Raw genomic sequence first — 56,013 nt, 5'->3', positions numbered from 1 at the left:
GGCACTGCTGCAACCGCTCGCCGAACGCTTGAATGGCGGGCTGGCCGCATCACGCGCCGCCGTCGATGCGGGCTATGCACCCAACAGCTGGCAGGTCGGACAGACGGGACAGAGCGTCTCACCCGAGGTCTATGTGGCGGTGGGGATATCCGGGGCGGCGCAGCACGTGGCCGGCATGCGCGACAGCAAGCTGATTGTCGCGATCAATACCGACCAGGATGCGCCGATGATGCAGCTGGCCGACATTGCCTGGCAGGCCGACCTGTTCACCGCGGTACCGGCGTTGTGCGAGGCGCTGGACGCCTACTGCAGCCGCAAGACCGGGTTGTAGTCGTTGCGGCTCGGCTTGAGCCGTTCGGGATCGAGCCAGCGGCCGATCCATTTGAACGTCCGCCGATAGGCGTCATCGGTCGCGGTCTGGTTCGGTGCAACCGTCGCACCGTAGCTGGGATCGACCGCGGCGGGAATGTCCTTGCGCACGCGCACGCCGCTGCCAGGCACGTCGAAGTCGTGATAGGTATCCGAATAGGTGACGAGATGGAAAGTGTCATCCGCGACCTTTTCGGCCAGACGCTGGCACGCTTCGGCCGGCGTCCAGTCGTCTGCCTCGCCGATCAGGATCAGCGTCGGCACCGCCGGCACATAGCGACGGCTGCGGGCCAGCTGCTCGCATCCCGGGTAGAACGCCACGGCCACCTTGATGCCCGGTTTTTCCTTGCCGATCAGGTTGAGCAGCGTCGTCGCGCCATTGGACCAGCCCAGCGCACCGACGCGATTGGCATCGATCTCGCGCCGCAACTTGAGCCAGTTCACCGCGCGCTGCGCGTCCTCGACGCGCTGGGCCACGTTCACCTTGCGTTCGCTGGCCGGCACCGTGCACTGCTCGCGGAGCCCCCGATTGCTGAAGCTGTCCAGCAATAGCACGCCGTAGCCCAGCTCCTGCAGCAGGCTGGCCATCCGGGCATGTCTCACCGTCAGCACGCCAGGCCGGCTCCACAGACCACCGCAACCGTGCAGCAGCAGCATTGCCGGCGCCCGCTGCGCACCGTTCGGCGGCGCGAAATACTCGCCGGTCAGCATTGTTCCGTTCGATCCCATGAACGACACCGCCAGCGCATGCGCCGGCACGGGAACGACAAACAGCAGGCCCCACAACAACAGGGATTTGAAAACGACACGCACTTGACGCACTTGAATAGGCAATCCCGAATTGTGCTGCTTGCGCAGCACCGGAGTGCGATAGGCGACTCCGGAAAACGTCGCAATGTAGCACAGCGCCGCTGATCCCCCCAACCCGACAGCTTTCCTGACAGACGTAATCCAAACCGCGGATGATGCTGTTAGCATGCGAACAACCGCCCATCTCGAGTCGATCATGAGTGACACGCTGAGCTACGAACTTGCAGACAACGGTGTGGCAACGGTGACGTTGCACGAGGACGGGACGCAAACCGTCAACGAAATCCTCATCGCCGAGCTCACGGCCTGCCTGACGGCGTTGTCACACAACTCGCGATTGCGCGCCATCGTACTCAGGGCCAGAGGCAGCGATTTCTGCACCGGTCAGGATGCGCGCTGGCAGGCGCGAATGCTAGAGCATGATCAGGACCACCATTTCGACGAAGCGCTCGAACTGGCGCGGCTGCTGCAACTGATCGACCGGATGCCCGTACCGACCATCGCGCGGGTTCATGGCCAGACCGTCGGTGTCGGCATCGGCCTGATCGCCTGCTGCGACCTGATCGTCGCCCATTCCGGTAGCCGCTTCGCCATCCCCGAGGTCCGAGCCGGTCTGGTACCTGCAATGATCGGCCCCTACCTGATCACCCAGATCGGCGTCAGCGCCGCGCGCCGCTACCTGCTGACCGGCGAAACCTTCGACGCCGACACGGCTCGCCAGATCGGCCTCGTGCACGAAATCGGCAGCCAGGATGCCGAACTGGATCAATGGATCGCCGGCTGGATCTCGGCCGTCCTGCAGAATGGTCCGCATGCCTTGCTGACGGCCAAGCGTCTGATCGCCTCGGTCGCCCACCGTCCGATCGACGACGCCATGAATTCCGATCTGGCGCACCGTCTGGCCCACCTTCATCGCCACCCGGAAGCCAAGGAAGGCATCCACGCGCAGCTGGAATCGCGCCTGCCGCGCTGGCATTCATAGTTTGAACAGTACAGGCATAAAAAAAACGGCGGGAATCCCCGCCGTTTTTCTTTGCCAGCCCGACTTACTCTGCCGGTTTGGCCTGCAATGCGCGACCGTACTCGATCTTCGCCGACTTGCGCAGGCTATCGATGTAGCTGGCGATCTCGACCTGACCGTACATCTGGCCAAGCCCTTCACGCATTCTTTGCAGCAATTGCGCATCGAGCTGCGGCGCAGGTGTCGATTTCTCGACACGGTACAGCACGTAACCCTGTTGCGGCACGGCATTGCCGACGTAGGACGGCAGTTTGTCGGCCGGCGCACGGAACACGGCACTCAGCGTCTGCGGATCAATCCCGCGAGCCTCGCCCCGGTTGAGCTCACCGCCGGGTTGCCATTCGGCCACGACCGTCTCGCCCTTCTGCAGCGCGGCCAGCTTGCGGGCACCGTCTTCCTGCGCGAGCTTGAGCGCCTTCTCGGTCTTCAGCTTGGCAGCAAGATCCGCCGACACGATCGCCAGCGACGGAACCGCGGCCGGCTTGTGCTCGACGATCCGCGCCGACACCACCGTGCCCGGCGCGACTTCGATCGCTTCGGTATTGTGCTTGCCCTTCAGCACGTCATCGCTGAATACGGCCTCGGCCAGCTTCGGATTGTTCAGCAACTGGTCTTGCGAGCCCTGGCGCGTGATCCAGCCGCTTTGCTGGACCTGCAGCTTGAACTGATCGGCCGCCGGTTGCAGGCTGCTGCCCTGCTGGTAAACAAGCTCGTTGAATTTTTCCAGCTGCCCCTGGAAAGCGGCCTGTGCCCGCTCCAGCTTGAGCTTCTGCTCGATTTCCGGCTTCAGATCGGCCAGCGTACGACCACGCACGTCTTCAAGCTTGATGATGTGGAAGCCGAATTCGCTCTGAACCAGACCGCTGAGCTGCCCCTTGTTCAGTTTGAATACGGCGTCGTCAAACGGCTTGACCATTGCGCCATGACCGAACCAGCCCAGATCGCCACCTTGCTCGGCAGATCCCGGATCCTGCGAATACTGCTTGGCCAGCTCGGCAAAACGGGCCGGATTCGCGGTGACTTCCTTCAGCACCGACTCGGCCTTGGCCTTGGCGGCCGCCAGTTGCTCGGCGCTGGCGCCCTTGGGGGTCGCAATCAGGATATGTGCTGCGCGACGCTCCTCCTCGCCCAGATCAGCCTTGTGCGCATCGAAGTACTGCTGCACATCGGCATCGCTGACGTTTTGCGTCTTGGCCAGATCGGCCTGCGACAGCACGACGTAGGCCACCTTCACCATTTCCGGCGTTTTCAGTTCTTGCTGATGCTGGTCGTAGTACTGCTTGATCTCCGCATCGGAAACGTTCGCCTGAGCGAAATAGGCTTCCGGCTTGAGCACGGCAACCGAAACCGAGCGCTTTTCCCCCAGCAGCTTGGCCATCCGGTCCATCGTGCGTTGCGACTGGAAGTTGCCAGCGACAAATGCCGACAGCAGATGGCGCAGGGCGATATCGTCACGGACGCGCTCTTCAAACTGCGCAGCCGTCATCTGCTGCGAAGCCAGCAAAGTCTCGTACTTCTTGGGATCGAAGTGGCCGTTCTCCTGGAAGGCCGGAATCGCAGCAATCGCCTTCTGCAGTTCCGATTCGGTCGCCACGAAATTCTGTTTGGCAGCCGCTTGCAGCAGCAGTTTCTGCCGTACCAGCTGCTCGACCACCATCGGCTTCATTTCATTGGATACAGTCTGGCCGTTGGTTGCCTGTGCGACATCACGTTCGGTGATGCGACTGCCTCCGACTTTGGCGTAAAAGTCGTCGCCTCCTTCCATCGCGCTATAGCCGGAAACACCGAAGCCAACTACCAGCCCCAGCGCCACCAAACCAAGCACGACCTGTACGGCCGTTTTGTTTTTCTGGACAAGATCAAACATGGATACGCAACTCCGCGAGAATTCGCGGAACATGATGCCAGAACCGCTCTCCGCTGTCTCGAATGCCCGGAAGGACGTCGCTTTGGAGAAATTGAACGGCAGAAAAGCAAAAAGCCAAGCTTTCGCTTGGCTTTTTGCTCAAATCTGGCGGAGCGGACGGGACTCGAACCCGCGACCCCCGGCGTGACAGGCCGGTATTCTAACCAACTGAACTACCGCTCCAGAAGAGAAAGCGATTATATCGTATTTCAGAAATTTTGCAAACTTTATTTTGCTTTAATTACTGACTACTAAACTTTCGCTTTATTGGTGGGTAGTAGTGGATTCGAACCACCGACCCCCTGCGTGTGAAGCAGGTGCTCTAACCAACTGAGCTAACCACCCAACCGTTTCGTTACTGCATCAGCAGCAACGAAAGAACATCATTGTACTGCATCTTTCAGCGATTTGCCAGCCCTAAATTTCGGCTGTTTCGCTGCAGCGATTTCGATCGTTTCGCCAGTGCGCGGATTGCGGCCGCTGCGCGCTTCGCGTTCAGCAACGTAGAAGGTGCCGAAGCCGACCAGCGTCACTTCGTCGCCGCCTTGCAGCGCCTTGGAAATGGCTTCGATGGCTGCGTCGAGCGACTTGCCAGCAGCAGCCTTCGACAGGCCTGCAGATTCAGCGATAGCGTCGATCAGTTCAGATTTATTCACGTAGGTCCCCTTTCATTCTGGTTGGTTAGATCCGGCGGGCCGATTGCTAGAGAGGTTATAGCAAGCGGCAAAAATGCATGTCAACTAGTGTTTCGTCTGATGCGGGCGGGTTTGCTCCCCTTCCGAAACGGTATTCTGGCTGACTATTTCAGTACTGCTTCCGGCGATTTGCTCAAGTACGACGGGCTGGCTTTCAAGCGCAAAGCCCAACACTTGATCAAACCATTTCACAGGGTGAATGACAAGGCCACGTTTTACATTGTCAGGAATTTCAGACAAGTCTTTAACGTTGCCCTCTGGAATCAGTACCTGCTTGATGCCGCCACGGTGTGCGGCCAGCAATTTTTCTTTCAAGCCGCCAATCGGCAGTACTTCACCGCGCAAGGTGATTTCGCCCGTCATCGCCACATCGCACCGTACCGGAATATCGGTCAATACCGATACCAAGGCGGTCGCCAAGGCGATACCGGCGCTCGGGCCATCCTTCGGCGTCGCGCCTTCCGGCAAGTGGACATGGATGTCCTTCTTTTCGAAGGCATCCGCGGCAATGCCCAGACGCTCTGCGCGGCTGCGCACGACCGAACGCGCGGCTTCGATCGACTCTTTCATCACGTCGCCCAGCGTACCGGTACGCAGGATATTGCCCTTGCCCGGCATGGTGACGGCTTCGATCGTCAGCAGTTCGCCGCCGACTTCGGTCCAAGCCAGACCGGTGACCTGACCGATCTGGTTCTGTTGCTCTGCCACGCCATACTCGTAGCGCTTGACGCCGAGATACTTCTCCAGCGTTTTCGGCGTCACCAGTACTTTCTTGGCCTGCGGCTTGAGCATCAGGTTCTTGACGACCTTGCGGCAGATCTTGGCGATCTCGCGGTCAAGCGAACGCACGCCGGCTTCGCGCGTGTAATAACGCACGATGTCGCGAACGGCCGCCTCGGAAATGTCCAGCTCACCTTCGCCAACGCCGTTGTTCTTGGTCTGCTTGGGCACCAGATACTTCAGCGCAATATTGACCTTTTCGTCCTCGGTGTAACCGGAGAGGCGAATGACTTCCATCCGGTCGAGCAAGGCCGGCGGGATGTTCAGCGTGTTCGCCGTCGCGACGAACATCACATCGGACAAGTCGTAATCGACTTCCAGATAGTGATCGCTGAACGCGTGGTTCTGCTCCGGATCAAGCACTTCGAGCAGCGCCGACGACGGATCACCGCGGAAATCCTGGCCCAGCTTGTCGACTTCGTCGAGCAGGAACAGCGGGTTCTTGACGCCGACCTTGGTCATGCTCTGGACGATCTTGCCCGGCATCGAACCGATATAGGTCCGGCGATGACCGCGGATTTCAGCTTCGTCACGCACGCCACCGAGCGCCATCCGGACGAACTTTCGACCGGTAGCACGGGCAATGCTTTCGCCGAGCGAGGTCTTGCCGACGCCGGGAGGACCGACGAGGCACAGGATCGGCGCCTTGAGCTTGTCGACGCGCGTCTGCACCGCGAGGTACTCGACAATGCGTTCCTTGACCTTTTCGAGACCGAAGTGATCGATGTCGAGGATTTCCTCGGCACCGACCAGATCCTTGCTGATCTTCGACTTTTTCTTCCAGGGCACGCCGAGCAGCGTATCGATGTAGTTGCGCACGACCGCCGCTTCGGCGCTCATCGGCGACATCATCTTCAGCTTCTTGAGCTCGGCCTCGGCCTTCTCGCGGCCTTCCTTGCTCATGCCGGCAAGCTTGATCTTCTTTTCCAGCTCTTCCAGATCGGCGTTCTCGTCGAGCTCGCCCAGTTCCTTCTGGATCGCCTTGACCTGCTCGTTGAGGTAATACTCGCGCTGGCTCTTTTCCATCTGGCGCTTCACGCGGCCACGGATGCGCTTTTCGACCTGAAGGATGTCCAGTTCGTTTTCGAGCTGCTTGAGCAGATGATCCATCCGCCGGCCGACATCGGGCATTTCCAGAATCGCCTGCTTTTGCTCAAGCTTGAGCGGCAGGTGCGCGGCAACGGTATCGGCCAGGCGACCGGCCGATTCGATGCCCGACAGCGAGGTCAGGATTTCCGGTGGGATCTTCTTGTTCAGTTTGACGTACTGGTCGAACTGCGACAGCAGCGCGCGGCGCATCGCCTCGACCTCGTGGCCTTCGTGCTCGTCGCCGTCAAACGGCGTTGCGTCGGCATGGAAGTAACCGTCTTCGTCAACCAACGAGGTCACCGTGGCACGCTGCACGCCTTCGACCAGCACCTTGACGGTGCCATCGGGCAGTTTCAGCAGCTGCAGTACGGTGGCAATCGTACCGACCGGATAAATGTCGGCCAGCACCGGCTCGTCTTTCTGCGCATTCTTCTGCGCAACAAGCAGGATGTGGCGCCCGGCTTCCATCGCCGCCTCAAGCGCCTTGATCGACTTGGGTCGACCGACGAAGAGCGGGATCACCATATGCGGGAAGACGACGACGTCCCTCAGCGGCAGCATCGGGTACGCAGCGGATTCGTTCAGCGGCACGAGCGGCTCGGACATATTGTTTGCCTTGAAAAGGGTTGCTATGCGTTGTTCGAATAATGTGGTCTGCACGGCGGAAATTCAACGCCGCGCGCCCACCTCGCCAAAATATAATCCGCCCGCTCAAGGCGGGCGGATTCGATCAGGCGGCTTCGGGTTGATCGGGCTCGTCCACGGCCCCGTAAACCATTTGCGGTGATTTCCCGCTTTCGATCACGGCCTTGTCGACGACGACCTTGGCAACGCCCTCGAGCGCCGGCAACTCGTACATGGTATCAAGCAGCGTCCCTTCGAGGATGGAGCGCAGGCCACGCGCACCGGTGCGACGTTCCATGGCTTTCTTGGCAATCGCTTCCAGCGCGTCGGACTCGATGTCGAGCTCGACACCTTCCATATCGAACAGCGCCTGATACTGCTTGAGCAGCGCATTCTTCGGCTCGGTCAGGATGTTCACCAGCGCGGCTTCGTCCAGCTCGTCGAGCGTGGCGATCACCGGCAGACGGCCGACAAACTCGGGAATCAGGCCGAAACGAACCAGATCGTCAGGCTCGACATCGTGCAACACCGTGCCCAGACCGGCCTTTTCATCCTTGCTGACGACCTCGGCACCAAAGCCGATTCCGCCCTTGACCGAACGGTTGCGGATGATCTTGGCCAGACCTTCGAACGCACCGCCGCAAATGAACAGGATGTTGGTGGTATCAACCTGAGGCATCTCGTGGTTCGGGTGCTTGCGGCCGCCGTGCGGCGGTACCGACGCGACCGTACCTTCGACCAGCTTCAGAAGCGCCTGCTGCACGCCCTCACCCGACACATCGCGAGTAATCGACGGGTTTTCCGACTTGCGGGCGATCTTGTCGATTTCGTCGATGTAGACGATGCCGCGCTGGGCCTTTTCAACGTCGAAATCGCACTGAGCCAGCAGCTTGGCGATGATGTGCTCGACGTCTTCGCCGACATAGCCGGCTTCGGTCAGTGTGGTCGCATCGGCGATCACGAACGGCACATCGAGCAGCTTGGCCAGCGTTTGCGCCAGCAAGGTCTTGCCCGAACCGGTCGGGCCGATCAGCAGGATGTTCGACTTCGCGAGTTCGACGCCATTGGCCGACTTGCTGCCCTTGGTCGAGAGACGCTTGAAGTGGTTGTAGACCGCAACGGCAAGAATTTTCTTGGCACGTTCCTGGCCGATCACGTACTGGTCCAGCGTGCCGCGGATCTCGGTCGGCACCGGCAGTTTCTTGCCGTCGCCGCTGGCCGCTTCGACGCCAGGCAACTGCGTTGCCTCATCCTTGAGGATGTCGGTGCACAGCTCGATGCATTCATTGCAGATGAAGACCTGCGGGCCGGCGATCAGCTTCTTGACCTCGTGCTGGCTTTTGCCGCAGAACGAGCAGTACAGCAGTTTTTCGTTGGATTTGTCGGTCATGGTCCCCCCTCCTTGAGGTTACGCTTCGGGGCGGATTCGTAAAGATGATCGGGAACTCGCCCGGCGCCGAACACCGGACGAGCTTACATCATTCAGCCCTGGAACTAGGCAAGCGCCTGGCGCGATACCAGTACGTCGTCGATGAGGCCATAAGCCTTGGCTTCGACCGAGCTCATGAAATTATCACGATCGGTGTCGCGTTCGATGGTTTCGATCGGCTGACCGGTATGCTTGGCGAGCATTTCGTTCAGCGAACGCTTGGTCTTCAGCAGTTCGCGGGCATGGATTTCGATATCCGACGCTTGGCCAGCGAGCCCCCCGATCAGCGGCTGATGGATCATGATGCGCGCATTCGGCAGCGCAAAGCGCTTGCCCTCGGCACCGGCGGCCAGCAGGAATGCCCCCATCGACGCGGCGAGGCCATTGCACAGGGTCGAAACCTTGGGCTTGATGAACTGCATCGTGTCGTAGATCGCCAGACCGGCCGTAACCGAACCACCCGGCGAATTGATGTAGAAGTGGATGTCCTTGTCCGGATTTTCACTTTCCAGGAACAGCAGCTGTGCGACGATCACATTGGCAGTGGCGTCATTCACCGGCCCCACCAGAAAGATCACCCGCTCGCGCAACAGCCGCGAGTAGATGTCGTACGCACGCTCACCACGACCGCTCTGTTCGATCACCATCGGCACGTAGCCGAGGCCTTGCGGGTCAAATTCCGATCGTTGCATGATCACCTCATGAGTGGGGTTGTTTTCTTCGCTACCAGACGACAACGGCCGGCCGGTTGCGGACGGCGAGCCCGAGGGCATCACCTGTACCGCAGCCCGGACCGGCCGCTCAGCAAGGGAGGAAACTTAGCCCTGCTGGCCCATCAGCTCGTCGAAGCTGACCGGCTTTTCAACAGCCTTGGCCTTGGACAGAACGAAATCCACGACGTTGTCTTCGAGCGCCATCGATTCCGGACCGGCCAGACGCTGACGATCTTCGTAGTACCAGGCGATCACGTCGGCCGGATCTTCGTAATTCTCGGCCAGATCCGCGATGATTGCCTTGGTCTGTTCCGGCTTGGCTTCCAGACCGTTGGCCTTCACCAGTTCGGCCAGAACCAGACCGAGGTGCACGCGACGTTGCGCTTGCGCTTCGAACATGGCCGGCGAGAACGGTACCAACTTGGGGTCGATACCGCGCTGTTTCAAGTCCGCTTGTGCCTGTTCGGCCAGACGACCGATTTCCAGACCGACCAGCGACTTCGGCAGATCGACCGGCGCAGCTTCGATCAGCGCGGTCATCACGTTTTCCTTGGCGCGGGCCTTCAGGCGGAAACGCACTTCGCGCTCGAGGTTCTTTTTCACTTCGTCGCGCATCTTGGTCACATCGCCGTCGGCAATGCCCATGGCCTTGGCGAAGTCTTCGTTGACTTCCGGCAACAGCGCGGCAGCAACGTTCTTGACGGTGATCGAAAACACGGCGGTCTTACCTGCCACGTCCTTGCCGTGGTAGTCGGCCGGGAAGTTGACTTCAACGTCCTTGGTCTCGTCTTCCTTCATGCCGCGGATGCCGGCTTCGAACTCGGGCAGCATCTGGCCCTTGCCCAGCAGGAAGGCGTAGTTGTCCGACGAACCGCCGTTGAACGGCTCGCCGTCGATGGTGCCCTTGAAGTCGATGATGACGCGGTCTTCGTCGGCAGCAGCACGCTCGACGCGCTCGTAGCGAGTGCGTTGCTTGCGCAGGATGTCGACGGTCTTGTCAATTTCGGCGTCGCTGATGGTCAGCGTCGGCTTTTCGATTTCCTTGCCGGTCAGATCGCCGATAGCGACTTCCGGATAGACTTCGAACGTTGCGATGAACTGGAAGTCACCGTCTTCCGCTGCGTCGGCCTTCGGCTCGAAACGCGGGTAGCCTGCAACTTGCAGCTTCTGTTCTTGCACGGCTTCGCCGAACGAGCGCTCGACGGTTTCGCCGAGCACTTCTTCCTGAACGCGGAAACCGTATTGCTGCGCAACGATCTTGATCGGTGCCTTGCCCGGGCGGAAGCCGGCGATCTTGGCGGTCTTGGCCACGCGCTTCAGGCGGGCATCGACCTGCTTGCCGATTTCTTCACGCGGGACGGAGAAGCTGAGGCGGCGCTCAAGCCCGCTCAGGGTTTCCAGTTGTGCTTGCATCGTAACCTTCCTTGGAATTTGAGTGTCGCTCGCGGCGGCGACAAAGGCCGCGATCAGGGTTCGGGGCTGGCCGTTCCGGCAGAACATCCGGGGGCGTCATCACGGCAATCCGCATGACCCCGGCCGGGGGTTCGGGTGGTGCGAGCGGAGAGACTCGAACTCTCACGTCTTACGACGCTGGAACCTAAATCCAGTGCGTCTACCAATTCCGCCACGCTCGCAACGCCGGCGACTGAAACCGCGCATCAGCGAGGCAGCCTGCAGACAAGCCTGCGATTATAGGGGAAAGCGCAAGCAAAAAACAAACCGTAACCAAACCCGCGCCACTGCCGTTTGGCCGCAACACGGCTGTGTCATACTCGCGACGAATTTTCTTCATCCGGCTGCCGACCGTTTCAATGCATTCCGCCCCCCGCTATCCGCTCGTCCGGATCCTGATCGCCGGTGATCCGGCATCGTCTGCGTCATTGCTCTGGTGGGCCGGTGAGCCTGGTGCGCAGCCTGATCACGGCCGTGCTTCCGTCGGCACATTGCCCGCCGCCGAGCGGCTCGAATGGCTGATCCACCCGGCGCATACCGGCCTGCACACGCTGACACTGCCACGACAGTCACCCGCAAAAACGCGCGCGCTGTTGCCGCATGCGCTCGAGGACGGGTTGCTGGCGCCGATCGACACCCTGCATCTGGCGCTGCGTACCGGCGCCGACGGGCGTGTCCACGTACGTAGCGTCGACAAGGGTTGGTTGAAGTCTTGGCTGCAACACTTTGGTGCCGAGCAGCGCGCACCGGCAGCCGCTTGGGCGCTGGCGGATCTGCTCCCTGCCGATCAGGGCGCACTGCAGCTGCCCATCGAACCGGGGACGCTATTGCGCGACGGCAACGGTGAGGCGGTCTGGCTCGACGATCCGTCGCTCCCCGCCACGCTCGTCGGTGACGCCGCCCTGTTAGACCTGCGGGACCTCGCGCTGCAGCCGGGCAACGGCATCAATCTGCTGCAGGGCGATCTGGCGCCGCGGAGCACGCCGACGCTCGACTGGCGTCCCTGGCGCCGCGTCGGTGCACTCTGCGGACTGGTGCTGGCGCTGTGGCTGATCAGCGATGTCGCCCGCTGGTGGCAATTGCGCCAGTCGGTCGATGCCGCCCGGCAGGCACTGCGCCAAAGCTACGCCGCCGCATTCCCCGGTGAACCCATCGTTGATCCGGCGCTGCAGCTGGCCAGCAAGCTGCGTCAGTCCGGCAGCAAGGCCGATACGCTGACGGCGCGGTTGCAGCGGCTGGAGAACGCGGGCCTCGGTGCCGGTACGATTAGTCGGCTCGCTTACCAGAACGGCCGGCTGACACTGGAGCTGACTGCAGCCGCTGCCGATGTCGTCGCTGCACAACTGACTGCAGCGGGCGAAACAATCACCCGCGAACCGGCCGGCGCCGACCGTGTTCGCTTGCAATGGTAATGCCCATGGCTTCGATTCAGACTTTGCGAAACTGGTGGCGCGAGCGCGCGCAACGCGAGCGCCAGGCGCTGACCGTGGGCGGGATCGCCCTCGTCGCGGCGGTGCTCTATGCCGGCATCTGGCAGCCGGCCACACAAGCGTCGGCACGATTGGCACGGCAACTGCCCGAGCTGCAGACCAGCCTGGCCGACCTGCAACGCGGTGTCGCCGAATTCAAACAGACCGGCGCACGTGCCAATGTCGCGCCCGGTGCCTTGCGCCAGCACGTCCAGGCCGCACTCGACGCGCAGCAGATCGGCGCCGAGTTGCAGGCGCTGCCGGGCGAACAGGTTCGCGTCGTCATTGGCGGCGCGCCGTTCGACCGCGTGCTGGCCTTGCTCGGCGCGCTGGAGAACGACCAGCATCTGCGTGTCATTCGGGCGGATGTCCATGGTCAGGGGGGCACGGTTCAGGCCGAACTGGTGGTCGAACCATGAAGCGGCTGATCATCACCGGCGGCATTGCCGCCCTGCTCTTCATCGGTATCCGCCTCCCGGCCAGCGTGCTCGCCGGACTCGTCCCTGCGCCACTGCAGCTGTCCGGCATCAGCGGCACGCTGTGGGCGGGAAGCGCAACGCAGCTCGGCCTCGACGGTCAGGAACTGGTCCGCGGTCTGAGCTGGCGCTGGCAAGCCGCCGGCCTGTTGCGCGGCGAACTGATGTGGTCACTGGGCAGCACCGATCCGGCAACGCCGGTCTCGGCCAAACTGCTGACCGGTCTCGGCGGCACCCGCATCGAAGACCTCAGCGCACGGCTTCCCGCATCGCCGCTGCTGGGGCAAGTCCGCGCGCTGGCGCCCTTCCAGCTCGGCGGTACGCTGCTGATCAATGCACGGCGACTTGACCGCCAGATACTTGCCGATGCCAGCGTCCAGTGGCAGGACGCCAGCTCGCTGGTCACCCCCCAGGCCAACCCGTTCGGCAGCTACAACGTGTCGCTGCAACGCAACGGTCAACGGCTGGACTGGCAGCTGGCCTCCCTCGGTGGCCGACTGGACATCCAGGGCAAAGGATCGATCGGCCCGGCCGGTCCGCAGGGCGAACTGACGTTGCGCGCCGCCGACGGTCAGGCCGCGCTGTTCGCCCCGCTGCTGAACAGCCTGCCCGGCGACGGTACGACCCGTACACTCAGGCTCGGCGCTGCCAACCCGTAAGCGGCGCAAGCCGCTTATAATCGCCTTCAGTTCACTGCGAATGCCTACGGACCCCGACATGAAAAAAATCGAAGCGATCATCAAGCCGTTCAAACTCGACGAAGTGCGCGAAGCACTCTCCGACCTCGGGATTTCCGGGCTGACCGTCACCGAAGTGAAGGGATTCGGCCGCCAGAAAGGCCATACCGAGCTGTATCGTGGCGCCGAGTACGTCGTCGACTTCCTGCCCAAGGCCAAGGTCGAAGTGGTGCTGGCCGATGATCTGGTCGACAGCGCGATCGAAGCCATCATCAAGGCCGCCAACACCGGCAAGATCGGTGACGGCAAGATCTTCGTTTCCCCGGTCGAGCACGTCGTGCGCATCCGGACCGGCGAGATCAACGAACAGGCGCTGTAAGCCCGCCAGCATCGTTGAAAAGCCCGGCCATGCCGGGCTTTTTTCATGCCGTTCCGAGCAGGAGCGGACAGCCGGAAGGCAAATGGCAGCGCAAAGCGCCGGGTTCGACCTCGATCCGGAACTCGGTGCCGGACATCGGTTCGCCGTCGAGATTGAGGTTGATCTCGTGCGGGGTCGAGACCGTCAGCCACGGCAGCCTTGCCGTCAGCACGCGCTCGCTGTTTTCACCATCGATCCACTGTTGCAGCAAGGCCGGCAGCAGCTCGGTGCCGGTGACCAGCCGAAGGTCGAGCAGGCCGTCGTCGAGTTTGGCGTCCGGACACAGCCGGTGTCCGCCGCCGGACTGCGCACCGTTGCCCAGCCCCAGCACGAGAAATTCCCCTTCCCAGTCGAAATCCGGGCCGCTCAGCCGGCTGGCATCGGCCGACAGACTCCCGAAGCGCGTCAGGCCGGTCAGCAGGTAGGCGAAGCCGCCGAGCAGCGCCTTTTGTTCCGGCGGGGTTTCGACGGTGATCTGCGTACCGAAACCGCCGGTTGCCATATTGATGAAGCCGCGGTCGTTGACCCGGACCGCGTCGATCGGTGTCGGGAGCTGCAGCGCGAGCGCCAGCGCGGCGCCGGGTTCGATCGGAATCGCACAACCGCGGGCAAAATCGTTGGCGGTGCCGAGCGGCAGGACCGCCAGTGACGGTCGTTGCGGCGCGGGCAACTGCAGCAGCGCGACTGCGACCTCGTTGACCGTTCCGTCACCGCCGCCAGCCACCACCGTGACAAGTCCGAGCCGGCACGCTTCGTCGACGTAACGTGCGGCGTCACCGCCCTCCCAGGTCAGCCTGACGTCGACGCGATGACCCGCCTCGCGTACCGCGACGACCGCGTCGCGTACGTCGGCGTTCGACGCAGCCTTGCCGTTCAGGATCAACATCATCGTCGTGGTCATGCCATCCCCACCGAAAGGAGCCGGACCAGTATGCCGCGTTTCGGCTTCAGACGTCCTGGGGATCGACGTCGATCACCCAGCGCACGCCCTTCGGCGGCCTGGCGGCAAGCAGTGTGGCCAGATGCGCGGCTGCGGCCACGACGGGACCGCGCGTCGGTGCCGTCACCAGCAGTTGTGCCCGCTCCCAGCCGGCCTTGCGGCTCATCGACGCGGCGATCGGGGTCATTGCCTGCACCGCCATGCCGGACAGCGCACCGCGCAAGGCACTCAGAAAGGCCAGTGATGTTTCGATCCGCTTGGCTTCGGCACGGATCATCAGCCAGGACGCGCACGGCGGCAGTAGCAGCTCCCGGCGCGCGGCAAGCTGTTCATCGGCAAACGCCGCGTAATCGCCGGCGAGCAGCGCGGCATAGAAAGGATGCTCCGGATAGCGGGTCTGGATCAGCACCTGCCCCGGCTGGCCGGCGCGCCCCGCCCGGCCGGCAACCTGAAGCAGCTGCGCGAACAGCCGCTCCTCGGCACGAAAATCGACGCTGAACAGGCCGGCGTCGGCATTGAGGACGACGACCAGTTGCAGATTGGCAAAATCGTGCCCCTTGGCCAGCATCTGCGTGCCGACGAGCAAGCGCACCTCGCCGTCGTGAACCTGCGCCAGCATTGCCTCGAGGCTGCCCTTGCGGCGGGTATTGTCACGGTCGATGCGCAGCGGCGGCGTATCGGGAAAACGCGAGGCCAGCGCATCCTCGACCCGCTGCGTGCCCTGCCCCAGCGGCTTGAGATCGATGTTGCCGCAATCGGGGCATTCGGCCGGAATCGCACATTCGAAGCCGCAATGGTGACAGCGCAGCCGCCGGTCGCCGAGATGCAGCACCAGCCTGGCGTCGCAACGCTTGCAGCCGCTGACCCAGCCGCATTCGTTGCATGCCAGCACCGGCGAATAGCCACGGCGGTTGATGAACACCAGCGCCTGCCCGCCCCGCGCCAGCGTTGCGCGTAGCCGCTCGAGCGCCAGCGGGTGGATGCCGTCCTGCAACGCGGTCCGGCCGGTCGGCAGCACCTCGATCGTCGGTGCCACGGCACCGCCAACGGCGCGCAGCGGCAGGTTGAGCCTTCGGTAACGCCCTTCGGTCGCGTTTTTCCAGGTTTCGATGCTCGGCGTGGCCGAGCCGAGCAGGACGGGCAGCTTGCGGTCATGCGCGCGCCAGACCGCCAGATCCCGGGCCGAATAACGAACGCCTTCCTGCTGCCGGTACGAGCCGTCGTGCTCTTCGTCGACGACGATCAGCCCCAATGCAGGCAGCGGCGTGAACACGGCCAGCCGCGTACCGAGCACGATGCGCGCTTCGCCACGCACCGCCTGCAGCCAGCTGCGCGTGCGCTCACCGTCGGCCAGCCCGCTGTGCAGGCTGACGATGGCTTCATCGGGAAAGCGCTGACGGAACCGGGCTTCGAGTTGCGGCGTCAGGTTGATTTCGGGCACCAGTACCAGCACCTGCTCGCCGCGCCCGAGGCGCTCGGCGATCGTGCGCAGATAGACTTCGGTTTTGCCCGAACCGGTGACGCCGTAAAGCAGAAACGCGGCAAAACCCTCGGCTGCGTTGACCGCATCGACAGCGGCCGCCTGCGCCGCATTGAGCTGCGGCGACGCGGCCTGCCGCGGGACGCCGGTTCGCCGCTCCGGCGCGACGGCAATCACCTCGCCGGCAGCCTGCCAGTCGGCCAGCCAGCGCAGCGCGTCGCCTGCGACCTCGCGCACGGCTTCGCGGGTTTGCGGCGTCCGCAGCAAGTCGGCGAGCTGCCGCTGCTTTCTGGCGCGCGGCGACAATCTGGCCAGCAAGGCATCGGCATCGGTCGCCTGCCACAGAAGCGTCGCACCATCGCCGCTCCACGGCTTCGGCTGACGCAAGGCCGCCGGCAACGCCGCCGCGAGCACCATGCCGAGCGGCGCGGCATAAAAATCGGCGCAGAACCGGCACAGCGCCAGCACGTCTGCCGGCAGCGCCGGCAAATCACCCGGCGCGGCGGCAATGTCTTTCAGCCCGGTAAAGTCCGGCGCCGTCTCGCTGACCGCCAGCACCACGCCCGACAGCGTTTGCCGCCCGAACGGCACGATGACCCGCTCACCGACGCCGGCCGCACCTGCCGGCGCACGATAGTCGAAACAGCGCGGCAAGGGGACATCTAGGGCAACCGAGAGGTAGTCGGACGGCATTCTGGGACGGATCAAGAAGGAAAATTGCCGGCCAAATAAACTACCCACAAATTATGTGGATAACTTTGTGAACAGCTGGTGTGGATGTGCCTCAAAGCCAGTATCGCTCTTGCTTCAGCTAGGTTGCACAAATTTTAAACCGAATTCGTATACCGTTATAAATCAAAGACTTAACAACATTAAACGATACTGAAATATCTGCAAATCGGGCTTGACAAGCCTTGCCTCACCCGACCCTGCTTTGTTAATAACTTACGTTCAACATCAGCGAAAGCATGAGCAATATCACGCTAAATCGTTGTCATATTTGATGTTTCTCTACTCAGCATGACGATGTCGTGAAAGCTTGTGCACGGCACCTACCAGCGCAGCCACATGCTCGGGCGGCGTGAACTGGTTGATGCCGTGACCGAGGTTGAAGACATGGCCGGTGCCGTCGCCATAAGACGCCAGCAGCCGCTCGACTTCGGCCTCGATCGCTGCCGGGTTGGCAAACAGCGCATTCGGATCGAAATTGCCCTGCAGCGCCACACGGTCGCCGACGCGACGGCGCGCGGCGGCAAGGTCGACGGTCCAGTCGAGGCCGAGTGCATCACAGCCGGTATCGGCCAGATCCTCGAGCCACAGCCCACCGCCCTTGGTGAACAGGATCACCGGCACACGACGGCCGTCGGCTTCGCGCTTCAGGCCGCCGACGATGCGCTTCATGTAGGCCAGCGAGAACTCGTGATACTTGCCGTAGGCCAGCGCCCCGCCCCAGGTATCGAAAATCTGCACCGCCTGCGCACCGGCATCGATCTGCGCGTTCAGGTAATCGGTGACCGTTTGCGCGTTCACATCGAGGATGTGGTGCAGCAGCTCGGGACGGTCGTACATCATCGTCTTGACGCGGCGGAAGTCGCTCGAGCTGCCGCCTTCGATCATGTAGCACGCCAGCGTGAACGGGCTGCCCGAAAAGCCGATCAGCGGCACGCGGCCGTTCAGCGCCTTGCGGATCGACGATACCGCGTCGAACACGTACTGCAGCTCGGACAGGTCCGGCACCGCCAGCTTGCGGATGTCGGCCTCGTGTTGCAGCGGCCGCTCGAACTTCGGGCCTTCGCCTTCGGCGAAGTACAGCCCCAGTCCCATGGCGTCGGGCACGGTGAGGATGTCCGAAAACAGGATCGCGGCGTCGAGCGGAAAGCGCTCGAGCGGCTGCAGCGTGACTTCAGTCGCCAGTTCGGTGTTCTTGCACAGTTGCAGGAAGGAACCAGCCTGTTTGCGCGTCGCGCAGTACTCCGGCAGGTAACGGCCGGCCTGGCGCATCAGCCAGACCGGGGTGTAGTCGACGGGTTGGCGCAGCAAGGCGCGCAGGAAAGTATCGTTTTGCAGTTGGGTCATGGCTCTTCAGGCCCGGATCAGGTCAGCTGCCAGCTGCCGTCGCCAAGCGTTTCCAGATGATGGTTGTGGAAGGTCCGCAACGTCGACCGGTGGCCGACGCTGACGATGATGCTGCCGGGCAGCCGGTCTTCGACCAGCTGGTAGAGGATGGCTTCGTTGGGCTCGTCGAGTGCGGAGCTGGCTTCGTCCATCATCAGCACTGCCGGACGGATGAACAGCGCCCGTGCGAAGGCGATCCGCTGCTGCTCGCCAAGGCTGAGGATGTGCGACCAGTTGTCGACGTCATCGAGCCGGCCGACGAGATGATGCAGCTTGACGGCATCGAGCAAGGCATTCAGGTCGCCATCGTCGTGCGACGGCTGCGCCGGATAGCACAACACTTCGCGCAGCGTACCCAGCGGCAGGTAAGGCTTCTGCGCCAGGAACAGCACGCCGCGCTCCTTGACGTAGGCCATGTCGCCATCCGAATACGGCCAGATGCCTGCCAGCGTACGCAGCAAGGTCGACTTGCCGCTGCCCGACGGCCCCTGGATCAGCAGCCGATCACCGGCGTTCAGTTCAAGCTTCAGGCCAGAAAACAGCGCCGTGCCGTCCGGCTTGCGGACATTGAGGTCCGCGACGTGCAGCCCTTCCGCCGACGCGGCCGGGCGCACCACCGGCAGCGCTTCGACCTTGGTCAGGCTGTCCTCGAAGGTGATCAGCCGGTCGATGATGGCCTTCCAGTTCGCCAGCGATGAAAAGCTGCCGATGATGAAGTCCAGCGCGCCGTAAACCTGACCGAATGCGCTGTTGATCTGCATCAGCCCGCCCAGCGGGATCTCCTTGGCGAAGTAACGCGGCGCACCGACGATCATCGGGAAAATGATCGCCAGCTGGCCCCAGAACGAGGTGAACCAGGTCAGGCGCTTCTGACGCTGGACCAGCGCCCAGTAATTGGCCACGAAGGCATCGATCCGGCTGCGCAGCGTGCGCGTTTCGCCGACCTCGCCGTGGTACAGCGCCACCGACTCGGCGTTCTCGCGCACCCGCACGAGGCCGAAACGGAAGTCGGCTTCACGGCGCTGTTGCTCGAAGTTCAGCTTCACCAGCGGCCGGCCGACCAGTACGGTCACGACGGAACCGACCAGCGCATAGATCAGCGCCACCCAGACCATGTAGCCGGGAATGTGGAACTCGTGGCCGCCCAGCGTGAAATGCAGCGGACCGGACAGCGTCCACAGAATGGTGACGAAGGAGAAGAACGTCACCAGCGAATTCATCAGGCCGAGTGCCAGACCGAGCGTGCTGCTGACGAACATCTGCGTGTCTTCGGCGATCCGCTGGTCGGGGTTGTCGGTTTGACGGTCCGTCAGTTGCAAGCGGTAGTAGCTCTGGTGATCCAGCCAGCGCTGCGACATGTGCGCGGCATACCAGCGGCGCCATTTGAGCTCGAGCATCTGCTGCAGGTAGAAGCGGTAGACGCTGATGAAAATCCAGATCGCCGCCAGCCAGCCGAACTTGAGCAGCGCCGCCTTGAAACCGGTGGGATCGTAATTCTGCAGGGTGTTGTAGAAGGTGTTGTACCAGCTGTTGAACAACACGTTCATGTAGACCGAGCCGAGATTGAGCCCGATGACGACGGCCAGCAGGCCATAGGCCTTCCACTTTTCCTCGCTGGTCCAGAACGGCTTGGAGAGCCGCCAGAAGTGTCTGAACAAGTGCCTGACTGTGGGTACATTTGCCGGAGCGGCTGGCTGCATTGCGTCGGGTCCTCTGGACTTGGACAAATGCGGGCGAGACCGGCTCGCCCGCGGGGATCAGCATCGATGGATTATGGACAAGGACGTTGTGTCCAGCCCGGTTTGCCACGGCGGCATTGCCAGGAATGCTGGACGTGCTCGATCTGCCAGACTTCGTCGAAGTGCATGGTCAAGCGGTAGCGCTGCGCGGCAACCGCGTCGTCGAGCAGGCCTTTCATCTCGACCCTGAGCGAGACCTGGTCGGGCACTTCGCCACCCTTGCCTTGCTGCTCGATCGACAGCGTCCGGTACTCGCCCAGACCGCGCTCGTCGGCAATCCGCTCTTTCAGGTAATCGAACACCACCTCCACCGGCGCCTGGCCGACCTTGCCCGAATGGATCGGCAAAGTCGACCGGGCCGGCGCGGATGCATCGGCGAAGGCAACACTGCTCAGGCCCAGCGCGACAGCGCAAGCCAGCAGCCGCATCAACCGTTTTCCTTGGCCCACGAATCGCGCAAGGTGACGGTGCGGTTGAAGACCGGCTTGCCGCCGGCCTTGTGGTCGTAGCGGTCGGTGACGAAGTAGCCGAGGCGCTCGAACTGGTAACGCGTTTCCGGAGCGGCATCGCTGACGCAGGCTTCGACGTAACCGGTGACGACCTTGAGCGAGTCGGCATTGATGAACTGCTTGAAGTCGACGTACTGGCCATCGTCGCCACGCACCGCATCCGGGCGTGCCTCGGTGAACAGCCGGTCGTACAGGCGGACCTCGGCCTCGACGGCATGTTCGGCGCTGACCCAGTGGATCACGCCCTTGACCTTGCGGCCGACCGGGTTCTGGCCCAGCGTGTCCGGATCGATCGAGCACTTGAGCTCGACCACCTTGCCGTCGGCATCCTTGACCACGTCATCGCACTTGATCACGTAGCTGTAGCGCAGGCGGACTTCGCCGCCCGGCGTCAGGCGCTGCCATTTCGGCGGCGGCACTTCGGCGAAATCGTCGCGCTCGATATAGAGCTCGCGCGCGATCGGCACCAGGCGCTCACCGAACTCTTCGTGGTGCGGATGGAACGGCGCACTGCGCGAACCGGTGGTCGCCGGGTCGAAGTTGGTCAGCGTCACCTTGATCGGGTCGAGCACCGCCATCACGCGCGGGCTGGCTTCTTCCAGCGTTTCGCGCACCGCACCTTCGAGCGACGAGAAGTCGACGACGTTCGGCGTTTTCGACACGCCGGCGCGCTGCGCGAACAGCCGCACGCCTTCCGGGCTGTAGCCACGGCGGCGCATGCCCGAAATCGTCGGCATGCGCGGATCATCCCAGCCGCCGACCAGTTGCTCGTCGACCAGCTGCTTGAGCTTGCGCTTAGAAGTGACGACATACAGCGTTTCGAGGCGCGAGAATTCGATCTGCTGCGGATGGTTGCCGATGCTGATGTTGTCCAGCACCCAGTCGTACAGCGGACGATGGTCTTCGAACTCCAGCGTGCACAGGCTGTGGGTGATGCCTTCGATCGCGTCCGAAATGCAGTGCGTGTAGTCGTACATCGGATAGATGCACCAGTCGTTGCCGGTGCGATGGTGCTCGGCCCGCTTGATCCGGTAGATCACCGGATCGCGCATGTTCAGGTTCGGGCTCTGCATGTCGATTTTCAGCCGCAGCGTCTTGCTGCCGTCGGCGAACTCGCCGGCCTTCATGCGGCGGAACAGGTCGAGGTTCTCATCAACCGAGCGCGCACGGTAGGGGCTCTCGCGCCCCGGCACTTCGAAGTTGCCGCGATAAGCGCGCATCTCGTCCGGTGTCAGGTCACAGACAAAGGCCTTGCCGGTCTGGATCAGCTCTTCGGCGTAGTCGTACAGCTGCTGGAAGTAGTCCGACGCGAAACGCGTCTCGCCGCTCCAGTCGAAGCCGAGCCAGCGCACGTCGTCCTGGATCGCCTGGACGTATTCGTCCTCTTCCTTCTCCGGATTGGTGTCGTCCATGCGCAGGTTGCACAGACCCTGGTAATCCTGGGCGAGACCGAAATTGACGGTGATCGCCTTGGCATGACCGATGTGCAGGTAGCCGTTGGGCTCGGGCGGAAACCGCGTCTGCACGGCGCTGCGTTTGCCGCTGGCAAGGTCGGTATCGATAATGTGGCGGATGAAGTTGCTGACCGGAAGCTCGTTGCTCATGCTCGATGGGGCTGTCGAATGACTCAAACCACCGATTATCCGGCTCGCACGGCAAAATCGTCAATAATCAATGACTTAGATACTACGGAAGTGGTTGATCTGAAACGGCTTTGTCCGAAACGCGCCTTGGGCCGGAATCACGCAACGCACACTCAGAAATCCAGACTCAGGCCGGTGATCCACTGGCTGGATCGCACGCTGCCCAGGCTGTAGCGGGGATCGACATCGCTGGCGCCGATACCGCCCTCGGCACGGTTTCTGGCCCAGGTCAGATCGGAATAGAAATCAAGGTACCGGTTCATGTGCAGGGTGTAGCCGGTCCCCAGCACCATGGTGCCGATGTCCAGAGCCGGGAACGCGCGGTCCCTGACCCGGGCCACGCCCAAATGCAGCTCGTTCTGGCCGAATGCATAGCCCAGCTGCGACCAGATGACCGACCGGTCCATGATCCGGTCTTGCGCCATGTGTTTGTAACCCAGACTCAGCGTCACGCTTTGCCAGTTGTATTCACCGGCAAGGAAATGCTGCCGCAACGGCGCTACAGGACGATCCGTTTGCTGCCCGACAAAACCCAGATCGACACGGAACCGGTCTTCCTGCGCGTAATGCAGCAACACGTCGTGAAAACGCTCGAGCCAATCATTGTTCGCCAGCAAAACGGCGAGTTCGCCGCTGAACCCGGCGTATTCCGGGCTGGCATAGGCCAGGGTGTTTTTCACCCAGTCGGCCATCCGCAATACATTCAGCCGGCCGTAACCGCTGTAGCTGACCGGCCAGTTCAAGCCGTGCGTGCCGTATTCCTCGTCGAGCAACCGCCAGCTGGGTGAGCCATTCGTTCCCAGCTTGACCGTCCCCCACGTGTCGGACTGATAACCCAGATAGGCCTCACGGTTGCCCAGCTTGCGCTGACTCGCGGGCCGCCAGCTTTCCAGACCGGTATCGACCTTGACCACCAGCCGGTCGTCATCCGGCAGCGCATAAGCCAGATCCAGCGCAAAAACCGGGTCGAGCTCGGTGTTCCACTTGTTTGCGCCTTTCGAAGCCGCATTGCGGTGGATTTCCCCCGCCAGCGAGCCGGACACCCCGAATGCCCAGCGCTGATAAGACCAGCTCAGTCCGGCCTCCTCGTCGTCGTCCGCGGACGACGCATCGGGCTTTGCCAAGCAAGGCTGGATCAACAGCAGGGCAAGCAACAGGACACCGGATTGGCGGTGGTTCATGGCATGACTCTGGCAAATTTTGCGCAACGGAATCGCTATGTAACGCGAGACCGGGGAACACGGCCAGCTTTTCAAACAGGCTGCACACTCCAACGCGATCCAGCCCGGCAAGGTGCTTTTTCGACTCAAAGCAACCGATTGCCGGGAAAAGGCCCAACGGCGGAAATCGTCGCCCGTAGGCGGGTCTAAGCTCATGGATAGATGCGCAATGGGCGCAGCGATTCGATGGCAAGGAGATCGAACCATGAAAGCGAGCGACTACCCCCACATGCTGACGTCCTACCACCAGGGCTGGGACGAACTGAAATCCCGCCATCCGGCCAGCCTGAAGATCCTGCTGTCACTGGTGATTCCGCTGTCGCTGCTGCCGGCAGCGATGATCCTGTACGCCGGAGGCGTCAACGGCAACTACTACGCACCCGAAGCACCTTTCTCGCGCTGGATCGCCGTTGCGACGATCTTCTTCTGCGCCGAAATCGTCACCGTCTCGCTGATGGCGACGGTCATCCGTCAGGTTGCGGCAATTCGCGACTTCTCGACGGACCGTGACAGCGCCTATCTGCTTGCGGCACTGGCGGCGGTTCCGCTGTGGCTGTCGGCCCTGACGCTGTTCGTGCCCAGCATCGCGTTCAATGCGCTGTGCGGAGCGATCGGACTCGGCGCGGCCTTCTGCCTGCTGTACCACGGCGTCCCGTCGCTGCTCGGCACCACCGAGGACATCGAGGCACAAGACGTCGCCTATCTGGTGATGTCGGTCGGCGCTGCAGCATGGGCACTGCTGTGCGCACTGGTGCTGGTGCCACTGTTCTTCTGACGCTGCACCACCATGAAAAAACGGCCCCGAGGGGCCGTTTTTTGTGCATCGCCTACCGTCAGACGTCCTGGCCCTCGACAATGCCCTCGTGGTGCTTGTCCTGCGGCAGCACGAAGTTGAGCACGATCGCCAGCAGGCTCACGAGACCGACACCGGCCAGATTCAGGTCGCCCAGTTGCAGCGTCAGACCGCCGACGCCGCAGGTCAGCACCACGGCAACGATGACGAGGTTGCGCGGTGCCATCAGGTCCACCTTGGCGTCGATCAGGGTTTTCAGGCCGATCGAGGCAATGGTCCCGAACAGCAGCACCATGATGCCGCCCATCACCGGCAGCGGAATCGACTGCAGGATCGCATTGAACTTGCCGAAAAACGCCAGGATCACCGCCAGTACCGCCGCCCAGGTCATGATCACCGGGTTGAAATTCTTGGTGATCATCAGCGCGCCGGTCACTTCACCGTAGGTCGTGATCGGCGGGCCGCCGACGAGGCCGGCAAAGCAGACGCCCAAGCCGTCACCGGCCAGGGTCCGGTGCAGGCCCGGCGACGCGGTGTAATCCTTGCCGGTCACGCCGCCGATCGCCATCACGCCACCGATATGCTCGATCGCCGGTGCAATCGCCACCGGCATCATGAACAGTGCCGCAGCCCAGCTGATTTCAGGGTGGACGATGTGCGGCAGTGCAAACCATGGCGCAGCAGCGATCGGTGCAAAGTTGACCACGCCCATCAGCGCGGCGACGCCGTAGCCGACGAAGACTCCGGACAGGATCGGCACCAGCCGCAACATGCCGCCGGCGAACACCGCGACGACGATGGTCGTCGCCAGCGAAATCGCGGCCAGCAGGATCGAGGTCTGGTACGGAATCAGCTGCTTGCCGCCGCCCTGCCCCATGGCCATGCCCGATGCGGCAACGGCAACCGACAGGCCGATCACCATGATCACCGGGCCGATGACGACCGGCGGCAGCAGCTTGTGGATGAAGGCGATACCGCGCCAGCGGATCAGTCCGGCGACGAGGAAATACATGAAACCGGCTGCGAACAGGCCGAACTGCGTTGCCGCCTGCCCCCAGGTCTGGATCGAGAAAATGATCGGGCCAATGAAGGCGAACGACGAACCGAGGAAAAGCGGCACTTCGCGCTTGGTCACGAACTGGAACATCAGCGTGCCAATGCCGGCGCCGAGCAGCGCCAGAGCCGGGTTGAGTCCGGTCAGCAGCGGCACCAGCACCAGCGCGCCGAAGGCAACGAACAGGATCTGCGCGCCCGAGATCGCTTGTTTGACGGTGGAGAACATGGTCATCCCTGTGTTGGTTTTGTTTGGGAGCGGCAGTCCGCCGCAGACACACGAAACGGGCGCCTCGCGGCGCCCGTTCCCGGATTCGGTCCGCTCAGCGCGTCCCGAAAATCTTGTCGCCCGCGTCGCCCAGCCCCGGAATGATGTAACCGTGCTCGTTCAGGTGCGAATCGAGTGAAGCGGCGTAGATCTGCACATCCGGATGCGCCTCGTTGACGAGCTTGACACCCTCGGGCGCTGCGACCATGACGATGGCCTTGATCTCCTTGCAGCCCTTGCGCTTGAGCATGTCGATGGTCGCGACCAGCGAACCGCCGGTAGCCAGCATCGGGTCGATGATCAGCGCCAGCCGGTCGTCGAGGTCGCCGACGAACTTCTCGAAATACGGCTCCGGCTGCAGAGTTTCCTCGTTGCGCGCCAGACCGACGACGCTGATCTTGGCCGACGGCACCAGATCGAGCACGCCGTTGAGCATGCCGATGCCGGCGCGCAGGATCGGCACTACGGTCATCTTCTTGCCCTTGATCTGCTGCACGTCGACCGGGCCGCACCAGCCATCGATGGTCACCGGCTCGAGCGGCAGATCGCGCGTCGCTTCGTACGCCAGCAACCGGGCCAGTTCGTCGGTCAGCATGCGGAACTTGTTGGTGCTGATCTCGGCGGCGCGCAGCAAGGACAACTTGTGCTGCACCAGCGGATGGTTGACGACGTGAATGTGCATGGTGAATCCCGACAGATTGATTGTATGAATTGATTGTATCCGTCCATGGCGCGAGCGCTATTGACGAAAGTCCGGGTTTGCCGCCTAGCTGCGGAACATGAAGTAGACCGCGCCGACGAGGCAGAGCCCTGCCCAGACGAAATCCAGCTTGAACGGCTGGCCGGCATAAAATAAAGCGAAGGGTACGAACACCGACAGCGTGATCACCTCCTGGATGATCTTGAGCTGCGCCAGCGAGAACGTGCCGTAGCCGATCCTGTTGGCCGGCACCTGCAGCAGGTACTCGAACAGCGCGATGCCCCAGCTCAGCAGTGCGGCGACCACCCAGGGCTTGCTGTGTGCGAATTTCAGATGGCCGTACCACGCGAACGTCATGAACACGTTCGACGCGATCAGCAGCAGTATGGTCTGCAAACCAACAGGCAGGGGCATGATCAGCAACCGGTAGCCGGGTTTTGATAGAATCGCCGCAGTCTACGTCGGCCGGTCCGTGCCGAAAACAGGAATTATGCTCATGCGTTTGCGTCGTCTCTCCCTTGCATTGCTGCTGCTTGCCGGTGCCGTTCAGGCCGGCGAAAAGGAAGACATCCAGCAGCTGTTGCAGGCGCGTCAGTATGCGCCGGCGCTGGATCGCGCCGACCGCGCACTGACCAAGACGCCGAAAGACCCGCAAATCCGCTTCCTGCGCGGTCTGGCACTGACCGAACTCGGTCGCAGCGACGACGCCATCAAGACCTTCGTCAGCCTGTCCGAGGACTACCCGCAGCTGCCCGAGCCGTACAACAACCTCGCGGTGCTGTACGCGCAGCAGAACCAGTACGACAAGGCGCGTACCGCGTTGCAGATGGCGATCCAGACCAATCCGAGTTATGCGACCGCGCACGAGAACCTGGGCGACCTGTACGCGCGGCTCGCGTCGCAGGCCTACGACAAGGCATTGCAACTCGAAGGCAGCAAGGGCAGCGCGCAGACCAAGTTGAAACTCGTCAACGAGCTGTTCAGCCGGAATGGCACGCCAGCGCGCCCGGCTACCCCGAGCAAGGCACCGACGCCGGCACCGGTAGCCGTCGCCATGGCCCCGGTGAAACCGACTGTGGCCCCCACGCCGGCAGCTACACCGGCACCCGCACCGAAGCCGACGCCTGCCCCCACACCGGCACCCACGCCGCAACCGACCCCGACCCCGACGCCGGCCCCCAAGCCGGCCGTCGATCCGCGTCAGCAGGATGTCATCGCTGCCGTGCAGCGCTGGGCACAGAACTGGGGCAAACAGAATGTCGAAGGCTACCTTGCCGCCTACACGCGCAACTACGCACCGGCGGGCCTGAACCACAAGGACTGGGAAAAACAACGTCGCGCACTGGTTGGCGGCCCCAAGTCGATCGAAGTCAGGCTGTCGGACATTCGCGTCGACTTCGGCAACGACGACAAGACTGCCAAGGTGCGTTTCCGTCAGAGCTATCGCTCGGACCGCCTGAGCAGCACCACCGGCAAGACACTGATACTGGAAAAGAACGGTGCCGAATGGCTGATCAGCGACGAGCGCTCGGGGCGCTGATAGGCTGAATCGTCATGTCGTCCACGTTGTCCCGGGCCCGGCGCCTCATTGCCGTATTGCTCCTGCTGGTGCTCGCACCGGCAGCCCAGCCCAAATTCACCGCATCGATGAGCGCAACGCTCGACGCGGAGCCGTCGCGTGAAGGGCGTGCCGCCAAAGGCACGCCGGAGCAGATGATCGTCGCCGCAATCGACGCGATTCGCGCCGGGCGGATGCGCGACGCGCGTGCCACCGTTGACGCGCTGCTCGTACGCGAGCCGGACTATCGTCTGGCGCATCTGCTGTCGGCCGATCTCTATGCCATGCACAGCGGTCCGCTGCGCACCGTCGGCGGTGCCGCCAGCGGACCGGCCGATCTGCTCGAAGGCCTGCGCCACGAAGCGATGGCACGCGTTCAGGCCAGCCGCAATCCGCCGCCGCCGGATGCATTCCCAGCCAACCTGCTGATTCTTGCGCCGAAACAACATCACGCCGTCGTGGTGGAAACCGATACGTCGCGCGTTTACCTGTTCAGCAACGAACAGGGCGTACCGAAACGAATCGCCGATTTCTACACGACCATCGGCAAACTGGGTGTCGACAAGCTGAAGGAAGGCGACCAGCGCACGCCGCTCGGGGTGTACTTCGTCACCAGTGAAATGCCGAGGACCCAGCTTGATGCGATGCTCGGCAAAAAAGCGGACCTCTACGGCATTGGCGCCTGGCCGATTTCGTATCCGAACGAACTCGATATCCAGCAAGGAAGGACCGGTCACGGCATCTGGCTGCACGGCGTCCCCTACGACACGTATGCGCGCTCGCCGTGGTCGTCCAACGGCTGTGTTGCCCTTGGCAACGAGGACATGCAAGCGCTGTCGTCCAACCTTCAGGTCGGCGTCACCCCGGTCGTGATTGTCCGCAAGATCAACTGGCTCGCCCGCAGCACCTGGCAGCAACAGCGCCAGGCCGCGCTCGCCATGGTCGATCAGGGCCAGTCAGGGGCACTCCCGGAAGACCTCAGCGTGTTTGGCGGCGACGTCGCCGCGGACCAGCGCGTGGCGACTTTCGACGATGCCGGCATGGGCGGCGTCCGGCGCCAGTACTGGCAGCGGACCGGCAGCGACTGGCGCGTCGTCTGGGACGGCCCCGCCAAATCAGGCTGAACAACAAAAAAGCCCGGGATTCCCGGGCTTTTTTGTTTGTGCGTCGGCCGACTCAGAGGGTCAGGCCGCCGGTCACCTCGATCGCGGCGCCATTGATATAACTGGCTTCGTCGCTGGCAAGGAAAGCATACACGTTGGCAATTTCCTCGGGCTGGGCCAGCCGGCGCATCGGCACGCGCTCTTCCAGTGCAGCGATCACCTTTTCCGGCATGCTGTTGAGGATCGGCGTAGCCACGAAGCCCGGGCAAACGGCATTGGCACGGATACCCTTCTTGCCAAGTTCCTTGGCCCAGGTCTTGACGAAACCGATCACGCCGAATTTGCTCGCGGCGTAGTTGGTCTGACCGAAATTGCCGTAGACCCCGACGACCGACGATGCGTTGAGGATCACGCCACCGCCCTGTTCCACCATGGTCTCGACGACGGCACGGGTACAGTTGTAGACACCCTTGAGATTGATATCGATGACCTTGTCGAACTGGTCGTCGGTCATCTTCACCAGCTGGGCATCCAGCACGATGCCGGCATTGTTCACCAGCACGTCGATCCTGCCGAAGCCGGATTTCACGCCTTCGACCATTTCGGCGATCTGCTCGCGGTTGGTCACGTCGACAAGGTGACCGCTCGCTTCCGCGCCGCCCGCCACCAGTTCGGACACGACATCATCAATCCCTTGCTGGTTGACGTCGCATATGGCGACCTTGGCGCCTTCCGCGGCAAACTTCTTTGCCGTCGCGTAACCGATACCGCTGGCGCCGCCGGTAATGATCGCAACCTTGCCTTTCAGTCTCATCTCGCACACCCCGTTCCGCATTGCAAAATACGTCCGTTGTCGGACTCTTGCATGCAGGATAGTCAGAATTGTGCGGCGCAACAAGCCACAGCAGCCGACCGTCGGGCGGCCGGTGTGTGCCTGCTCAGGCGGCCGGCGTCCTGCCGGGCGGGACCGCGTTGTATTGATCGATCAGCGTGCGACAGTCGACGATGCGCAGGTCGTTGTCGCGTGCAAACGTCATGATGAACTCGAAGACGCGCGGGTCGATTTTCTCGAGCTGCTTGTCCACCGCAACGCAGCGCACGTTCTCGTGCACCATCGGCCGGACATACGGCGCATATGAAAGCTTCTGGTCGAAACCGAATGTGGAGAGAATGCCCGACAGCCGCTCAGCCCAGTCGCTGGGCCGGAATTCCCTGCCGCTGCTGGTGATGCCCTGGATGATAATTTCGTATGGATTACAGATCATTGGCTATCAGCTGAATAGAAGATTCGGATACGTACATTCAAGCGCCGTGCTGGGCCAATTGTACCACCGCGCACCCGCGAACGAACGCGTCAAGCCATCCGGTGAACGCCCAAGCCGCTGCAGCGTTCTTGCCAGTAACCGGCAAACCGCTGAATAATAGCCGTTTTATCAGAAAAAACGTGCGCGCGATTGCCGCGACGACAAAGGCCTGCCGATGCGTCATTACCTGCAATTCTCCGATTTCTCCCGTGAAGAGTACGACTACCTGTTCCGGCGCACCAAGATCATCAAGGAGCGCCTGAAGGCGGGCGAGCTTTACCAGCCCTTCATCGGCAAGGTGCTCGGCATGATTTTCGAGAAATCGTCGACGCGTACCCGTGTCTCGTTCGAAGCCGGCATGGCACAGTTCGGTGGCCACGCGATGTTCATGCAGAGCAAGGATACGCAGCTGGGCCGCGGCGAGCCGATCGAGGACGTCGCGCAGGTCATCAGCCGCATGGTCAACATCGTCATGGTGCGCACCTACGAACAAAGCATCATCGAACGCTTTGCCGAGAACTCGAAGGTGCCGGTCATCAACGGCCTGACCAACGAATACCACCCGTGCCAGATCATGGCCGACATCTACACCTACATCGAACGTTTCGGCTCGATCGAGGGCAAGACCGTCGCCTGGATCGGCGACAGCAACAACGTCAGCCGTACCTGGCTGCAGGCCGCAAAAACGTTCAACTTCAAGCTCAACCTCGCCTGCCCGCGCGGTTACGAGATGACAGTGCTCGACGGCCAGACCTATGGCAGCGAGCATTTCGAACAGTTCTACGATCCGTATCAGGCCGCGCGCGACGCCGACATCGTCACTACCGACGTCAGCGTATCGATGGGCTACGAGCGCGAGACGCTGCAGCGCAAGAAGGACTTCATCAACTACAAGGTGTCGGAAAAGCTGATGATGCAGGCCAAGGCCAATGCCCTGTTCATGCATTGCCTGCCGGCGCACCGCGGCGAGGAAGTCGATCCGGAAGTGATCGACGGTCCGCAATCGGTCGTCTGGGACGAAGCCGAGAACCGCATGCACACGCAGAAGGCCGTGATCGAATACCTGCTGCTGGGCAAGATCGAGGACTGATCCAACCGTGTCGATCCTGGGCATCACCGATATCGCGACCTATCTGGCCGGCACCCTGGTCATCATCCTGATGCCCGGACCGAACTCGCTGTTCGCGCTGTCGGTGGCGGCCAAACGCGGGCCTCGCGCCGGTTTTGCCGCAGCCGCCGGGATCGTTACCGGCGATTTCGTCCTGATGCTGGCAGCGGCACTCGGCGTTGCTTCGCTGATGAAGGCTTATCCGGTTGCGTTCGATCTGGTCCGTTATCTCGGCGCAGCTTACCTCGGCTGGCTGGGGCTGAAGCTGGTGTTCGGCCGTCGAGGCCAGGGGCGTGACGAGCAGATCGACATCCCCGCACAGCACATCTACAAGCAGGCTCTGTCGATCTCGCTGGTCAACGTCAAGGCCATCCTGTTTTTCATGGCGTTCTTTCCGCAGTTCGTCGACCCGTCCTACCCGCATGTCGCGATCACCTTCGCCGCACTCGGACTGATCGTCCAGCTCACCAGCATCAGCTACCTGACCCTGCTGATCCTCGCGGGCGCGCGGATCGCCCAACGGCTGGCACGACGACGATGGATCGCGCCGCTGCTGGGCAGGCTCACCGGCCTGCTGTTTGTCAGCTTCGGCGCCAGACTCGCACTGGGACGCTGACCCAAACCGTTACTCCCGGTTGCGCCTGCGCAACCGCTCCTGTTTCACCCAACTGTTACCGATCGGGGAATTCCATGTCTGAAGTAAAGAAAGTCGTACTCGCCTATTCGGGCGGCCTGGACACGTCCGTAATCCTGAAGTGGCTTCAGGATACTTATCAGTGCGAGGTCGTCACCTTCACCGCCGACCTCGGTCAGGGTGAAGAGCTGGAACCGGCGCGCCAGAAGGCACTGAAGTTTGGCATCAAGCCGGAAAACATCTACATCGACGACGTCCGCGAGGAGTTCGTCCGCGATTTCGTCTTCCCGATGTTCCGTGCCAACGCACTGTACGAAGGCGAATACCTGCTCGGCACCTCGATCGCACGTCCGCTGATCGCCAAGCGACTGATCGAAATCGCCCGCGAAACCAAGGCCGACGCGATCAGCCACGGCGCGACCGGCAAGGGCAACGACCAGGTCCGCTTCGAACTCGGCGCCTATGCGCTGATGCCGGAAGTGAAGGTCATCGCACCGTGGCGCGAATGGGACCTGCTGAGCCGTGAAAAGCTGATGGCCTATGCCGAAGCCAACGGCATAGAAGTCGACATGAAGCACAAGAATGGCGGCGCCCCGTACTCGATGGACGCCAACCTGCTGCACATCAGCTTCGAAGGCCGTCACCTCGAAGACCCGAAGGCCGAGGCCGAAGAATCGATGTGGCGCTGGACCGTGTCGCCGGAAGCCGCGCCGGATGCCGCCGAATTCGTCGATCTCGAGTTCGAGCACGGTGACGTCGTCGCGATCAACGGTGTGCGCCTGAAGGCCCACGAAGTGCTGGCCAAGCTGAACGAACTCGGCGGCAAGCACGGCATCGGCCGTCTGGATCTGGTCGAGAACCGCTACGTCGGCATGAAGAGCCGCGGCTGCTACGAAACCCCGGGCGGCACCATCCTGCTGAAGGCCCACCGCGGCATCGAGTCGATCACGCTCGACCGTGAAGTGGCCCACCTGAAGGACGACCTGATGCCGCGTTACGCCAGCCTCGTGTACAACGGCTACTGGTGGGCGCCGGAACGCGTTGCGCTGCAGACCCTTATCGATCATACCCAGAAGAACGTCAACGGCTGGGTGCGCGTCAAGCTGTACAAGGGCGGCGTCTCGGTCGTCGCTCGCGACTCGAAGGACACGCTGTTCGACCAGACCATCGCGACCTTTGACGATGACGGCGGCGCCTACAATCAGGCCGATGCCGGCGGCTTCATCAAGCTGAACGCGCTGCGCCTGCGTATCGCCGGCAAGAAAGGCCGCTGATCGCGACGCCGGCTGCCGCGGCGGGTTTAAGCCCCCTCGACAGTCGGCCGCCCTTCCATACCAGTCAGACAGATGACGGATCCGATGCTCGAAGCCTTCCTGAACATGGACGAAGAGACATTCACCACACTCTCGGTGACTATCCTTTGTACCGCGCTGATCGCCTACATGTGCTTCATCATTTACAAGCTGGCCAAGGACTCGAAAGCCGGACGCTATGGCACCATCGTGCTGGCCTTCGTGCTGGGCTTCGGGATGTTCGGCTTCATCGTCAAGACAGTCCTGACCGAAGTGCTGCAAAAATAACCTGACCGCCAAGGAGTTGTTTGTGTCCCAGTTCGACAATGTCGCCGTCGTCAAGAAAGCCAATGTCTACTTCGACGGCAAGTGCGTTTCGCACACCGTCATCCTCGCCGATGGCACCCGCAAATCGGTCGGCGTGATTCTGCCGGCCAAGCTGGTCTTCAACACCGGCGCACCGGAAATCATGGAACTGATCGACGGCGCCTGCCTGGTCAAGCTCGCCGGTGAGAGCGAAGCCCGTGCCTACAAGGGCGGCGAATCGTTCGATGTGCCGGGAGACTCCAGCTTCGAGATCGAAGTGACCGAGACCCTGCACTACGTCTGCCACTTCGGCTGATGCAACCGGGGCGGCAGTGGCTGCCCCGTTATTTACCAGCAAGAGAAACACCATGCCCTCATTTGATATCACCTCCGAAGTCGACATGGTCGCGATGAAAAACGCGATCGACATCGCCGAGCGGGCGATCGTCAACCGCTACGATTTCAAGGGCACCAGCGCCAAGGTCGAATTGAACGAGAAGGACGAAACCATCACCCTGCACGGTGATTCGGAGTTCCAGCTCGACCAGATCAAGGAACTACTGTTCCCGGCGCTCGAAAAGAAAGAACCCGACAGCAGCAAGCGCCTCGAAGCCGCCGACGTGCAGAAAGTTTCCGGCAACAAGGTCAAACAGGTGCTGAAGATCAAGGCCGGCATCGACCAGGAACTGGCCAAGAAGATCATCAAGCTGATCAAGGATGCCAAGCTCAAGGTTCAGACCGCGATCCAGGGTGATGCTGTGCGCGTCACCGGTGCCAAACGCGACACGCTGCAGGAAGTGATCGCGCTGATGCGCAAGTCGATCACCGACTTCCCGCTGCAGTACCAGAACTTCCGCGACTGAGTTTTCGCGCATGCGCAAAGCCCTGCTGCGCTGGTCCGGCCGCCAATCGCTCTTGAGCGGTGCGGTAACGGCGCTGTTCGCGCTCGGCCTGCTGCTGATTCTCAGTCTGCAGGTCAACAGCTCGTACCGCGCCGAGGTTCAGCGCGCCCGTGCCGAAGCACAAAACCTCGCCGGGGTACTGGAAGGCCAGCTCGGTTCGGCCTTGCGCGAGGTCGATCTGGTCGTGAACGGCCTGACGCAACAGCTGCAGCCGGCCGACCTGCGCGAGCAGTATCTGGGCGAAGTCCGCAACAAGGAACTACAAAGCCTGTTGCTCGACCAGCTGGCGCAAATCCGCCAACTCGATAATCTGGGACTCTTCAGCCCCGGCGCGGTGCTGACGCACCGGGCGCTCGACGTGCCGGGCAGCAATATACCGCTCAGGGCCGAATCGCTTGAACGGCTGCGCAACAATCCCTTCGTCGAACGCGACTACATCCGGCTCGACGGCAAGGACGGCCTGCAGCGATCGGGCCTGATCATCGTGCGCCGGGTCGAAACCACGCCGGGCCAGCTCGACGGCTGGGTCGGCGCAACCCTCACGACGCAGTATTTCGACCGGGTTTTCGGCACGCTGTCGCTGGGACAGCAGGGTGTGGCGATGCTCATCGACGAACGCCTCGGCATCATCGCCAGTTACCCGGGCAAACCGGCGGGCTTCGAACTGGATGCCGCCACGCTGCGCGCGCTCCGCGACGGCGCGCAGGACGGCATCCAGGTCCGCCAGACCCGGGGCGACGGCATTACCCGTCAGACCGCCTACCAGCAGATCGGCCAGAGCCCCTTCTTTGTTGCGGTCAGCCTCTCGTCGAATGACTATCTCGCACGCTGGCAGACCGAAACCCGGTATTACCTGATTGGTGGCGCGCTGCTGCTCGTCATGGCGCTGCTGATGACCTACTTCTTCTGGCAATCACGACAGCTGTCCGCCCACCTGCGCCACAAGGAAAAGCGCCTCGACGCCAGCGAGTCGCGGTTTCGCCAGATGATCGAAACAACGCCGGTCGCGCTCGTGCTGAGTCGCCCCGGCGATCACTTCATCACCTACATCAACCAGCAGGCAGCGCAGATGTTTGCCCTGCCGCAGGCCGCCGCGCTGTCGATGCGCGTTTTCCAGCTCTATCAGGACCGGCTCGATTTCCTCAACCAGATCGAGGATGTCCGTCAGGGGCAACCGGTTCGCAACCTTGAGGTCCGGCTTCGCCGGAGCAACGGCGAGACGTTCTGGGGGCACCTGTCGATGTCTCTGGCACAAGGCAGTGCCGGCACCACGCTGCTGATCGGCATCAGCGACATCACCGAACACAAGGCACTGGAGATCGAGCTTCAGCACCGGGCCACGACCGACGGCCTGTCCGGGCTCGCCAATCGCGCCCACTTCATGGATGTCTCCAACCATGAGCTGATCCGAGCACAGCGCTACGGCCGTCCGCTGACCTTGATGATGATCGACATCGACCACTTCAAGCGCATCAACGACGAATACGGTCACGATGCCGGCGATGCCGCCATTCGCGCCATCGCGGCGCTGTGCCGGAGCACGCTGCGCGACGCCGACATCATCGGCCGTCTGGGCGGCGAGGAATTCGCGGCATTGCTGCCGGAAACCCCGATGCCCATGGCACAACTGGTGGCGGAACGGCTTCGTGCCCGGATCGAATCGCACGAGCTGGTCATTCCCAGTGGCGAGACCATCCGCTTTACCACCAGCATCGGCCTGACCGCGTTGGCACCGTGCGACACCTTGATCGACCCGTTGCTCAAGCGCGCAGACCTGGCACTGTACGAAGCCAAGCACGGCGGCCGCAACCGGGTCAGCCAGCAGCTTCACAGCGACGCGCTTACCCCTTGACCGGCATCAAGGTCCGCACCGCATACGATTGGCATATTGGGGACATCAACGCCGGAGCCCCGACATGGAAAATACCCCACTGGAAACACTGTTCACGTCCGATATCGGCCTGCTGAGCCTGTTCACCATCGTCTTCGTTTGCGGCATGGCCGGCTATCTTGGCTGGTTCATTCGCCGCAATGTGCTCAACGCCGTTGAACCGGAGGAGCAGGAAAAACCGGTCTCATCACGGGAATAAAAAAACGGCGGGTTTCCCCGCCTTTTTTTTATTCCCGATCAGCCAGTTCGATCAGGTAGAAGTGCTCGCGGTTCTCGCCAGCCCGCTGCCCTTCCCAGCGCACCCAGGAACCGGGCGGCGGCGTGCCTTGGCGCAGCACCAGAGGACACTCCTCCGCAGCCGGTCCGCTGCGGAGCCGAATGCTGGCAAAGTAATCCAGCGAGGCCAGCATCGACGTCGACACCTCACCTGCAACGCACCCGGGCACCTGCTGATCCAGCGCCTGCCGCAACGACAGCGCGACATCACGATAGCTCTTCGACGCATCGAGCCAGGGCTGCCACAAGCCGATCAGCACCCCCCAGATCAGCGTCACGCCACACGCCCAGTTGGTCACGGCCTGACGGCCCAGCGAGCGCTTGCGCAACAGCACCGAACACCAGACGACCGTCATCAGCACGGCCAGCAGCAGACCGCCGAAATGCCACGAGAGCCGATAGGCCGGGCTGGCCTCCTGCAGCGCAAGACTCCAGCTGGCCGGCACACCAAGATGCAGGACCAGCCAGCCGAACCACAGCAGGCTCGCACCGATCCCGAAGGTCATCACGCCGAACCAGTTCAACGCAGCAGCAGCCCCGCGCCGCAAGCGATCGATGCCGGCGCCGGCCAGCAGCGCCAGCGACGGCAGCAGCACCAGTAGGTCCGATTCGCGGACGTCCCCCGCCAGCAACAGCCAAAGCAGGCCCAGCGCGGCCATCGTGGCCGGCAGGATCAGTCTGGGCTGGGTCCGGAGTTCGGCGCGATTGCTCCACAGCCCCCAGCACGCCAGCGGCAGTGCCGGCCAGGCAAACCACAGTACGAGCGACAGCACGTAACCGGCCGAACCGAACAGGGCCAGGTGGCCGAGCCCGTCATAGGGCCCCAGTGCGAACAGGCGTAGCCAATGGGCGAAGGCGGCCGGATCGAAGCGTGCAAGATCGATCAGCCAGATGGCGCCAACGGGCACCGCAACCACCAAGGCCGCAAGCAGCGTGACTAGATAGGCAAGACGGCGCCACGGACCGACGGCACCGACGGCAACCGCCATCAATACCGCCAAACCCAGTTGCCCGAGATTGCTGCCGGCAATCAGTACCAACCAGACCAGCCCCAGCAGCAGCCCTGCCTGCAAGGGCTGGCGGCGCGCATACGCCAGCGCATAGGCCAGCCACGAAAACGCGGTCAGCGTCACGATCGGCGGCGCAAGATGGTGCCCCCAGACGATCAGGCCGATCGAACCGATCAGTACCATCACGCAGACGCGACCCTGCCGGCGGCCGAACAGCTCGCGCCCTGCCAAGCCGACCCCCCACATCGCCAGCGCCGTCCAGGCCCCGGTGACCAGCCGCGCAGCATCGTGAACCTGCATCCCGAGCTTGCTCAACGGCCAGGCCAGCAACGAGGCACTCCAGTAATACAGCGGACCGGCAATCAGATGCGGCTGCTCGCCAAAAAACGGCAGGGACCAGTGCTGGCCGGACAGAAAACGCCCGATCACCGCAGCGGTTTCCAGCTCGCCCGGCTTCCAGGGATCGTGCCCGACCAGGCCGGGAAAGACCCAGAACACGCACAGCATCAGCAACAGCCATGGTTTGTCGGACGGCGGTGGAAGCGTTTCTCGTTCAGAAGGCGGCAGATAGGTCAGCATGCGGACGCAGATCGGAGACGTTGGGAAGCGAAGGGAAAGGATAAGCGCAGAAGACAAAAAAGGCAGCCGTAAAGCTGCCTTTTTGTTTGACCGGGTTCCGGCTTACTTGCTGTACATCGCGTACTTGTTGCGGAACTTCTCGATACGGCCGGCGGTATCGACGATCTTTTGCTTGCCGGTGTAGAACGGGTGCGATTCCGACGACACGTCGAGACGCACGACCGGGTATTCCTTACCGTCGGTCCACTTCATGGTTTCGGCGCCCTTGGCCTTCAGGGTCGAACGGGTCAGGAACTTGAAGTCAACGCTTGCGTCGAAGAAGATGACTTCGTTGTATTCTGGATGGAGATCGGCTTTCATGGTTTTTCCTAGGGTTTGCGCGCCGGGATTGTGCCGGCGCAAGACCCGATATTATTCCAGATCGGGTCATTGGCAGCAAGGTTAGCGGCGCATCGAGTCGAAGAAGTCGCTATTCGTCTTCGTCGCCTTGATCTTGTCGAGCAGGAATTCCATCGCCTCAAGATCGTCCATCGGGTACAGCAATTTGCGCAGCACCCAGATCTTTTGCAGCTGCTCCTGCGGAATCAGCAACTCTTCGCGGCGGGTACCCGAGCGGTTGATGTTGATCGCCGGGAACTGGCGCTTTTCGGCCATGCGGCGGTCAAGGTGCAGCTCGTTGTTGCCGGTACCCTTGAATTCCTCGTAGATCACGTCGTCCATGCGCGAGCCGGTATCGATCAGCGCCGTGGCGATGATCGTCAGGCTGCCGCCCTCCTCGATGTTGCGCGCGGCACCGAAGAAGCGCTTCGGCCGTTGCAGCGCGTTGGCGTCGACACCACCGGTCAGGACCTTGCCCGAGGCCGGCACGACGGTGTTGTAGGCGCGCGCCAGACGGGTGATCGAATCGAGCAGGATCACGACGTCCTTCTTGTGCTCGACCAGACGCTTCGCCTTCTCGATCACCATTTCGGCGACCTGGACGTGACGCGTGGCCGGCTCGTCGAAGGTCGAGCTGATCACTTCGCCGCGCACCGAACGCGTCATTTCGGTCACTTCTTCCGGGCGCTCGTCGATCAGCAGCACGATCAACTCGACATCCGGATGATTGGCAGTGATCGCGTGGGCGATGTTCTGCAGCATCACCGTCTTGCCGGTTTTCGGCGGCGCGACCAGCAGTGCGCGCTGACCCTTGCCGATCGGCGCGATCAGGTCGATCACCCGACCGGTAATGTTTTCTTCGGCCTTGATCGCACGCTCGAGATGGAGGCGCTGATTCGGGAACAGCGGCGTCAGGTTCTCGAACAGGATCTTGTTCTTCGATACTTCCGGCGGCTGGCCGTTGATCTTGTCGACCTTCACCAGCGCGACATAGCGCTCGCCTTCCTTCGGCGTACGGATTTCACCCTCGACGGTATCGCCGGTATGCAGATTGAAGCGGCGGATCTGGCTCGGGCTGACATAAATGTCATCCGGGCCGGCGAGGTAACTCGTATCCGGACTGCGCAGGAAGCCGAAGCCATCCGGCAACACCTCCAGCGTGCCATCACCGAAGATGCTCTCGCCCTTCTTGGCCTGGTTTTTGAGCAGCGCAAAGATCAGATCCTGCTTGCGCATGCGGTTGGCGCCGTCGATCTCGAACTTGGTGGCCATTTCGACCAGTTCGGTAACGTGCAGCGGCTTGAGGTCGGACAAATGCATAGGGGCGGCCGATAGGATATGGGCGGTGGAGTCAGGAAGACCAGGATTGGTGCGGGAACGACTGCGCGGGAGAACCCCGGCGCAAAGAATAGCTGTAAGCGTATACGCCAACAAAACGCAATGTCAAGGCGGGCAGCCTTCGGGCTTGCCCGCCTTGCGAACCGCCGATGAGCTCGGCGGTCGGGTATTACAGGTTGCTGTCGAGGAATGCAGTCAGTTGCGACTTCGACAGGGCGCCGACCTTGGTCGCCTTCACTTCGCCGCCAACAAACAGCATCAGCGTCGGAATGCCGCGAATGCCGAATTTCGGCGGCGTAGCCTGGTTTTCGTCGATGTTGAGCTTGGCGATCTTGAGTTTGCCGGCGTAATCAACAGCCACCTCTTCGAGGATCGGCGCGATCATCTTGCAAGGGCCGCACCATTCAGCCCAGTAGTCGACCAGAACCGGGGTCTGTGCCTGAAGCACGTCGGCGTCAAAGCTGGCATCGGTTACTTGCGCGATATGTTCGCTCATGAAAAATCTCCGCTTGGTGTGGTGTGGTTGCCGATGCGCCGTTGCACGGCGTTATCGAATCAATGGGGGCATTTTATCGTCATTCAATGACGAACCGGCAAAAACGATTCAATCGTCACGATAGTGCACGGCTACAGGGCGGCGCCGACGGCATCGGCCAGGCGTTCCACCGCAGTGACCGTCATGCCCTCGATCGGCTGGCGCGGCCGGTTGGCCTTCGGAACGATGGCGTGGGTGAAACCGAGCTTGGCCGCCTCGCGCAGTCGTTCCTGCCCCCGCTGCACCGGCCGGACCTCCCCTGCAAGTCCGACCTCGCCGAACACCACCAGCTTGTGCGGCAGCGGCCGGTCCTTCAGCGACGAAACGATGGCCAGCAGCATCGCCAGATCGGCCGCCGGCTCGCTGATGCGCACGCCACCCACCGCGTTGATGAACACGTCCTGATCGAACGCGGCGATGCCGGCATGCCGGTGCAATACCGCCAGCAGCAGCGCCAGACGGTTCTGTTCGACGCCGACGGCAAGCCGTCGCGGCTGGGGTGCGTGTGCATCGTCGACCAGCGCCTGCACCTCGACCAGCATCGGCCGCGACCCTTCCTGCGTCACCAGCACGCACGACCCCGACACCGGTTCCTTGTGCTGGCTCAGGAACAGCGCCGACGGATTGGCGACTTCCTTGAGGCCCTTGTCGGTCATCGCGAACACGCCCAGTTCGTTGACCGCACCGAAACGGTTCTTGATCGCCCGGATCAGCCGGAAGCTCGAATGCGTGTCGCCTTCGAAATACAACACGGCATCGACGATGTGCTCGAGCACGCGCGGCCCGGCCAGCGCACCCTCCTTGGTCACGTGGCCGACCAGCAGGATGGTCGTGCCGTGGCGCTTGGCAAAGCGCGTCAGCTGCGCCGCACATTCGCGCACCTGGGCGACACTGCCCGGCGCGCTGGTCAGCGCTTCGGTGTACATCGTCTGGATCGAGTCGATGACGACGACCTGCGGCTTTTCGCGATCCAGCATGGTCAGGATGCGTTCGAGGCCGATTTCGGCAAACAGCGACACCGGCGCATCGGCCAGATTAAGCCGCTTGGCGCGCAACGCGATCTGCTGCGCCGACTCCTCGCCCGACACATAGAGCACCTTCCGCGACGGGGCCAGCCGGGTCAGCGCCTGCAACAGCAGCGTCGACTTGCCGATCCCCGGATCACCGCCGATGAGTACCACACCACCGGGCACCAGTCCGCCGCCGAGCACACGATCCAGTTCGGCGATACCGGTCGCGGTACGCGGCAACTCCTCGGCGTCGACGTCCGCCAGCTGCCGGACCTGCCCGTCCGCCGCAAGCGCGGCAAACCGGTTACCGCTCGCACTTGCCTTGGTTTCGGCAACGGTTTCGCTCAGCGAATTCCATTCGCCGCAGCTCGGGCACTGCCCCTGCCACTTCGGGGACAGGCCGCCGCAGGCGCTGCAGCTGTAAACGGTTTTGTCTTTGGCCATCGGGGGCTCGCACATCGATGAATCAGCGCGCCATTGTAGCAGCGCAATGCAAACGGCCCGCTTGCGCGGGCCGTGGCGGACGGAATTGCCGGCGGTCAGAGGTACTTGAACAGACTCATCCCCTGCACCTTCGAGAAGGTTGCGCGCGCCGCATCGAGCAGCGTCTGCGTCATCGCGAAATCGCTGAGCGCCTTGGTGTAATCCAGATCCTGCAGGCCGGACAGCGTCTTGCTGTACTGCAGGTCCAGATCCTCGTTGGTGTTGCGCACCGATTCGGTTTCCTTCATCCGCGCACCGATCGACGCCTGCGTCGTCAGCACGCTGTCGAGCGCGCTCGACAGGTTGCCGATCACGCGGCCCAGACCGGTCTGGTAGGTCGCCTTGGAGTTCTCGTCGAACTGCGGTGCGCCGAGGATGCCCGAGAAATCCGCCAGCATCGAGAACATGTCCTGGCTCTGCGACGGCTTGACGGTGAAGCTGTCGCCGCTGGCCGGCACGCCCTTGATGCTGATCGACACCCCGGCGTCCCACGCCGCGCCGGCCGGATCCGTCGGCAGGCGCTTGAACTCGATCTCGCTGCCTGCGTTGTACGCGCGCGGCATCGCGCCGGCACGGGCGCCGCCGGCATAGTCGTAGCCGTCGATCATCGACTTGTTGCTCGTCGCATCGACGATGTCGTACGTCGTCGCACCGGCGGCATCGACGCTGAACGACACCTTGTAGTCCTGCACGTTGCCCGCGGCGCTCCATTGCAGCGGATTGGCCACCGTACCGATGTCGACGATTCCGGAACCGGTATTGCCGGCGGCGGCACCGGTCTGGAAAGTGCCGTTGCCGTTCTTCACCGAGCCGAAGACCGCACTGCCCGAATCGGAGATCGGCAGGTTGCGCGAGGCCGAGATCTGCACCAGCCGCTGGCCTTCGTCGCCGAGATACTGGACGTTGCCGAAGCTGGACTCGGAAAACGGCTTGGTGCTGCCGGCGAAGCCCGAGAACAGGTACTGCCCGGTACCGTCGGTGGTATTGGCCAGCCCCATCAGCTCTTCATAGCGCGACTTCAGCTCGACGTTGACCGACTGCCGGTCCGAGTTGCTCAGGGCGGGGTTGCCCGCCTGCACCGCCAGCCGCTGGACATTCTGCACCAGTTCGACCACCTGCTGCAGCGTCGACTCGGTCAGCCCGAGCGCCGAATCGACGGCCTTGCTGTTGACGCTGTACTGGCTATTGATCGACTGAGCCTGGCTTACCGACAACGCACGCGAAGCACCGATCGGGTCATCCGACGGCGTCAGGATACGGCGGCCGGTGGTCAGCTGGTTCTGCAGCCGTGCCTGCGCGGACTGCTGCGTTTGCATGCCGCGGTTGCTCAGCGCATAAATCGTACTGGTGGCGACACGAATGGCCATCTTGTTCTACCTCAGTTCGCGATCTGCAGGATGCTCTGGAATGCTTCCTGCGCAATCTGGATGACCTTGCTGGCGGCCTGATAGGCCTGCTGGTATCGCAGCAGGTTGGCGGCCTCTTCATCAAGGTTCACGCCGGCGACCGACGCGCGCGCGTCCTCGGCCTGCGCAAGCACGGTGTCCTGCGCATCCGACATGATCTTGGCGTCGTTGGTCTGCACCCCGATCGCCGAGACCATCTGGCCGTAGGCGTCCTGGAAGCTGACCGAGCCCTTGTTCATCAGTTTTTGCGTCTGCAGCGCGGCCATCGCCAGCGCATTGCGGCCGTCGGCGTCACCCTTGGTGTTCGGGCCGATATTGACCGTATCGCCGGCAGCCGGCGTCCCGTCGAGTTTCATCGACCAGCCGTTGGACGACACCGTCATCCCCGGCGTGTAGGTCTGCGCTGGTCCCGGAAGACCGGTCACGGGATCGGTAATGGTGAAGCTGGTCGGCGAGGTGAAGTTGATCGTCACCGGGTTCTGCAGCGTCGCACCGGGCTTCCAGGTCGCATCGGTCACCGGCACCGTCACCGACGGCTGGGTATAGGTCAGCGAGCCGGTGTTGGTCTTCGGCGCGGATGCGATGACCGGACCGGCAGCGGCAACGCGGTTCGGGTCGGTCATGCTGACCGACAGGCCACGAATGAAACCGTCGGTCGGCGAAATGTTGAAGCGGTCACCGGCGTTCATCGAACCGCTGGCAATCGACAGCTTGATGCCGTCGACGACCGGTCCCGCAGCCATCGCGGCCGGCGTCAGCACGGTTTTCTGCTTGTCCGACTGGCGGGTCACGACGTAGTTGGTCCCGTCGAACGCCAGCTCGTAGTTGCTCGCGGTCAGCTGGCCCACGTCGGCGACATAACCGGTGACCTGCGCATTGCCGGTATTGCCCGTGTTGGACAGCACCGAGCCGAGCGCCGGGGCACCGGACACCGGGTCGGTCTTGAAACCGAACATCCCGGTACCGAGTGCGCCGGTCAGATCGATGCCGGCGCGCTGCTGGGTGTTGATCGCCTGCGTCGTCGCCATGGCAATCTGGTTCAGCGACGACTGCGCGGTATCGAGCGTCTTGCTGCGGAAATCGAGCAGGCCCTGCAGCTTGCCGCCGGTCAGCTGGTTCTCGGGCAGGTAAACCACATTGTTGTTCTGCTTGTAGACGACCGACAGCCGGCGCGGATCACCAGGCGACGCCTCGACGCCGAGTTCGAACGGCTGGTTGCCGACGACCAGGCTCTGGCCGTTGCCGATGAAGACGTTGATCGAGCCGTCCTGCTGCGTCGTCGCGGTCGCCTTCACGAAAGTATTGAGCTGTTTGACCAGTTCGTCGCGCTGGTCGAGCAAATCGTTGGGCGAATGGCCGCTGCCGCCCTGCACCGAGATCTGGTTGTTCAGTTCGGCGATCTGCTTGGAAATGGCGTTGATGCTGGACGTGGCATTGGTCAGCTCGCCGTTGAGGTTGTCGCGCAGCTCGGTCAGACGCTGATCGAACACCTGGAAGCGGTTGACCAGCGTTTGTGCCGACGACAGCAATGCCTGCCGCGACGGCGCGTTCGCCGGATTGGTCGCCACGTTCTGGATCGCGCTGAAGAAATCCTGCAACGCCGGCGTCACTCCGGCAGTCGGGTCGGCAACGATGTTGTCGACTTCGCTCAGGTGCGACAGCAGCGCGTTGTAATAGCTCGACTGTGCCTGCGCAGTCTGGACGTTGCGCGTGAGGAACTGGTCGTACGAACGGCGGATTTCGTCGACGCGGACACCGAGGCCGATGAAGCCGCTGCCGCTGAGCTGCGGGTACGGTGCGCTCTGAACGATGTTCTGCCGCGAATACCCCGGGGTACCGCCGTTGACGATGTTGTGACCCGTCACGGTCAGGCCGAGGTTGGCCGCATTTAGGCCGGAAACGCCAATTCCGAAGACACTGGAAGCCATGTTTTTTACTCCGAATACACCTGCTTATCGGCAGGTTGGGCATTAACTTGAGGCGGCACCGGCCAACTGTTTGCCGATCCGGCGCGCGACCGAAGCAAACTTGTCGGCGTACTGCGGATCGGTGGCGTAGCCCTTGGCCTGCAGCGCGCGGGCAAAGCCGAGCGCATCGTCGCCCTTGCCGATCGCCTCGCCGAAACGGCGCCGGATCAGCCCGGCATAATCGGCCAGTGCTTCGGTATAGGAGTCGTACGACCGGAACGATTCGACGCGCTTCTGCGCGACGCCATCGACGTATTCGGTCGTCGTCACGTCGACGGTCTTGCCCTGCCAGTCCTTGGTCGCCTTGATGCCGAACAGGTTGTGGCTGTCGCCACCGGCCGCATCGCGGATCGGCTTCTTGCCCCAGCCGGTTTCCAGCGCCGCATGCGCCAGCAGCAGTTGCGGCGAAACGCCGAGCGTCGGCGCCACCGACTGCGCTGCGGTCAGCACCTTGTCGACAAAACCGCTGCCGGACGCCGCCGACGCGAGGTCCTTGCCGGTCACGCCGCCGCGAGCGGTCATCAAAGCGGCAGAATTTGCCGCCGCACTGCCGCCGGTGACCGGCGCCAGCTCGCCCTGTTGCCGCGACTGATGCCGCTGCATCGTCTTCAGCAAGGCCGGATTCTGCATGATCTCGATCTGCCGCTCGATGGAACCGGCCAGTCCGACGCCGCCACGCTTGGCCAGCGTCAGCGCCATCTGCTGGTCGTACAGGCCGCGATACAAATCGGTCGAAGAGGACTGCAATTCGTCGTAATGCGGCGATGCGTCACGCATCGACTTGACCAGCTGCTGCATCAGCAGGCTTTCGAACTGCTGCGCCACCGCATGCGCGGCCGCCTTCGGCGACGTTTTGGCCGTCTGGCGCAAGGCATCGACGCCACGCACGTCGGCGGCGAAATCCTGCACGGTTGAAACGGGAGTACGAGTCAGCATGAAAAAACCACGGCAAGGCTATCGCTGTTTATAAGCAATTGCTGTGCCTGACTTTTTGAGGATGCTTCGCCGGTCGGGATGCACACCCGCGGAACGGGTCCGCACCCGGCACGGATGGCCGTCAGGAACGGCGACACCGGGGCATCGCCGCCACCACCGGCTTAGATTACTTCGAGCTCGGCTTTCAGGCTGCCTGCAGCCTTCATCGCCTGCAGGATCGCCAGCAGGTCCTGCGGTGTGGCGCCGACGGCGTTGAGTGCCCGGACGACGTCACGCAGGTTGGCCGCCTTCGGCAACCGGACCACGCCGCCGGAGTCGGACTGGATCTGCACGTCCGCATTAGCCACGGTCCGGGTCCGCCCACCGGCAAGCGGATTGGGCTGTACGACCTGATTGTCGGTCGTGATCGTCACCGTCAGGTTGCCGTGCGATACCGCGCACGGATCGATCTCGACCGACTGGTTCATCACCACCGAACCGGTGCGCGCGTTGATGATGACCTTGGCAACGGCAGGCGCCGGATTGACTTCGATGTTTTCGAGCCGGCCGAGGAAGGCAACGCGCTGGTTGGCGTCCTGCGGCGCCCGCACCTGAACGACGCGCCCGTCGAGCGCGGCGGCCACCGGACCGAAATTGCGGTTGATCGCGTCGACCATGCGGCTGGCCGTGGTGAAGTCGGTCTGCAGCAGTTCGATCTGGACGAACTCGCTGTTGCTCATCGCGTTCGGCACCGCACGCTCCACGGTCGCGCCGTTCGGAATCCGTCCGGCTGCCAGCGAGTTGATCGTCACGCTGCTGCCCGCCGCCGAGGCGCCGGCGCCCGGGATGATGACGTTGCCCTGCGCCATGCCATAGGTCTGGCCATCGGCGCCCTTCAACGGGGTCAGCACCAGCGTGCCGCCGCGCAGACTCTTGGCGTTGCCGATCGACGACACGGTCACGTCGAGCGGCTGGCCCGGACGGGCGAACGCCGGCAGGGTCGCCGTCACGGTCACCGCGGCGACGTTCTTCAACTGCAGGTTGCCGCCCGTCGGCACCTGGATGCCGAGGTTGTTGAGCATGTTGATCACCGACTGCACGGTGAACGGCGTCTGCGTCGTCTGGTCGCCGCTACCGTCGAGACCGACGACCAGCCCGTAGCCGATCAGCTGGTTGTCCCGCACGCCGGCCACCGACGCCAGTTCGCGCAGCTTCTGGGCCTGCACCAGCGGTGCGGCCAGCAGGGCCATCAGCATGACCAATCCGAAGCGCTTCTTCATCACGTGTGTTCCTTAATACGGACTGAGGCTGAGGAAGATCCGCTGCAGCCAGCCGGCCGAATTGGCATCGGCAATCGCGCCCTGCCCGACCTGCTCGATGCGCGCATCGGCGACACGGGTCGACGACACGACATTGCCGGTCTTGATGTCGAACGGATTGACCACGCCGGTGAAGCGCCAAGCGTTCTGGTAGCCGTTGACGGCGATCTGCTTCTCGCCGCCGACGATCAGGTTGCCGTTGGGCAGGACCTCGATCACCGTGACCGCGAGAATGCCCCGCAAGGTATTGCTGTTGTTGGTGGCGCCCTTGCCGGCAAAGGTATTGCCGCTCGACATGCTGACATTGGCGTCGAAGAACTTGCTCAGCGCATCCGGGAAGTAAGGCAGGTTGCCCGAGCCGCCGACCTTGGTACTGCCGTCGCGATTGGCGCTGCTGGTCGACGAATTGCTGGCGCTGAGGTTTTCCTCGATCTGGATCGTCAGGATGTCGCCGACGTAACGGGCGACGCGCTCCTCGAACAGCATCCGCGACGAGGTCGTCTGGAAAATCGCCCCGGGGTTCTGCTGCGTCGTCACCGGCGGCAACGGCCGGGCCGTCGTCGGGGACGAAACGATCTGGGGCTGCATCGATGCGCATGCCGACAACAACGCCGCCATGACCACTGCAAATACACGCGCGAGAGCCTTCACCTTGCTTCCTTTGATTACAGATTCGACAGGCGTTGCAGCATTTCGTCCGACGTCTTCACCGCGCGCGAATTGATCTCGTAAGCGCGCTGCGCCTCGATCAGGTTCACGAGTTCCTCGGTGACGTTGACGTTCGACGTTTCGACATAGCCCTGGTTGATCGCGCCGAGACCGTTGGTTCCCGGCTGGCCGATATTGGGCGCGCCCGATGCGGCGGTTTCCAGCATCAGGTTGTCGCCGACCGACTGCAGGCCGCCCTGATTGATGAAACTGGCCAGCTGGATGGTGCCTAGCTGCACCGGCGCCGACGTGGCATTGTTGATGACGGCCGAGACGGTGCCGTCCTTGCCGATGGTCACGCTGGTCGTGCCCTGCGGAATCTGCAGCGCAGGCTGGATCTGGTAACCGCTGGCGGTCACGACGTTGCCCTGATTGTCGACCTGGAACGAGCCGTCGCGGGTATAGGCGGTGTTGCCGTCGGGCAGCGAAATCTGGAAGAAACCCTGGCCATTGATTGCCATGTCCAGATTGCCGTCGGTGAGCTGCAGATTGCCCTGAGTAAAAATGCGCGCCGTGCCGACCGGCTTCACACCGGTGCCGAGCTGGAGACCGGTCGGCAGTTGCGTCTGCTGGCTGGTCGAAGCGCCGGGCTGCCGCAGGTTGACGTACAGCAGGTCTTCGAACACCGCGCGCTGACGCTTGAAGCCGTTGGTGTTGACGTTCGCCAGGTTGTTCGAGATGACGTCGACGTTCATCTGCATGGCGTCCATGCCGGTCTTGGCGGTCCAGAGCGAGCGAATCATGGCGTTTCCGTATTCTTATAAGGTTTGATCAGGCGTTGAACGCCATCACCTGCGCTGCGGCGCGGGCATTTTCATTGGCTTTCTGCAGCAGCTGGATCTGCGTGTCGTACTGACGCTGTGCTGCAATCATGTCGACCAGCTGGGTCACCGGATTGACGTTGCTGCCTTCGAGCATGCCGCCGGCCAGCTTCACGTCGGCCGAAGCCGGCGCGGTCTCGCCCGAACGCTGGCGGAACAGGCCGTCGCTACCGCGCTCGAGTCCGGCCACGGCCGGGTTGACGAGCTTGAGCCGGCCCAGATCGTTGTTCTGGGTCACGTCGTCCAGCGACACGCCGCTGATGGTGCCGTCCGGACCGATGGTGACCCGGGTGTTTTCCGGAATCGTGATCGGGCCGTTTTCGCCGAGCACCACCGCACCGCTGCGCGTCTTCAGCAGTCCGGCCGCGTCGATCTCGAAACTGCCGTTGCGTGTATACGCTTCACCGCTGCCCGTTTGCACCGCAAACCAGCCGTCGCCGTCGATGGCCGCATCCAGTTCTCGACCGGTCTGCATCATCGGCGCCGGCGTGAAATCGGAGCCGGTGGTCTGCTCGGTGACGAAAGCCCGCGTCGGCAGTGCACCACCGAGGACCGGCAGCGCGCGGAACGCCGCCAGCTCGGAGCGGAAGCCCGGCGTCTGCGAATTCGCCAGATTGTTCGAAATCGTGCTCTGGCGCAGCATCGTGTGCTTGGCGCCGGACATCGCGGTGTAGATCAGCCGATCCATGTTTGCCTATACCCTGCCGGCTTAGCCGAGGTTGACCAGCGTTTGCAGGATGGTGTCCTGCGCCGAAATCGTCTTCGCATTGGCCTGATAGTTGCGCTGCGCGGTGATCAGGTTGACGAGTTCGCCGGTCAGGTCGACGTTCGAATCCTCCAGCGCCGACGACTGCAGCCCGCCGAGATTGCTCGAACCCGGATCTCCGACGTTGGCCGCACCCGATGCGAAGGTCTCGCCCCAGCGGTTGTCGCCCAGCGGTTGCAGGCCCTGGGAATTGGCGAAGTTCGCCAGCACGACCTGACCGATCACCTTGGTCTGGCTGTTCGAATACGAGCCGACGATGATGCCGGACTTGTCGACGCTGATGCCGGTCAGCGTGCCGTCGGCGTAGCCGTCCTGCGTATAGGTCGCGCCGAAGGCACTGCCGAACTGGGTGCTCTTGGCGAACGACACCGGGAAGGTGAACGGGCTGGTTGCGCCGTTCGGTGCCGCCAGCGTGGTCGTGAAATTGAAGCCTGCGGCATTGGTCGTCGGATTCGACGTCGTGTCGAGCTTGCCGTTGCCGTCGAAATACAGATAGGCCTGCGCCGGCGGCGTGCCGGTACCCATCGCCGGGGTCGGGTTGGCGCCGTCGAACGAGGTCTGCACTTCCCACTGGTTCGGCGCGGTCTTGGTGAAATAGAACGTCAGCGAATGGCGCACGCCCTGCGCGTCGTAAACACTGGCGGTCGTCGCATCGGAATAGGTGCTCGGGTCCTGCACGTTGAGCGGACCGACGCCGGTCGGGGGCGCCGTGCGGTCGATGACGGGCTTGGAACCGTCGAGGTTGGTGATCATTGCCAGCCCGGCATTGGCCAGACCCGAAGCACCGGTCGCGCTGGCGCCGACGTTGCCGACGGTCAGCTGCAACGGTTGCGGCACGCCGCCCTTGTTCAGCAGGCCGCTGCGCGCATCCACCGGCCAGCCGGTCAGACGCTGGTTGCCGTTGACGATGTAGCCGTTGCGGTCGAGCTGGAACTGGCCGTTACGGGAGTAGCTGACGCTGCCGTTGGGGTCGACCACACGATAAAAGCCGTTGCCGGTGATCGCCAGATCGAGCGGATTGCTGGTGGTGCTGATGTTGCCCTGGCCGAACTGCTGCGCGACGCTGTCGAGCCGCGCGCCAATGCCGGCCAGCGTGCCCGAATTGGCGAAGGTCGCCGCGTAGATGTCGGCGAACTCGGCGCGCGACCCCTTGAAACCGACCGTGCTGGCGTTGGCAATGTTGTTGCCGATGACGTCGAGGCTCTTCGACGACGCATTCAGACCGCTCAAACCTTGTTGGAAACCCATTTCTGCCTCCGGCGGCCGGTGTAGACCCGGCCCGTACTGTGTGTTGTTGGTAGCGAATCAGCGCAGCTGTGCGATGTCGGCGAAATCGATGACCTTGCCGCTGGCCAGCTGGACCTTCGGACCGCTGGAGGAGAAGGTCACGCTGTCTACTTTCTGCCAACCGAAAACATCGATCTGCTGCGTCTTTCCACCCAGTTCGGTGGAGGCGCTCACGAAGTAATTGCCGGCCGGCGCATTGGAGCCATCGGCCAGCTTGCCGTCCCAGCTCACGTTGGTGTAACCGGTTTGCGAGGCACCGACATCGACGGTGTCGACGAGGTTGCCGGCGGAATCGAGAATGGACAGCTTTGTACCCGTGTGCCCGGTCGGCAGGACGACGCCCAGCTGGAAGCCGTCCTTGCCGCTGTAGTTGCTGATTTCCTTGATCGGCGCCATCACGTCCTTGCCGACCACCGACACCGCCTGCAGGCTTTGCGACCCGGCCATGCCCGCCATCATTTGCGTCATGGTCGTATTCAACTGCTGGATGCCGGTAACCGTATTGATCTGCGCCATCTGCGACGTGGTCTGGGCGTTGTCCATCGGGTTCATCGGATCCTGATTCTGCATCTGGGTGATCAGCAGCTTCAGGAAGCTCTGCTGCATGTCGGCAGCGCTGTCCTTGGCCTTGCTGGCCTTGGCGTTGAGCGTGCTGTAGTCGAAACCACTGGTGGCGTTGACGGCGGACATGGTGGGCTCTCCGGTACGGATTAGACTTGGCCGAGCTGCAGCGTGCGCTGCAGCAGGGTCTTGGCGGTATTCATCACGTCGGCACTGGTCTGGTACGAACGTGATGCGGAAATCATGTTGGTCATTTCTTCGACGACGTTGACGTTGGGCATGGCCACGTAGCCGTTGGCGTCGGCCAGCGGATTGGCCGGCTCGTACACCAGCTTCGGCGGCGCCGGATCTTCGATCACGCCGGCCACGCGCACGCCCGGTGTGCTGGCGCTGCCACCGGGCAGCGGTGCAACCTGGAACACGACCTGACGCGCGCGATACGGCTGGCCGTTCGAGCTGGTTGCCGATTCGGCATTGGCAAGATTGCTCGCCACGGCGTTGAGGCGCTGCGATTGCGCTTTCATCGACGAGGCGGCGATATCGAAAACCTGAAACAGCGACATGGCGGGCCTTATTGATTGCTCAGGGCGGTTTTGATCGACGAAATCCGGCTCTGCATGAACGTCAGCGCCGCCTGGTAACGCAGCGTGTTGTCGGCGAACTGGCTCATCTCGTTGTCCATCTCGACCGTGTTGCCGTCGATGGCGCCCTGCGCCGGAACACGGTAGCCAAGCTGCGGCGCCAGCGGATCGGACGCGCCAGCCGGCTGCAGGTGGCGCGGATCGGTCTGCACCATTGCAGCGGAAGGCACCTGCTGCGCATTGCCCATGGCCGCCTTGAACGCAGCGCCGAAATCGAAGTCGCGCGCCTTGTAGTTCGGCGTGTCGACGTTGGCGATGTTCGCCGCCAGCACCTGCTGCCGCTCGCTGCGGAGCCGGAGCGCGGTTTCCTGCGGTTTGAAGTAATCGTCGATGCGTCCGAGCATGGGTTCAGCCGGTTGTTCAATCACGGTTTCCTGATAAAGCAGAAAGCGTGCCACCACCTGGCGCGAACAAAAACAAGGCCCGGCGCTGGGGCCGGGCCTGTCTGGCAAACGGACGGCGGCAAGTTTTGCCGCCCTGCTGCCGGGCTGATCCACCGTCGGTGGCGCCCGGTTGCCGCGTCAGTGCAGTTTGCGCTGCGGGCAGGTATCGCACGGGTTGGTGGCACAGTGGCCGAGCTTGTCCAGCGTCTGCGACAGCGAGCACACCGAGCGGCGGCAGGCGACGAAGCGGATGTTCTCTTCGTTCGCCATGTCGCGGTAATGGCGCATGACGTTGTGGCCGAGGAAGTCGGTGAACAGGATGATCAGGTCGACGCCCTTGAGGCTGGCCGGCTTGCGCTGGTGCGCGGCATGACGACCCGAGACGTGCTTGTGGATGGTGATGCCGTAACGGTTGAGCAGATCCGGAATGTTGCCGAGCACATCGGCACCGACCAGGTAAGCGTTCATGGGGTTTTCTTCCTTGTATGATGATATGCGCCCGGCTTTTGCCGCCGGTGGAATGCATTCAAACATAAATGAGATTCATTATCAATAATGTTTCTCGATGCCGCTCGCATGCCTCCTGACGAACGGCAGCCTCTACAACTGACCTCACGACACCGCCATGCGCCTGATTACCCTGATCTTCCTGTTCTGCCTGTCGTTGCTGGCCCACGCCGGCGATGCCTCGGCACCCGCCTCGTCACCACCGGCGGCGGCAGCAGCGGCCAGTGCGGACGTCGTGCCGCTGGTGCTCAACAACCGCACCATCGTCGTTTTCCGGGGCAACCTGCTCGGCTCGACACCGCAGCAGCGCAAGGACGCGGCCGAGAAGCGCATCCGCCGGCTGGTCGGTGACGCGACGCCGCTGAAGCTGTCGGTCCGCACCAATGACGAAGGCGGCTCGCTGATGTACGACGGCAATCCGCTGTTCTTCATCAGTACCGCCGACGTCGACACGCTGGCCGGCGAGACGCTGCATGGCGATCTGGAGAACGCGAAACAGGAGCTGACCGATCTCTTCACCGACATGCGCGGCTTCGACAAGCCGCAGGAATGGCTGGTCGCCATCGCCAAAGCCGTCGCCGCGACGCTGATGTTCGCCTTCGCACTGTGGCTGCTGGGGCGCCTGTGGCAGCTGTGGAGCCGGCTGGTCCGCTTCGTGCTCGGCCAGATCATCCAGAAGCTCAAGCACATGCGCAGCGTGGTCCCGGTCCGGCTGATCAAGCTGGGCCTGCGTCTGCTCGGCTACCTGATCTTCTGGCCCAGCGCGCTCAGCATCGCCTACGTGTGGATGTCTTTCGTCCTGCGTTGCTTCCCGTACACGCGGATCTGGGGCGAGCAGCTCGACGCGGCAATGCTGGGACTGGCCAGCCAGTTCGCCATCGCCATCCTGTCGGCGCTGCCCAGCCTCGCGGTTGTCGTGCTGATCCTGCTGCTGACGCGCTGGTTCGTCCGCGGCATCAACTACCTGTTCGTTCAGGTCGAGTCGGGCCGGGTCCAGCTCGGCTTCTTCGACGCCGACACCGCCGCAACGACGCGCAAGCTGCTGTCGGTCGCCGCCTGGCTGTTCGCCGTGGCAATGATCTATCCCTACCTGCCCGGCGCGAATACCGACGCGTTCAAGGGCCTCAGTGTCATCGTCGGCCTGATGGTGTCGCTGGGTGCATCCAGCGTCGTCGGCCAGTTCGCCTCGGGACTGATCCTGATTTATTCGCGCTCGATCAAGGTCGGCGAATACGTGCAGATCGGCGACGAGGAAGGCACGGTGATGGAAATCGGCATGTTCGCCACCAAGGTCCACACCAACCTGCGCGAAGAAGTCAGCATTCCGAACTCGGTGCTGGTCAGCCAGAGCGTGAAGAACTTCTCGCGACTGGCCCGTGGCGGCGGTGTGATCTGCAAGATCGTCGTGACCATCGGCTACGACACGCCATGGCGCCAGGTCCACGCGATGCTGCTCGAAGCCGCCCGCCGCACCGCAGGCCTGCGCCAGGATCCGCCGTCGGTGGTCTACCAGACCGCGCTGTCGGATTTCTACGTCGAATACCACCTGCGCTTCGCCCTCGACGAGCCGCGCTTGCGCTTGCAGATCCTCTCCGAGCTCAACGGCAACGTGCAGGACGTGTTCAACGAATACGGCGTGCAGATCATGTCGCCGAACTATGAAGACGATCCGCACACGCCGAAGCTGGTCAAGCCGGAAGACTTCTACCTCGCGCCGGCCAAGCGTCCCGACGCCCCCTGAACATGAACCCCATCAAGGTCGACCGCGCCCGCGTTCACACGCTCGAGGACTTGCCTAACATCGGCAAGGCCTGTGCGGCCGACCTGCGGCTGATCGGCATCACCGCGCCGGCGATGCTGGTCGGGCGCGATCCGTACGAACTCTATGACCTGCTGTGTGTTGCGACGGCCATGCGGCAGGATCCGTGCATGATCGACGTGCTCGTCTCCGTCGTCCGTTTCATGGATGGCGAGCCGCCACAACCATGGTGGGCGTATACCGCCGAGCGCAAAGCCCGGGAGGCGGCACGGCACCATCAATCGGCACGGTAATCAGGGCATCGTCCGCTACCGCCATACTGGGTGTCATCAAACCGACGCAGGTGATGATGATGGACGAGCGAAAACCGATTTTCCTGAATCCGGGCGAAGGCCGTCATTACGCAATGGGCCGCATCGGGGCCGTGTTCAAGGCCGACGGTACAGAGACGGGCGATGGCTATTCGATTTCAGAATGGTGACTGGAACCGCATACCCGCGGCCCGGGCGCGCATCACCATGACGAAGACGATGTGTTCTTCGTCATCGAAGGCACGATGTCCTTCCTGCTGGGCGACGACTGGCGCGACGCGCCCAAGGGGAGTTTCGTGCTGGCGCCCGGTGGTGTGCAGCACGACTTCGAGAACCGCAGCGACGCGCGTGCCGGTGTGCTCAACCTGTCGTTTCCGGGCGGCTTCGAGCAGCACATGCCGGCGATCGTCGACTGGTTTGCCGCCAGCCCGCCCGGCGACACCCGAGGCTGACCTCAATCGAAGATCAACACCACCTTGCCAAGGTTACGGTTCTGCGCGACGTAGTCGTGCGCGGCCTGCGCATCGCTGGCAGCGAACACGCGGTCGAGCGACGGCTTGAGCGCCC

57 protein-coding genes, 3 tRNA genes and 1 pseudogene (2 of these 61 running past the window's edge) are annotated in these 56,013 nt (G+C 62.8%); 21 read left to right on the top strand and 40 right to left on the bottom strand.

Annotated features, from left to right (window positions below; translation table 11 throughout):
* Positions 1–331: the final stretch of an electron transfer flavoprotein subunit alpha/FixB family protein gene (locus JMJ54_RS19610; protein ID WP_238999950.1), read on the top strand. Its footprint begins 662 nt before the window's first position; only the last 331 of its 993 coding nucleotides appear in the window; its start codon lies off the left edge, out of view; its stop codon occupies positions 329–331.
* Here JMJ54_RS19610 and JMJ54_RS05680 read toward each other — a convergent pair.
* Positions 304–1,182 carry a dienelactone hydrolase family protein gene (locus JMJ54_RS05680; protein ID WP_203536986.1) on the bottom strand — a complete coding sequence of 293 codons (879 nt, stop codon included), beginning with the start codon at positions 1,180–1,182 and terminating at the stop codon, positions 304–306. The two genes, JMJ54_RS19610 and JMJ54_RS05680, sit on opposite strands and share 28 nt — an antisense overlap.
* A 193-nt stretch (positions 1,183–1,375) precedes the next feature.
* Here JMJ54_RS05680 and JMJ54_RS05675 point away from each other — a divergent pair, with 193 nt between their 5' ends.
* On the top strand, positions 1,376–2,161 hold the full coding sequence (locus JMJ54_RS05675; protein ID WP_203536985.1) for an enoyl-CoA hydratase-related protein: 786 nt from the start codon (positions 1,376–1,378) through the stop codon (positions 2,159–2,161).
* A 64-nt stretch (positions 2,162–2,225) separates the two neighbouring features.
* On the opposite strand, the gene JMJ54_RS05670 is transcribed toward JMJ54_RS05675, so the two are convergent.
* The 9 genes from JMJ54_RS05670 to JMJ54_RS05630 form a co-directional block, all read right to left on the bottom strand.
* On the bottom strand, positions 2,226–4,067 hold the full coding sequence (locus tag JMJ54_RS05670; RefSeq protein ID WP_203536984.1) for a SurA N-terminal domain-containing protein: 1,842 nt from the start codon (positions 4,065–4,067) through the stop codon (positions 2,226–2,228).
* A gap of 145 nt (positions 4,068–4,212) precedes the next feature.
* A tRNA-Asp gene (locus JMJ54_RS05665) sits at positions 4,213–4,289 on the bottom strand.
* An 85-nt stretch (positions 4,290–4,374) separates the two neighbouring features.
* A tRNA-Val gene (locus JMJ54_RS05660) sits at positions 4,375–4,451 on the bottom strand.
* A 38-nt stretch (positions 4,452–4,489) separates the two neighbouring features.
* The gene (locus JMJ54_RS05655; RefSeq protein ID WP_189458638.1) at positions 4,490–4,762 is read right to left on the bottom strand and encodes an HU family DNA-binding protein; all 273 of its coding nucleotides are present in this window, start codon (positions 4,760–4,762) and stop codon (positions 4,490–4,492) included.
* Positions 4,763–4,846: 84 nt separating this feature from the next.
* Complete coding sequence (gene lon, locus JMJ54_RS05650) at positions 4,847–7,276, bottom strand: endopeptidase La (protein WP_203536983.1); 2,430 nt, start codon at positions 7,274–7,276, stop codon at positions 4,847–4,849.
* Between the two features lie 124 nt (positions 7,277–7,400).
* The gene (gene clpX / locus JMJ54_RS05645) at positions 7,401–8,684 is read right to left on the bottom strand and encodes an ATP-dependent Clp protease ATP-binding subunit ClpX (protein ID WP_203536982.1); all 1,284 of its coding nucleotides are present in this window, start codon (positions 8,682–8,684) and stop codon (positions 7,401–7,403) included.
* 104 nt (positions 8,685–8,788) lie between these two features.
* On the bottom strand, positions 8,789–9,415 hold the full coding sequence (clpP, locus tag JMJ54_RS05640; protein WP_203536981.1) for an ATP-dependent Clp endopeptidase proteolytic subunit ClpP: 627 nt from the start codon (positions 9,413–9,415) through the stop codon (positions 8,789–8,791).
* Positions 9,416–9,541: 126 nt separating this feature from the next.
* Positions 9,542–10,849, bottom strand: coding sequence for a trigger factor (gene tig, locus JMJ54_RS05635; RefSeq protein ID WP_203536980.1), 1,308 nt, complete (start codon positions 10,847–10,849; stop codon positions 9,542–9,544).
* 136 nt (positions 10,850–10,985) lie between these two features.
* Positions 10,986–11,070, bottom strand: a tRNA-Leu gene (locus JMJ54_RS05630).
* Between the two features lie 177 nt (positions 11,071–11,247).
* On the opposite strand from JMJ54_RS05630, the gene gspL reads away from it, so the two are divergent.
* The 4 genes from gspL to JMJ54_RS05610 are packed head-to-tail and all read left to right on the top strand — an operon-like array spanning position 11,248 to position 13,889.
* The gene (gene gspL / locus JMJ54_RS05625; RefSeq protein ID WP_203536979.1) at positions 11,248–12,300 is read left to right on the top strand and encodes a type II secretion system protein GspL; all 1,053 of its coding nucleotides are present in this window, start codon (positions 11,248–11,250) and stop codon (positions 12,298–12,300) included.
* A 5-nt stretch (positions 12,301–12,305) separates the two neighbouring features.
* On the top strand, positions 12,306–12,776 hold the full coding sequence (locus JMJ54_RS05620) for a type II secretion system protein M (RefSeq protein ID WP_203536978.1): 471 nt from the start codon (positions 12,306–12,308) through the stop codon (positions 12,774–12,776).
* Positions 12,773–13,492, top strand: coding sequence for a type II secretion system protein N (gene gspN / locus JMJ54_RS05615; protein ID WP_203536977.1), 720 nt, complete (start codon positions 12,773–12,775; stop codon positions 13,490–13,492). Before JMJ54_RS05620 ends, gspN begins: the two co-directional genes overlap by 4 nt.
* A 58-nt stretch (positions 13,493–13,550) precedes the next feature.
* Positions 13,551–13,889, top strand: coding sequence for a P-II family nitrogen regulator (locus JMJ54_RS05610; RefSeq protein WP_203536976.1), 339 nt, complete (start codon positions 13,551–13,553; stop codon positions 13,887–13,889).
* 43 nt (positions 13,890–13,932) lie between these two features.
* Here the strand turns inward: JMJ54_RS05610 and yegS are convergent, their stop codons facing one another.
* The 7 genes from yegS to JMJ54_RS05575 all read right to left on the bottom strand — a co-directional run bounded on the left by yegS (position 13,933) and on the right by JMJ54_RS05575 (position 23,535).
* Positions 13,933–14,829: a lipid kinase YegS gene (yegS, locus tag JMJ54_RS05605; protein ID WP_203536975.1), complete on the bottom strand. Its 897-nt coding sequence runs from the start codon at positions 14,827–14,829 to the stop codon at positions 13,933–13,935.
* A 46-nt stretch (positions 14,830–14,875) separates the two neighbouring features.
* Positions 14,876–17,056 (bottom strand): primosomal protein N', encoded by a 2,181-nt coding sequence (locus JMJ54_RS05600; protein WP_238999917.1) that lies wholly within the window; start codon positions 17,054–17,056, stop codon positions 14,876–14,878.
* A gap of 303 nt (positions 17,057–17,359) precedes the next feature.
* On the bottom strand, positions 17,360–18,424 hold the full coding sequence (gene hemE / locus JMJ54_RS05595) for a uroporphyrinogen decarboxylase (RefSeq protein WP_203536974.1): 1,065 nt from the start codon (positions 18,422–18,424) through the stop codon (positions 17,360–17,362).
* A 17-nt stretch (positions 18,425–18,441) separates the two neighbouring features.
* Positions 18,442–20,121, bottom strand: coding sequence for an ABC transporter ATP-binding protein/permease (locus JMJ54_RS05590; protein WP_203536973.1), 1,680 nt, complete (start codon positions 20,119–20,121; stop codon positions 18,442–18,444).
* 113 nt (positions 20,122–20,234) lie between these two features.
* A complete protein-coding gene (locus tag JMJ54_RS05585) occupies positions 20,235–20,630 on the bottom strand; it encodes a hypothetical protein (RefSeq protein ID WP_203536972.1) in 396 nt (131 codons plus the stop codon).
* Positions 20,630–22,315, bottom strand: coding sequence for a glutamine--tRNA ligase/YqeY domain fusion protein (locus JMJ54_RS05580; protein ID WP_203536971.1), 1,686 nt, complete (start codon positions 22,313–22,315; stop codon positions 20,630–20,632). Before JMJ54_RS05580 ends, JMJ54_RS05585 begins: the two co-directional genes overlap by 1 nt.
* Positions 22,316–22,467: 152 nt before the next feature.
* Complete coding sequence (locus JMJ54_RS05575) at positions 22,468–23,535, bottom strand: porin (RefSeq protein WP_203536970.1); 1,068 nt, start codon at positions 23,533–23,535, stop codon at positions 22,468–22,470.
* Positions 23,536–23,779: 244 nt separating this feature from the next.
* Between JMJ54_RS05575 and JMJ54_RS05570 the strand changes: the two genes are divergently transcribed.
* A complete protein-coding gene (locus JMJ54_RS05570; protein ID WP_189458622.1) occupies positions 23,780–24,349 on the top strand; it encodes a YIP1 family protein in 570 nt (189 codons plus the stop codon).
* A gap of 58 nt (positions 24,350–24,407) precedes the next feature.
* Here the strand turns inward: JMJ54_RS05570 and JMJ54_RS05565 are convergent, their stop codons facing one another.
* From JMJ54_RS05565 to JMJ54_RS05555, 3 genes are all read right to left on the bottom strand, one after another.
* On the bottom strand, positions 24,408–25,649 hold the full coding sequence (locus JMJ54_RS05565) for a uracil-xanthine permease family protein (protein WP_203536969.1): 1,242 nt from the start codon (positions 25,647–25,649) through the stop codon (positions 24,408–24,410).
* A gap of 94 nt (positions 25,650–25,743) precedes the next feature.
* Positions 25,744–26,370, bottom strand: a complete 627-nt coding sequence (upp, locus tag JMJ54_RS05560) for a uracil phosphoribosyltransferase (protein WP_203536968.1) — start codon at positions 26,368–26,370, stop codon at positions 25,744–25,746.
* An 84-nt stretch (positions 26,371–26,454) separates the two neighbouring features.
* A complete protein-coding gene (locus tag JMJ54_RS05555; RefSeq protein ID WP_203536967.1) occupies positions 26,455–26,802 on the bottom strand; it encodes a DMT family protein in 348 nt (115 codons plus the stop codon).
* Positions 26,803–26,884: 82 nt separating this feature from the next.
* Between JMJ54_RS05555 and JMJ54_RS05550 the strand changes: the two genes are divergently transcribed.
* Both JMJ54_RS05550 and JMJ54_RS05545 read left to right on the top strand, forming a co-directional pair.
* Positions 26,885–27,928, top strand: a complete 1,044-nt coding sequence (locus JMJ54_RS05550; RefSeq protein WP_203536966.1) for a tetratricopeptide repeat protein — start codon at positions 26,885–26,887, stop codon at positions 27,926–27,928.
* Positions 27,929–27,942: 14 nt separating this feature from the next.
* A complete protein-coding gene (locus JMJ54_RS05545) occupies positions 27,943–29,070 on the top strand; it encodes a L,D-transpeptidase family protein (protein ID WP_203536965.1) in 1,128 nt (375 codons plus the stop codon).
* Positions 29,071–29,122: 52 nt separating this feature from the next.
* Here the strand turns inward: JMJ54_RS05545 and JMJ54_RS05540 are convergent, their stop codons facing one another.
* Entirely contained in the window at positions 29,123–29,863 is a 741-nt protein-coding gene (locus JMJ54_RS05540) for a beta-ketoacyl-ACP reductase (RefSeq protein WP_203536964.1), read from the bottom strand.
* Between the two features lie 163 nt (positions 29,864–30,026).
* Positions 30,027–30,314 (bottom strand): annotated as a pseudogene (locus tag JMJ54_RS05535) (DUF3579 domain-containing protein); the annotation flags it as partial.
* 214 nt (positions 30,315–30,528) lie between these two features.
* On the opposite strand from JMJ54_RS05535, the gene argF reads away from it, so the two are divergent.
* From argF to JMJ54_RS05495, 8 genes are all read left to right on the top strand, one after another.
* Positions 30,529–31,443: an ornithine carbamoyltransferase gene (gene argF, locus JMJ54_RS05530; protein ID WP_203536962.1), complete on the top strand. Its 915-nt coding sequence runs from the start codon at positions 30,529–30,531 to the stop codon at positions 31,441–31,443.
* Between the two features lie 7 nt (positions 31,444–31,450).
* A complete protein-coding gene (gene leuE, locus JMJ54_RS05525; RefSeq protein ID WP_308437978.1) occupies positions 31,451–32,077 on the top strand; it encodes a leucine efflux protein LeuE in 627 nt (208 codons plus the stop codon).
* A 74-nt stretch (positions 32,078–32,151) separates the two neighbouring features.
* Entirely contained in the window at positions 32,152–33,369 is a 1,218-nt protein-coding gene (locus JMJ54_RS05520) for an argininosuccinate synthase (RefSeq protein WP_203536961.1), read from the top strand.
* A gap of 72 nt (positions 33,370–33,441) precedes the next feature.
* Positions 33,442–33,675, top strand: coding sequence for a DUF2788 domain-containing protein (locus JMJ54_RS05515; RefSeq protein WP_238999916.1), 234 nt, complete (start codon positions 33,442–33,444; stop codon positions 33,673–33,675).
* A gap of 22 nt (positions 33,676–33,697) precedes the next feature.
* Entirely contained in the window at positions 33,698–34,009 is a 312-nt protein-coding gene (gene ppnP / locus JMJ54_RS05510; protein ID WP_203536960.1) for a pyrimidine/purine nucleoside phosphorylase, read from the top strand.
* Positions 34,010–34,061: 52 nt separating this feature from the next.
* Positions 34,062–34,556 carry a YajQ family cyclic di-GMP-binding protein gene (locus JMJ54_RS05505; RefSeq protein ID WP_203536959.1) on the top strand — a complete coding sequence of 165 codons (495 nt, stop codon included), beginning with the start codon at positions 34,062–34,064 and terminating at the stop codon, positions 34,554–34,556.
* Positions 34,557–34,566: 10 nt separating this feature from the next.
* On the top strand, positions 34,567–36,447 hold the full coding sequence (locus JMJ54_RS05500) for a diguanylate cyclase (RefSeq protein WP_203536958.1): 1,881 nt from the start codon (positions 34,567–34,569) through the stop codon (positions 36,445–36,447).
* Positions 36,448–36,511: 64 nt separating this feature from the next.
* Positions 36,512–36,685, top strand: a complete 174-nt coding sequence (locus JMJ54_RS05495; RefSeq protein ID WP_238999915.1) for a DUF3149 domain-containing protein — start codon at positions 36,512–36,514, stop codon at positions 36,683–36,685.
* Between the two features lie 28 nt (positions 36,686–36,713).
* On the opposite strand, the gene JMJ54_RS05490 is transcribed toward JMJ54_RS05495, so the two are convergent.
* From JMJ54_RS05490 to JMJ54_RS05410, 17 genes are all read right to left on the bottom strand, one after another.
* A complete protein-coding gene (locus tag JMJ54_RS05490) occupies positions 36,714–38,351 on the bottom strand; it encodes an ArnT family glycosyltransferase (protein WP_203536957.1) in 1,638 nt (545 codons plus the stop codon).
* Positions 38,352–38,453: 102 nt separating this feature from the next.
* Positions 38,454–38,711 carry a type B 50S ribosomal protein L31 gene (locus tag JMJ54_RS05485; protein WP_203536956.1) on the bottom strand — a complete coding sequence of 86 codons (258 nt, stop codon included), beginning with the start codon at positions 38,709–38,711 and terminating at the stop codon, positions 38,454–38,456.
* Positions 38,712–38,792: 81 nt separating this feature from the next.
* Positions 38,793–40,049 carry a transcription termination factor Rho gene (gene rho, locus JMJ54_RS05480; RefSeq protein ID WP_203536955.1) on the bottom strand — a complete coding sequence of 419 codons (1,257 nt, stop codon included), beginning with the start codon at positions 40,047–40,049 and terminating at the stop codon, positions 38,793–38,795.
* A gap of 187 nt (positions 40,050–40,236) precedes the next feature.
* Complete coding sequence (trxA, locus tag JMJ54_RS05475) at positions 40,237–40,563, bottom strand: thioredoxin TrxA (RefSeq protein WP_203536954.1); 327 nt, start codon at positions 40,561–40,563, stop codon at positions 40,237–40,239.
* A 131-nt stretch (positions 40,564–40,694) separates the two neighbouring features.
* Positions 40,695–42,056, bottom strand: coding sequence for a DNA repair protein RadA (radA, locus tag JMJ54_RS05470; protein WP_203536953.1), 1,362 nt, complete (start codon positions 42,054–42,056; stop codon positions 40,695–40,697).
* Between the two features lie 95 nt (positions 42,057–42,151).
* Positions 42,152–43,462, bottom strand: a complete 1,311-nt coding sequence (gene flgL, locus JMJ54_RS05465) for a flagellar hook-associated protein FlgL (RefSeq protein WP_203536952.1) — start codon at positions 43,460–43,462, stop codon at positions 42,152–42,154.
* An 11-nt stretch (positions 43,463–43,473) separates the two neighbouring features.
* Positions 43,474–45,429 carry a flagellar hook-associated protein FlgK gene (gene flgK / locus JMJ54_RS05460; RefSeq protein ID WP_203536951.1) on the bottom strand — a complete coding sequence of 652 codons (1,956 nt, stop codon included), beginning with the start codon at positions 45,427–45,429 and terminating at the stop codon, positions 43,474–43,476.
* Between the two features lie 42 nt (positions 45,430–45,471).
* A complete protein-coding gene (flgJ, locus tag JMJ54_RS05455; RefSeq protein ID WP_203536950.1) occupies positions 45,472–46,404 on the bottom strand; it encodes a flagellar assembly peptidoglycan hydrolase FlgJ in 933 nt (310 codons plus the stop codon).
* Between the two features lie 161 nt (positions 46,405–46,565).
* Positions 46,566–47,663 carry a flagellar basal body P-ring protein FlgI gene (locus JMJ54_RS05450; protein WP_203536949.1) on the bottom strand — a complete coding sequence of 366 codons (1,098 nt, stop codon included), beginning with the start codon at positions 47,661–47,663 and terminating at the stop codon, positions 46,566–46,568.
* A 12-nt stretch (positions 47,664–47,675) separates the two neighbouring features.
* Positions 47,676–48,290: a flagellar basal body L-ring protein FlgH gene (locus tag JMJ54_RS05445; protein ID WP_238999914.1), complete on the bottom strand. Its 615-nt coding sequence runs from the start codon at positions 48,288–48,290 to the stop codon at positions 47,676–47,678.
* 77 nt (positions 48,291–48,367) lie between these two features.
* On the bottom strand, positions 48,368–49,153 hold the full coding sequence (gene flgG / locus JMJ54_RS05440; RefSeq protein WP_203536948.1) for a flagellar basal-body rod protein FlgG: 786 nt from the start codon (positions 49,151–49,153) through the stop codon (positions 48,368–48,370).
* A gap of 28 nt (positions 49,154–49,181) precedes the next feature.
* Positions 49,182–49,919, bottom strand: coding sequence for a flagellar basal-body rod protein FlgF (gene flgF / locus JMJ54_RS05435; RefSeq protein ID WP_203536947.1), 738 nt, complete (start codon positions 49,917–49,919; stop codon positions 49,182–49,184).
* A gap of 21 nt (positions 49,920–49,940) precedes the next feature.
* Positions 49,941–51,245: a flagellar hook protein FlgE gene (gene flgE, locus JMJ54_RS05430; RefSeq protein WP_203536946.1), complete on the bottom strand. Its 1,305-nt coding sequence runs from the start codon at positions 51,243–51,245 to the stop codon at positions 49,941–49,943.
* A gap of 57 nt (positions 51,246–51,302) precedes the next feature.
* Positions 51,303–51,974: a flagellar hook assembly protein FlgD gene (locus JMJ54_RS05425; RefSeq protein ID WP_203536945.1), complete on the bottom strand. Its 672-nt coding sequence runs from the start codon at positions 51,972–51,974 to the stop codon at positions 51,303–51,305.
* Between the two features lie 20 nt (positions 51,975–51,994).
* A complete protein-coding gene (flgC, locus tag JMJ54_RS05420; protein ID WP_203536944.1) occupies positions 51,995–52,408 on the bottom strand; it encodes a flagellar basal body rod protein FlgC in 414 nt (137 codons plus the stop codon).
* An 8-nt stretch (positions 52,409–52,416) separates the two neighbouring features.
* Positions 52,417–52,830, bottom strand: coding sequence for a flagellar basal body rod protein FlgB (flgB, locus tag JMJ54_RS05415; protein WP_203536943.1), 414 nt, complete (start codon positions 52,828–52,830; stop codon positions 52,417–52,419).
* A 177-nt stretch (positions 52,831–53,007) separates the two neighbouring features.
* Positions 53,008–53,337 carry a DUF2325 domain-containing protein gene (locus JMJ54_RS05410; protein WP_203536942.1) on the bottom strand — a complete coding sequence of 110 codons (330 nt, stop codon included), beginning with the start codon at positions 53,335–53,337 and terminating at the stop codon, positions 53,008–53,010.
* Between the two features lie 157 nt (positions 53,338–53,494).
* Between JMJ54_RS05410 and JMJ54_RS05405 the strand changes: the two genes are divergently transcribed.
* From JMJ54_RS05405 to JMJ54_RS05395, 4 genes are read left to right on the top strand one after another with little or no spacing between them, the layout of a single operon-like run.
* The gene (locus JMJ54_RS05405; RefSeq protein WP_203536941.1) at positions 53,495–55,117 is read left to right on the top strand and encodes a mechanosensitive ion channel family protein; all 1,623 of its coding nucleotides are present in this window, start codon (positions 53,495–53,497) and stop codon (positions 55,115–55,117) included.
* A 2-nt stretch (positions 55,118–55,119) separates the two neighbouring features.
* Positions 55,120–55,428: a helix-hairpin-helix domain-containing protein gene (locus JMJ54_RS05400; RefSeq protein ID WP_203536940.1), complete on the top strand. Its 309-nt coding sequence runs from the start codon at positions 55,120–55,122 to the stop codon at positions 55,426–55,428.
* A gap of 59 nt (positions 55,429–55,487) precedes the next feature.
* Positions 55,488–55,616, top strand: a complete 129-nt coding sequence (locus JMJ54_RS19395; RefSeq protein ID WP_275411065.1) for a cupin domain-containing protein — start codon at positions 55,488–55,490, stop codon at positions 55,614–55,616.
* Positions 55,617–55,898 carry a cupin domain-containing protein gene (locus JMJ54_RS05395; protein WP_203537455.1) on the top strand — a complete coding sequence of 94 codons (282 nt, stop codon included), beginning with the start codon at positions 55,617–55,619 and terminating at the stop codon, positions 55,896–55,898.
* 2 nt (positions 55,899–55,900) lie between these two features.
* Here the strand turns inward: JMJ54_RS05395 and JMJ54_RS05390 are convergent, their stop codons facing one another.
* Positions 55,901–56,013 carry the end of an NAD(P)H-quinone oxidoreductase gene (locus JMJ54_RS05390; RefSeq protein ID WP_238999913.1) on the bottom strand. 862 nt of this gene lie beyond the right edge of the window, so 113 of the gene's 975 nt are visible here — the last part of the coding sequence; its start codon lies beyond the right edge, outside the window; the stop codon is at positions 55,901–55,903.

It is taken from the genome of Jeongeupia naejangsanensis (assembly GCF_016865585.1).
In the GTDB taxonomy this organism is placed as follows: Bacteria; Pseudomonadota; Gammaproteobacteria; order Burkholderiales; family Chitinibacteraceae; genus Jeongeupia; species Jeongeupia naejangsanensis.
This window is presented reverse-complemented; position numbering and strand designations above follow the sequence as displayed.

Coding starts and splice junctions, on each gene's coding strand:
- tig (WP_203536980.1), bottom strand. CDS start 10,849: ATGCAAGCACAACTGGAAACCCTGAGCGGGCTTGAGCGCCGCCTCAGC.
- flgE (WP_203536946.1), bottom strand. CDS start 51,245: ATGGGTTTCCAACAAGGTTTGAGCGGTCTGAATGCGTCGTCGAAGAGC.
- JMJ54_RS05610 (WP_203536976.1), top strand. CDS start 13,551: ATGAAAAAAATCGAAGCGATCATCAAGCCGTTCAAACTCGACGAAGTG.
- JMJ54_RS05540 (WP_203536964.1), bottom strand. CDS start 29,863: ATGAGACTGAAAGGCAAGGTTGCGATCATTACCGGCGGCGCCAGCGGT.
- JMJ54_RS05550 (WP_203536966.1), top strand. CDS start 26,885: ATGCGTTTGCGTCGTCTCTCCCTTGCATTGCTGCTGCTTGCCGGTGCC.
- JMJ54_RS05620 (WP_203536978.1), top strand. CDS start 12,306: ATGGCTTCGATTCAGACTTTGCGAAACTGGTGGCGCGAGCGCGCGCAA.
- flgF (WP_203536947.1), bottom strand. CDS start 49,919: ATGGATCGGCTGATCTACACCGCGATGTCCGGCGCCAAGCACACGATG.
- JMJ54_RS05400 (WP_203536940.1), top strand. CDS start 55,120: ATGAACCCCATCAAGGTCGACCGCGCCCGCGTTCACACGCTCGAGGAC.
- JMJ54_RS05505 (WP_203536959.1), top strand. CDS start 34,062: ATGCCCTCATTTGATATCACCTCCGAAGTCGACATGGTCGCGATGAAA.
- flgG (WP_203536948.1), bottom strand. CDS start 49,153: ATGATTCGCTCGCTCTGGACCGCCAAGACCGGCATGGACGCCATGCAG.
- gspL (WP_203536979.1), top strand. CDS start 11,248: ATGCATTCCGCCCCCCGCTATCCGCTCGTCCGGATCCTGATCGCCGGT.
- JMJ54_RS05675 (WP_203536985.1), top strand. CDS start 1,376: ATGAGTGACACGCTGAGCTACGAACTTGCAGACAACGGTGTGGCAACG.
- radA (WP_203536953.1), bottom strand. CDS start 42,056: ATGGCCAAAGACAAAACCGTTTACAGCTGCAGCGCCTGCGGCGGCCTG.
- flgL (WP_203536952.1), bottom strand. CDS start 43,462: ATGGCCATTCGTGTCGCCACCAGTACGATTTATGCGCTGAGCAACCGC.
- JMJ54_RS05495 (WP_238999915.1), top strand. CDS start 36,512: ATGGAAAATACCCCACTGGAAACACTGTTCACGTCCGATATCGGCCTG.
- JMJ54_RS05570 (WP_189458622.1), top strand. CDS start 23,780: ATGAAAGCGAGCGACTACCCCCACATGCTGACGTCCTACCACCAGGGC.
- JMJ54_RS05490 (WP_203536957.1), bottom strand. CDS start 38,351: ATGCTGACCTATCTGCCGCCTTCTGAACGAGAAACGCTTCCACCGCCG.
- JMJ54_RS05405 (WP_203536941.1), top strand. CDS start 53,495: ATGCGCCTGATTACCCTGATCTTCCTGTTCTGCCTGTCGTTGCTGGCC.
- JMJ54_RS05515 (WP_238999916.1), top strand. CDS start 33,442: ATGACGGATCCGATGCTCGAAGCCTTCCTGAACATGGACGAAGAGACA.
- JMJ54_RS05500 (WP_203536958.1), top strand. CDS start 34,567: ATGCGCAAAGCCCTGCTGCGCTGGTCCGGCCGCCAATCGCTCTTGAGC.
- upp (WP_203536968.1), bottom strand. CDS start 26,370: ATGCACATTCACGTCGTCAACCATCCGCTGGTGCAGCACAAGTTGTCC.
- JMJ54_RS05450 (WP_203536949.1), bottom strand. CDS start 47,663: ATGAAGAAGCGCTTCGGATTGGTCATGCTGATGGCCCTGCTGGCCGCA.
- trxA (WP_203536954.1), bottom strand. CDS start 40,563: ATGAGCGAACATATCGCGCAAGTAACCGATGCCAGCTTTGACGCCGAC.
- gspN (WP_203536977.1), top strand. CDS start 12,773: ATGAAGCGGCTGATCATCACCGGCGGCATTGCCGCCCTGCTCTTCATC.
- flgJ (WP_203536950.1), bottom strand. CDS start 46,404: ATGCTGACTCGTACTCCCGTTTCAACCGTGCAGGATTTCGCCGCCGAC.
- JMJ54_RS05575 (WP_203536970.1), bottom strand. CDS start 23,535: ATGAACCACCGCCAATCCGGTGTCCTGTTGCTTGCCCTGCTGTTGATC.
- flgK (WP_203536951.1), bottom strand. CDS start 45,429: ATGGCTTCCAGTGTCTTCGGAATTGGCGTTTCCGGCCTAAATGCGGCC.
- JMJ54_RS05580 (WP_203536971.1), bottom strand. CDS start 22,315: ATGAGCAACGAGCTTCCGGTCAGCAACTTCATCCGCCACATTATCGAT.
- JMJ54_RS05425 (WP_203536945.1), bottom strand. CDS start 51,974: ATGTCCGCCGTCAACGCCACCAGTGGTTTCGACTACAGCACGCTCAAC.
- JMJ54_RS05485 (WP_203536956.1), bottom strand. CDS start 38,711: ATGAAAGCCGATCTCCATCCAGAATACAACGAAGTCATCTTCTTCGAC.
- JMJ54_RS05445 (WP_238999914.1), bottom strand. CDS start 48,290: ATGCAGCCCCAGATCGTTTCGTCCCCGACGACGGCCCGGCCGTTGCCG.
- JMJ54_RS05410 (WP_203536942.1), bottom strand. CDS start 53,337: ATGAACGCTTACCTGGTCGGTGCCGATGTGCTCGGCAACATTCCGGAT.
- JMJ54_RS05585 (WP_203536972.1), bottom strand. CDS start 20,630: ATGCGGCTGCTGGCTTGCGCTGTCGCGCTGGGCCTGAGCAGTGTTGCC.
- JMJ54_RS19395 (WP_275411065.1), top strand. CDS start 55,488: ATGGACGAGCGAAAACCGATTTTCCTGAATCCGGGCGAAGGCCGTCAT.
- lon (WP_203536983.1), bottom strand. CDS start 7,276: ATGTCCGAGCCGCTCGTGCCGCTGAACGAATCCGCTGCGTACCCGATG.
- flgB (WP_203536943.1), bottom strand. CDS start 52,830: ATGCTCGGACGCATCGACGATTACTTCAAACCGCAGGAAACCGCGCTC.
- argF (WP_203536962.1), top strand. CDS start 30,529: ATGCGTCATTACCTGCAATTCTCCGATTTCTCCCGTGAAGAGTACGAC.
- clpX (WP_203536982.1), bottom strand. CDS start 8,684: ATGACCGACAAATCCAACGAAAAACTGCTGTACTGCTCGTTCTGCGGC.
- JMJ54_RS05555 (WP_203536967.1), bottom strand. CDS start 26,802: ATGCCCCTGCCTGTTGGTTTGCAGACCATACTGCTGCTGATCGCGTCG.
- flgC (WP_203536944.1), bottom strand. CDS start 52,408: ATGTCGCTGTTTCAGGTTTTCGATATCGCCGCCTCGTCGATGAAAGCG.
- clpP (WP_203536981.1), bottom strand. CDS start 9,415: ATGCAACGATCGGAATTTGACCCGCAAGGCCTCGGCTACGTGCCGATG.
- JMJ54_RS05565 (WP_203536969.1), bottom strand. CDS start 25,649: ATGTTCTCCACCGTCAAACAAGCGATCTCGGGCGCGCAGATCCTGTTC.
- rho (WP_203536955.1), bottom strand. CDS start 40,049: ATGCATTTGTCCGACCTCAAGCCGCTGCACGTTACCGAACTGGTCGAA.
- hemE (WP_203536974.1), bottom strand. CDS start 18,424: ATGACCCAACTGCAAAACGATACTTTCCTGCGCGCCTTGCTGCGCCAA.
- yegS (WP_203536975.1), bottom strand. CDS start 14,829: ATGACCACGACGATGATGTTGATCCTGAACGGCAAGGCTGCGTCGAAC.
- JMJ54_RS05545 (WP_203536965.1), top strand. CDS start 27,943: ATGTCGTCCACGTTGTCCCGGGCCCGGCGCCTCATTGCCGTATTGCTC.
- JMJ54_RS05520 (WP_203536961.1), top strand. CDS start 32,152: ATGTCTGAAGTAAAGAAAGTCGTACTCGCCTATTCGGGCGGCCTGGAC.
- JMJ54_RS05670 (WP_203536984.1), bottom strand. CDS start 4,067: ATGTTTGATCTTGTCCAGAAAAACAAAACGGCCGTACAGGTCGTGCTT.